Genomic DNA, 55,794 nt, shown 5'->3' with positions numbered 1-55,794 from the left:
GCAGGTCGGACAGAAGCACAGGGACATCAGGTACTGGCCCGCGTCCCCCAGGGGGATTCCGCCGGTCTTGTCGTGGGCGTGCAGATGGGCGAGGCCGTACCAGCCCAGGGACTCCAGTTCGGTGCCGTGCGCGCCGGGGCGTACGGCCGCTTCGGCGGCGAGGTCTACGAGGTACGCGCGCGTGGCCGGTTGGGCGATGCAGGGTGCCCAGGGGTAGCGGTCGCCGTAGGCGTTGACCACCGAGGTGTCCGGATGGTCCGCGCCCAGGCGGGAGTTGTGGGCGAGCACGACCCAGGTGTGCACCTCCAGGCCCGCCTCGGCGAGGGCGGCGGCGGCCTCCCCGTAGGCGTCGCCCGGCGCCCAGTCACCGGCCTCGTACGGCCTCAACTCCCGTCCCTGCCAACGGGAGTCCGGCGGGTACAGGACGGCCGCGTGTTCGGCGGTGACGACGCGGTGGCGGGGGTGGCGGGGGGTCAACGCGCGCGTGGAGTGGTACGCGGCGGCCAAGGTCGCCTGCTGGACTCCGAGTCCGGCGATCCTGCCGCCCGCCTCCGGGTCGCCGTTGACGTCCCAGGGATAGACGAACGCCGATGCCTTCACGCGCCCGCCTCCATCCGTGACTCGATCAACGTATAGCCGCGCTCGATGAGTTGGGCCAGCTGTTTGACATGATCCTCGGTCGGTTCGGTCAGCGGCGGGCGCACCTCGCCGACGTCCAGACCGCGCATCCGTACGCCCGCCTTGACGAGCGAGACCGCGTAACCGCGTCCCTGGGCGCGCAGTTCGACGAACGGCCGGTAGAAGCCGTCCAGGAGGCGGTTGGCCGTGGTGTCGTCGCCGGTCGCGAGGGCCCGGTGGAAGGCGAGCGCGATCTCGGGCACGAAGCAGAACACGGCGGACGAGTAGAGGGTGATGCCGATGCCGCGGTAGGCGAGCTGGGTCTGTTCGGCGGTGGGCAGTCCGTTGAAGTACAGGAAGTCGTCCGGGACTTCGGTGCGTACGGTGCTCACGATCCGCTGCATCAGGTCGAGGTCGCCGAGGCCGTCCTTGAAGCCGATGATCCCCTCGGTGCGGGCGAGTTCGACGACCGTGGCCGGGGTGAACACGGCGTTGTCGCGCTGGTAGACGATGACGGGCAGCGCGGTCGACGCGGCCACCTCCCGGTAGTGCCGCAGCAGTCCCTCCTGTCCGGCGACCACCAGGTACGGCGGCATCGCGAGCAGCCCGTCCGCCCCCGCGGCCTCCGCGAGCCGTGCGTACCGTACGGCGAGCGCGGTGCCGTAGCCCGCGCCCGCGACCACCGGTACCCGGCCCCCGGTCGCCTCCACGGCGGCCCGTACGCACGCCTCGAACTCCTCGGGCAGCAGCGCGTGGAACTCCCCGGTGCCGCAGCACGCGAACACGGCGGCGGCACCGGCCTCGACGCCCTGGCGGACATGCGCGCGGTACACGTCGAGATCGACGGCGCCGTCGGGGCCGTACGCGGTGACGGGGAAGAACAGCGGCCCGCTGGGGATACTGAGCCGGTCGGCGAGAGGGGCTGGCGTCACGGGCTCTCCCTTGAAACAGGCGCGTGCGTTCTTCTGATCAACGTCTACATTTCTGAACAGCTCCACCCTAAGGATCTGCCTCAGGGTGGGTCAAGCAGGCAAATGAGCAAGAAGGAAGCGGATTTCCCAGGTCCACGCCACACTTGACGGGCATGGTGACCGATCTTTAGCGTGTCTATGAATGTGAATGATGTTCATGGATGAAGCCGCCAACCCTAGGAGACCGAGGATGCCCGCTCCCCGCACCGTTCTGCTCACCGGCGCCGCAGGCGGGCTCGGCACCCTGATGCGGGAGCTGCTCCCCGCGTACGGCTACGAGCTGCGGCTGCTCGATCTGCGCCCGATCGAGGGCGAGCCGGACGCGATCACCGCCGACCTCTCCGACAAGGCGGCACTCCGCGAGGCCGTGCGGGGCGTCGACGCGATCATCCATCTCGCCGGCATCTCCCTGGAATCCTCCTTCGACAAGATCCTCGCGTCGAACATCGAGGGCACGTACAACCTCTACGAGGCCGCCCGCGAGGAGGGTGTCCCCCGCGTCGTCTTCGCCTCCTCCAACCACGCGGTCGGCTACACCCCGCGCCCGCAGGGCGACGACCCCCTCATCCCCATCGACACCCCGCACCGCCCCGACACCTTCTACGGCCTGTCGAAGTCCTTCGGCGAGGACCTGGCGCAGCTCTACTGGGACAAGCACCGCCTGGAGACCGTCTCCGTGCGCATCGGTTCCTGTTTCCCGGAGCCCAGCAGTGTGCGGATGCTGTCGATCTGGATGAGCCCGGCCGACGGCGCCCGTCTCTTCCACGCGGCCCTGACCGCCGAGGACGTACGGCACACGGTCGTCTACGGCTCCTCCGCGAACACCCGTCTGTGGTGGGACCTGTCGACCGCGCGGGCGCTCGGTTACGAGCCGCGGGACGACTCCGAGCCGTACGCCGAGAAGCTGATCGCCGAGCAGGGCGAGCTGGAGCCGGGCGTCGAGGCGCACGCCTATCTCGGCGGCCACTTCGTGAACGACCCGCCGATCTGGCCGTACTAGCCGGAAAGCCGTACTGACCGGAAAAGGGACTCCAGGACGACGGGCGGGCACCGAACGGGCCCGCCCGTCGGCGTGTTCGGGCACGGACGCTGCCCGATCCCACGCCCCGGCGGACAGCCGTGCAGGTCCGCGACGGGCACACCGCGCGGTAAACGGTCACACACGGGCAGCATCGGGCGTGCAACAGGCCTGGTCAGTGCCGCGCACCCGCTGTAGAACTTCCCCCAAGGGTCCCACCGGGCCCGAACGGGCAGTACTCCGGGTGAGCGGGAAGGCGGTGTCGGCCATGGGGACGAGTTCGGCGGAAGAACGTCAGCGGGAGATCGTGCGCGCCGCGCGCCGCACCGGCTCGGTCGACGTCACCGCGCTCGCCACCGAGCTGGGCGTGGCCAAGGAGACCGTACGACGCGATCTGCGGGCCCTGGAGGACCACGGGCTGGTCCGCAGGACCCATGGCGGGGCCTACCCCGTGGAAAGCGCCGGTTTCGAGACGACGCTCGCCTTCCGCGCCACCAGCCATGTCCCGGAGAAGCGCCGGATCGCGGTCGCCGCGGCCGAACTGCTCGGGGACGCCGAGACGGTCTTCGTCGACGAGGGCTTCACCCCCCAGCTCATCGCCGAGGCGCTGCCCAGGGACCGGCCGCTGACCGTGGTCACCGCGTCCCTGCCCGTGGCGGGCGTGCTCGCCGAGTCGGAGAACACCTCGGTGCTGCTGCTCGGCGGCCGGGTCCGGCACGGCACTCTCGCCACCGTGGACCACTGGACGACGAAGATGCTCGCCGGCTTCGTCCTCGACCTCGCCTTCATCGGCGCCAACGGCATCTCCCGCGAGCACGGCCTGACCACACCCGACCCCGCCGTGAGCGAGGTCAAGGCGCAGGCCATCCGCGCCGCCCGGCGCACCGTGTTCGCGGGTGTGCACACCAAGTTCGGGGCGGTCAGTTTCTGTAGGTTCGCCGAGATCGGCGCCCTGGAGACGATCGTCACGAGCACGCTGCTCCCGTCGGCCGAAGCTCACCGGTACTCACTTCTGGGGCCACAGGTCATCCGCGTCTAGCACGCCGTTTGAAATTCCAACTCACTCACCAGGGGTGTGCCATTCCCGTGCGCACCCTTTTTCTCCCGATATATGCAGGAGCGATCCATGCGAACCCAGAGCCGACGACGGCCGCCGCGAGCCACGCTCGCCCTGGCCGCCGTAGGGACGCTGCTCGCCCCGCTGCTCTCCGGCTGCTGGGTCGGAGCGGGCGGCGCCGGATCAGGCGGCAACTCGATCAACGTCCTGATGGTCAACAACCCCCAGATGACCGAACTCCAGAAGCTGGCCCCGCACTTCACGAAGGAGACCGGCATCAAGGTCAACTTCACGGTGCTGCCGGAGAACGACGTCCGCGACAAGATCAGCCAGGACTTCGCCAACCAGGCGGGCCAGTACGACGTGGCGACCCTCTCCAACTACGAGATCCCGATCTACGCCCGCAACGGCTGGCTGCACGAGATGGACTCGTACGTCGCCAAGGACCCCGCCTACGACGAGCAGGACATCCTCAAGCCGATGCGGGAGTCCCTGACCGCGGACGACGGCAAGCTCTACGGGCAGCCGTTCTACGGCGAGTCGTCCTTCCTGATGTACCGCAAGGACGTGCTCGCCGCGAAGGGCCTCACCATGCCCGCGCACCCGACCTGGAACCAGGTGGCCGACATAGCCGCCAAGGTCGACGGCGCCCAGTCCGGCATGAAGGGCATCTGCCTGCGCGGGCTGCCCGGTTGGGGCGAGTTGATGGCCCCGCTGACCACCGTCGTGAACACCTTCGGGGGCACCTGGTTCACCAAGGACTGGAAGGCGCAGCTCGACTCCCCCGCGTTCGAACAGGCGACGAAGTTCTATGTCGACCTCGTCCGCAAGCACGGCGAGTCCGGGGCGGCCCAGTCCGGTTTCGCCGAGTGCCTCAACAACATCACGCAGAGCAAGGTCGCCATGTGGTACGACGCCACCTCGGCGGCGGGCTCGCTGGAGGCCAAGGGCTCCCCGGTGAAGGGAAAGATCGGCTACGTCCCGGCGCCGGTCGAGAAGACCGACTCCTCGGGCTGGCTCTACACGTGGGCCTGGGGCATCCAGAAGGCGTCCCACAACTCCGACAAGGCCTGGAAGTTCGTGTCCTGGGCGTCAAGCAAGGAGTACGAGCAGCTGGTCGGCGAGACGGACGGCTGGGCCAACGTGCCGGCCGGGAAGCGCGCCTCGACGTACACGAACCCCGAGTACGTGAAGGAGGCCGCCGCCTTCCAGGAGCAGACGAAGGAGGCCATCGAGGGCGCCAAGCCCAACGACCCGGGGGTGCAGCCGCGGCCCGCGCCCGGCATCCAGTTCGTCGACATCCCCGAGTTCACCGACCTCGGCACGAAGGTCTCCCAGGAGATCAGTTCGGCCATCGCCGGACGCCAGTCCGTCGACTCGGCCCTGAAGAAGTCCCAGAAGCTCGCCGAGAAGATCTCCAAGGAGTACGAGGGACGATGACCGCCACGACAACGGCCCGTCTGGCCGCCGCTCCGACCCGCACCGCGCGCCCGCCCTCGGACAGGCTGCGCGCCTGGGCCACCCGCGCCCCGCTGCTCCCCGCCCTGGTCTTCATGATCGTCGTGACCCAACTCCCGTTCGTGGCCACGCTGGTGATCTCCTTCTTCGACTGGAACGCGCTCTATCCGAAGGCCCGCCACTTCACCGGCGTCGACAACTACCAGCAGGTCCTCAGCGACCCCGACCTGCGCCACTCGGTGTGGACGACCGTCCTGCTCACCGTCGCGGTGGTGCTGGCCAGCCTGGTCCTGGGCCTGCTGCTCGCGCTGCTCCTGGACCGGAGGTTCCGCGGCCGGGGCTTCGTCCGCACCCTGCTGATCGCGCCGTTCCTGGTGGTGCCGGTGGCCGCGGCCCTGCTCTGGAAGCATGTGCTCTACAACCCTGAATACGGCCTGCTCAATGGGCTGTTGCACTATGTGGGCGGACCGCAGCCGGACTGGATCTCCAACACCCCGCTGCTCGCGGTAGAGGCATCCCTGGTGTGGCAGTGGACGCCGTTCATGATGCTGATCCTGCTGGCCGGGCTCCAGAGCCGCGACCACCAGCAGATCGAGGCCGCGAAGGTCGACGGCGCGAGCGACTGGCAGGTCTTCCGCTATCTGACGCTGCCGCATCTGCGCCGCTATCTCGAACTCGGCGCCCTGCTCGGCTCGATCTACATCGTGCAGAACTTCGACGCGGTCTTCACCATCACGTCCGGCGGCCTGGGCACCGCCAACCTGCCCTACACCGTCTACCAGAGCTTCTACCAGGCCCACGAGAACGGCCTCGCCTCGGCGGCCGGCGTCCTGGTCGTCATCGGCTCGATCATCATCGCGACCTTCGCCCTGCGCGTCGTGTCGTCCCTGTTCCGAGAGGAGGCGTCCCGCGCATGAGCAGCACGAGCAGCATCGCCGTACGCGCGCGTGCCCGCCGCAAAGGCTCGGGCCTGGGCCTGGTGGCCTGGCTCCTGGGCATCGTGTTCTTCCTGCCCATCGCCTGGATGGCGCTGACGTCCTTCCACTCGGAGACCGACGCGGCGACCAACCCGCCGTCCTTCGGGGCCGCCCTCACCCTGGACGGCTACCGGGAGTTCTTCGGCACCGGCGGCGGCGCGAGCCCCTGGCCCGCGCTGGTCAACTCCCTTGTCGCGTCCGTGGCTTCGACGCTCTTCGTGCTGCTGCTGGCGTTCCCGGCGGCCTACGCGCTGTCGATCCGCCCGGTCAAGAAGTGGACCGACGTCCTGTTCTTCTTCCTGTCCACGAAGATGCTCCCGGTGGTGGCGGGCCTGCTGCCGATCTACCTGTTCGCGAAGAACGCCGGGATGCTGGACAACATCTGGCTCCTGGTCATCCTCTACACCTCGATGAACCTGCCGATCGCGGTGTGGATGATGCAGTCCTTCCTCGCCGAGGTCCCGGTCGCCGTCATCGAGGCGGCACAGATCGACGGTGCCCGGCTGCCGACCATCCTCGCGCGCGTGGTGGCCCCGATCGCCCTCCCGGGGATCGCGGCGACAGCCCTCATCTGCTTCATCTTCAGCTGGAACGAGCTGCTGTTCGCCCGAGTCCTCACGGGGGTCGTCGCCGAGACCGCGCCCGTGTTCCTGACCGGCTTCATCACCAGCCAGGGCCTGTTCCTGGCGAAGGTGTGCGCCGCGTCGCTCGTCATCTCCCTGCCGGTGCTCGCCGCGGGGTTCGCCGCCCAGGACAAGCTGGTCCAGGGCCTCTCCCTGGGAGCCGTCAAATGAAGGCCGCCGTCATCGAGTCCGTGGGCCGCGCCGTCGTCACCGAGGTCCCGGACCCGACGCCTGGCCCCCGCGAGGTCGTCGTCGAGGTCGCCGCGTGCGGGTTGTGCGGCACCGATCTGCACATCCTCCAGGGCGAGTTCGCGCCCAAACTGCCGATCGTGCCGGGCCATGAGTTCGCGGGCGAGATCGTCGCGGTCGGCACCCAGGTCACCGAGGTCTCGGTCGGCGACCAGGTGGCCGTAGATCCATCTCTCTACTGCTACGAGTGCCGGCAGTGCCGCAACGGCCACAACAACCTCTGCGAACGCTGGGCCGCGATCGGCGTCACCACGGCGGGCGGCGCCGCCCAGTACGCGGTCGCCCCCGTGGCGAACTGCGTCAAGCTCCCCGAGCACGTACGCACCGAGGACGCGGCCCTGATCGAACCGCTCTCCTGCGCGGTGCGCGGCTACGACGTCCTCAAGTCCCGCCTGGGCGCGCACGTCCTGATCTACGGCTCCGGGACCATGGGCCTGATGATGCTGGAGCTGGCCAAGCGCACCGGCGCGGCGAGCGTCGACATTGTGGACCTGAACCCGGCCCGCCTGGAGACGGCCCGCACGCTCGGGGTCTCCGGGTCGGCGGCGAACGCGGACGAGCTGGACCGGCCGCGGGGCTGGGACCTCGTGATCGACGCGACCGGCAACGCGGCGGCGATCCAGGACGGCCTGGACCGGGTGGCGAAGGCGGGCACGTTCCTCCAGTTCGGGGTGGCCGACTACGCGACCCGGGTGTCGATCGACCCGTACCGGATCTACAACCAGGAGATCACCATCACCGGCTCGATGGCCGTGCTGCACAGCTTCGAGCGGGCGGCGGAGCTGTTCGCGAACGGGGTCCTCGATCCCGGGATCTTCATCAGCGACCGGATCGAGCTGGAGCGGTATCCGGAGGCTCTGGAGCAGTTCGCGGCGGGGGTGGGACGGAAGATCGTGGTGATTCCCTAGGGAGTCGGCGGTAATCGACGGGATTCGGGCCGGTAGTTCCAAGGCTTGGCAATTGGTCCCTTGGTAAGGGAACGGCAAAATGGTCTCGGTCGTTCACGAGGCATGACAGCTATGACCCCCGGCTCGAACATCCCTCTCTCCGCCGCGCGCGTGACGGTGGACGTCGCCGCCCCGGTGCGGCTCGACGTATCGGGCCTGCTGCTCACGGGCGACGGCAAGGTGCGCTCCGACGACGACTTCATCTTCTACAACCAGCCGACGGGCCCCGGCGTGACCTACCGCTCCGGCGGCGGTACGGCACCCGACGCGATCATCGTCGACACCGGCGCCGTCCCGCCGGGCATCGAGAAGATCGTCGTCACCGCCAGCCCGGACGCGGCAGGCCAGAGCTTCCAGGGCGTCGAGCCCACGGCGACGATCCGGAACGCGGACGACAACAGCGTCCTGGGCACCTTCACGCCCCCGCAGCTCGGCGCCGAGACGGCACTCGTGGTCGTGGAGATCTATCTGCGCAACGGCGCCTGGAAGGCCCGCGCGGTCGGCCAGGGCTACGCCAACGGCCTGGCGGGCATCGCCACGGACTTCGGCGTCTCGGTGGAGGAACCGGCTCCGGTCGCCGCCCCGGTGGCTCCGCCCGCCCCCGTGACGCGGGCCCCTGTGGCGCCTCCGGTGCCCGCCGCTCCCCCGGCCCCGCCCGCCGCGCCCCCGCTCGGCGCCGGGAAGATCAACCTGGACAAGGGCCGCGTCAGCCTCCAGAAGAACCAGACGGTGTCCCTGGTCAAGGGCGGTCGCGCGCTCCTCTCCCAGGTCAAGATGGGCCTCGGCTGGGAGCCCGCGTTCCGCGGCAAGGACATCGACCTGGACGCCTCGGTCATCGCCTACGGCCCGCAGCGCAACCACGTCGACAGCTGCTACTTCGGCAAACTGTCGATCCTGAACGGCGCGATCAAGCACTCCGGCGACAACCTCACGGGCGAGGGCGGCGGTGACGACGAGGTGATCGTGGTCGACCTCGGCCGCATCCCCCAGGACGTCACCGGCCTGGTCTTCACGGTCAACTCCTTCTCCGGCCAGAAGTTCACCGAGGTGGCCAAGGCCTACTGCCGCCTCCTGGACGCCGCGACCGGCGAGGAACTGGTCCGCTTCGACCTCACCAACGCCGAGGCCCAGACCGGCGTCATGATGGCCAAGCTCGTCAAGCAGTTCTCCGGCGAATGGGACATGACCGCGATGGGCGACTTCGTGAAGTCCCGCACGGTACGCGGCATGGTGAAGCCGGCGGCACAGTCCCTGTAAGCACTCCTACGACCGCTGCGGGCGCCCCTGATCCGGGGGCGCCCGGCGTTGTTCATTCCCCCTGGGCCGCGGCGGGCCGTAGCCCGTCCGTCAGCAGGGACAGATAGCGGCGGATGTGCTTCCCCTGGCCGTTCGCCAACTCCGAGGCCGTGGACACCCCGTGGGCCAGTCGCAGGACCTCGATCGGCTCGATGTCCTGACGCAGGGTGCCCTCCTGCTGCGCCGCCTCGACCAGTCGCTGTGCCGCGCCCTTCATGTGTGTGCCGCAGACCGTGAGGGTGACATTGGTGCCGTCCGAAACGGCCGAGCCCAACAGGGCCTTCATTCCCCGCACTTGGATCGTCCCGACGCACACCTCGTACAGCCACTCGGCCAGCGCCTCGCCCGGCGGCAGTTCCTTCGCGAGCTCGTCGGCGCGGGTGCCGAGCGCCTCGATCCGGTCGACGTAGGCCGCCTCCAGCAGGTCCTGCCGGGTCGGGAAGTGCCGGTAGAGCGTGCCGGAGCCGACGCCGGCGCGCTTGGCGATGTCGTCGAGCGACGCGTTCTCCCCGTGTTCGGCGAACGCCTCGGCCGCCACCTTCAGCAGGCGCTCGTAGTTGCGCCGAGCGTCCGCGCGCATGGGCCTGACCTGCGTCATCCAGATACTCCTTGCGAACCGGGGACTCTCTCCGTATCTTACCGAGTACTAAACGGAGACAGTCCCCGCTTACCGTTGTGTTCGTGACGGGCAGTCCGCGCTGCCCGCACGCCTTCAGCCGGGGACGCCAGACCGGGAGAACTCCATGTCCACCCCGTCCGCACCGTCCACCACCCATGCTCTCTCCGCGCCACCCGGGCCCGCCAGGCTCGGCACCGTCCTCTTCGTCGTCGTGACCGCCTACCTGATGGTCGGCGTCGACTCCACCGTCGTGAACGTCGCACTGCCCGACATCCAGAAGGACCTCGGCTTCAGCCCCACCGGCCTGTCCTGGGTCCTCAACGCCTACACCCTCGCCTTCGGCGGGCTGCTCCTGCTGGGCAGCCGGGTCGGCGACATCGTCGGCCGCCGCCGGACCCTCACGATTGGCGTGCTGCTCTTCGCCTCGTCCTCACTGCTCGGCGGACTGGCCACCGACAGCATCTGGCTGCTCGCGGCCCGGGCGCTCCAGGGCCTGGGCGCCGCGCTCATCGCGCCCAACACCCTCGCCCTGATCACCACCAACTTCCCGGAGGGCCCGCGCCGCCACCACGCGCTCGGCATCTACACGTCCATGGCGGGCATCGGCGCCTCGATAGGTCTGGTCGTCGGCGGCATGCTCACCTCGTGGGCGTCCTGGCGCTGGTCGCTGCTGATCAACGTGCCGATCGGCGCGGCCGTGGCCCTGGCACTCCCCCGCTTCGTGGGCGAAACCCCGCGCCACGCGGGCCGGTTCGACGCGGCGGGCGCACTCACCGGCACCGCCGGGATGACCTCGCTGGTGTACGCGTTCATCCGGGTCTCCTCGGACGGCTGGGGCGATCTCCAGGCGCAGTTGGGCTTCAGCGCGGCGGCGGCCCTGCTGGTGAGCTTCACCCTGGTCGAGTCCCGCGCCGACCAGCCGATCATGCCGCTGCACCTGTTCGCGAGCCGCAACCGGGCGGGCGGCTACGCGGGCGTCCTGCTGCTGCCGGCGGGGATGTTCGGCGCGTTCTACTTCCTCACGCTGATCTGCCAACGGGTCCTGGACTACAGCCCGTTGCGCGCGGGGTTCGCCTTCCTGCCGCTGACCCTGGCGCTGTTCACGGTCGTACGATTCGTACCGCGCCTGCTGGCCCGCTTCGGCGCCAAGCCGGTCCTGCTCACCGGCATGGCCCTGCTCGCCACCTCGGCGGGCTGGCTCTCGCAACTCCGCACCGGTGACGGCTACTTGACCGGTCTCCTCGGCCCGCTCGTCCTGATGGGCGTGGGCGTCGGCCTCAGCTTCATGCCGCTCAACGCGACGATCCTCGCGGGCATCGAGCCGCGCGAGGCGGGCGCCGCGTCGGGCCTGCTCCAGACCCTCCAGTGGCTCGGCGGCACCCTCGGACTGTCCGTCCTGGTCACCGTCTTCGGCACGGCGACCCGGCACGCGACCGGATCGCCGTCCGACATCCTCGTCCCGCGCGTTCGCCGTCGGCGCGCTGATCGCCCTGACCGCGCTCCTGGTGTCGGCGTTCGTGATCACCGGCAGGAAGAAACCCGAGCCTGGCGTCTAGAACAGCGCGCTGTACGCGTTCAGCGCGGGCTGGCCACCGAGGTGGGCGTAGAGCACGGTGGAGTCCCGGCCGATCTCGCCGCGCGCGACCAGATCGATCATCCCGGCCATCGACTTGCCCTCGTACACGGGGTCGGTGACCATCCCCTCGGTGCGGGCGGCGAGGCGCATCGCCTCCAGGGTGGTCTCGTCCGGGATGCCGTAGACACCGGCGTGGTAGCGGTCGTCCAGTTCGACGTCGTCGACGGTCAACTCCCGCTTGACCCCGATCAGTTGGGCAGTGCCGTGCGCGATGCGGGCCACCTGTTCGCGGGTCTCGGCGGGCTTGGCCGACGCGTCGATGCCGAGCACGCGGCGCTCACGCCCGCCCGCCTCCTCCAGCGCCCGGAACCCGGCGACCATGCCCGCCTGCGTGGAGCCGGTCACCGAGCACACCACCACGGTGTCGAAGAAGACGCCCAACTCCCGCTCCTGCTCGGCGACTTCGTGGGCCCAGTTGGCGAAGCCGAGGCCGCCGAGCGGGTGGTCGGAGGCGCCGGCCGGGATCGCGTACGGCTTGCCGCCGCTCTCCTCGACCTCGCGCAGCGCCTGCTCCCAGCTCTCCTTGAAGCCGATGCCGAACCCGGCCTTCACCAGCCGTACGTCCGCTCCGGCGAGCCGGCTGATCAGGATGTTGCCGACCTTGTCGTACACAGAGTCGGGCCACTCCACCCAACTCTCCTGGATCAGCACGCACTTGAGCCCGGCTCGGGCGGCACAGGCGGCGACCTGGCGGGTGTGGTTGGACTGCACACCGCCGATCGACACGAGGGTGTCGCAGCCCTTCGCGAGGGCGTCGGCGACGAGGTACTCCAGCTTGCGCGTCTTGTTCCCGCCGTACGCCACACCGGAGTTGCAGTCCTCGCGCTTGGCCCAGAGGGCGGCGCCGCCGAGGTGGGCGGTGAGGCGCTCCAGCGGGTGGACGGGCGAGGGGCCGAAGAGGAGGGGGTAACGGTCGTACGAGGAAAGGGACATGGGATCTCCAGGGTCAGTCGGCGTCGGCCAGGTCCGCGAGGGTGTGCCAGATGTCGGCCGTGACGCGGACCGCACCGTCCGTGTCACCTTCGGCGCAGGCTTCGATGAGCCGCTCGTGCAGTCCCGCCGAACGGCAGTTGCCGCCCTCGCCGAAGCGTCGTCGCTCCAGTCGGCGGATGAGCGGGGTGTAGCGGGCGACGGTGGCCGCGGCGGCGCGGTTGCCGCTCACCCGGACCAGGACGTCGTGCAGTTCGTCGTCGGCACGCAGGGCCGCGTCCACGTCACCGGCGCGCACGGCCGCGGCGAACCGGTCGTTGGCCGCGCGCATCACGTCAATGTCCTTGCCCTGCAAGATGGGTACGGCGATCCGCGTCACCAACTCGTGCAGGGCACCGACGACAGCCGCCGCGTCCCGTACGTCGGCGGCCACGACCGGGGTCACCCGGGTGTAGCTCTGCGGCTTGCTCTCCAGGAGCCCGTCGTCCACGAGCCGCGAGAACGCCTCCCGCACCGGTGCCCGCGACAGCCCGAGCCGCTCGGCCAGCTCGGCGTCCCGCACCACCGCGCCGGGTTCGATCTCCCCGGCGACGATGGCGTCACGGATCGCTTCGTAGGCGCGGTCCCGGAGGAGGGTGCGGGGGACGGGTCGTAGGGCTTCCATAGATTGAAATGTTAGATGTCAGTGCCAGGCGCACACAAGGTGCCAACCGATTTTCCATGCACCGCACAGGTCGACCCGAGGCTGCAACTACTACCGCTGCGCCTGCTACCGTGATGCTGTCGCATGTCTGGTGCGCAGAGCCCAGTGAGTTCATCTTGATCTCAGACATGAGTCCTTCCTCCAACACGTCTGGAAAGGCACTCATGCTGGAAATTCGCGTCGTCGCGTCAGGACATACCGCATACCTGGCACTCATGCTGATTGCACTCGCATTCTGCGGCCGCAAAGCTCTACTGAAGGCAATCCACAGGTTGATCCGCGGCCAGAAGTAGCCGAGAGAGCACAGAAACAGATCAGAAATGGCTGACAGTCATTTCCTGTGAGTGTCCTTTCCGTCACCGACAGAGGTGACGGAAAGGACACTCGTGCGAAGGTCATCGGATCGCAGGAATCTTCTGGTGCACAGCGCCCGTCACCAGGCCATTAACCACGAACAGCCCAGAGGGCTTCGTCGTGACCCCGTATACATTTCTGGTTCCGATCACCGAAACACTCTTCACACGATCCAGTGCCACAGATTCGTCATAGCCATGCATTTCGCTACGAGCTGGAGCGACGTGTCCGACCGCATCCACAACCTCCTTCAGCCTGGAGGCCTTGTACCCAATGCGAAGGTCCAGAAGCTCGGCGAGACGAACGAGTGCGGCGGCACGGGAAATTTCCACGATTTGAATGGGCCGCCGACTCACGACTAGGTATCCATTGATCAAATGACCCTGCTTTTGCCGCCTTTGGTCCACCCTAACCCTGTTGGGGACCCCAAGGCGCAAGAGCGCATCGGACACTTGCCCGGCCAGCACAGCCGATACCGTGGCGAACTCAACGGAGCCATGTACAGTGCCTCGGGGGTTGATTCGTTCACGAACACAACCATCGGTGTCAATAAGCCCGGAAAGACAGCCTATCCAGAATTCACGGCTCAGTCGCATGTCCGGAAGCCGCTTGGTGTCACACCGCTGACCCCACACTTCAAAGCGCCGTAGGCATTCTGTGATCGGGTTACGATGCCCCGCCTTGAAGGGAAAGCTCAGACGCACGATAGTCCCCTGCGGGATCTCACGTACACCACACCCGTACTCTGCGGCAAAATCACGCATGAACTCCACGGCACCATCTAGAGGATCACCGTGGAACTCAGGAGTGCAGGACGTCATCCCACCATCACCGAGCATGGCTCCGACGAAATACCCCTCTCTCGCATCGCCCTCCGTCCCAAAGTGAGCAGCCGCCAACGAGACCGGCACTCGATCACCCGGGACCAGAGCATCGGTTCGCTTCCATTCCCAGGACTGTCGTCCCGTCCGCCGTTGTGTCACCCATTGCTGGTCGAGTGCGACTTCGACGGTGCGCCCGGAAACGAACCGGATGCTTCTGGACTCCTTCGGAATACCCTCGAACCATTTGAGCGGAACCGCAGGAACAAGTTCACCGACTGAATGGTCACGAGGCCCTTGGTTGGCGCCGTACCGAACCGGCCTCGTGTCCCATTCCTTACTGAAAGCCAGTACAGGGAGCCGCCTCGCAACGACTTCCTCGATCGCACTCACCGAGCCATCAGGAAGCCACACCCGAGAGCCTTCAGCGAACCCGCCCTGCGATTCCATGTCCACGGACCCTCTCCACTCTCGCCCAACAGCAGTCCGAGAGAGACGCTATGGCGACACAGAACGAGAGATCGGGAGTTCGAGTAGGAGTCACTCGTTCGAGAGAAGCAAAGCTCAGCGCTTCTGCCGCTTCCACGGCCCCGTAATGGCCAGCATGATCCCCGGGGTCTGGATGTTCGCGTACAGGGTCTTGCCGTCGGGTGAGAAGGTGACGCCAGTGAACTCGCTGTATTCCGGCTTCTCTTCGGTGCCGATGTTGAGTTCGTTGCGGGCGATCGGGTACGTGCGGCCGCTCTCGGTCGCGCCGAACAGGTGCTGGATGCCCTCGCCGTCCTCGGCGATGACGAGGCCGCCGTAGGGGGAGACGGTGATGTTGTCGGGGCCGTCGAAGGCGCCGTCCACGGACGGGTCGGGGTTGACGCCGATGAGCACCTTCAGGGTCAGGGTGCGGCGCTTGGGGTCGTAGAACCAGACGGCGCCGTCGTGCTGGACGGGGCTCTCCGTGCGGGCGAACGAGGAGACGATGTACGTGCCGCCGTCACCCCACCACATGCCCTCCAGCTTGCGGGCGCGGGTGACCTCGCCGGCCGCGAACTGCTTGCGGACGGAGGTCGTCTTCGCGTCGCGGTCGGGGACGGTCACCCAGTCCACGCCGTAGACCGTGCCGATCTTCGTGGCGCGGGAGAGGTCGTCGACAAACTTGCCGCCGGAGTCGAAGCACTTGAAGGCTTCGAGGACGCCCGCGTTGTCGGCGAGGGTGCGGAGCTTGCCGCGGCCGTGGTGGAAGTGCTCGGGCGGGGTCCAGCGGTAGAGGAGGCCGTTGGGGTTCGACGCGTCCTCGGTCAGGTACAGGTGGCCGCGCTTGGGGTCGACCACCACCGCCTCGTGGGCGTAGCGGCCCAGTGCCTTGATGGGCTTGGGGTTCTTGTTGGCTCGGCGGTCCACCGGGTCGACCTCGAAGACATAGCCGTGGTCCTTGGTGAAGCCGTTCGTGCCGGTCTTGTCCTCGGTCTCCTCGCAGGTGAGCCAGGTGTCCCAAGGGGTGTTGCCGCCCGCGCAGTTGGTGGCGGTGCCGGCGATGCCGACCCATTCGGCGACGTGGTCGCGGCGGACCTCGACGACCGTGCAGCCGCCGGCCGCGGCGGGGTCGTAGACGAGGCCCTCGGTGAGCGGGACGGGGTGGGGCCAGTTGGCGCGGGGGCCGGCCAGTTCGTGGTTGTTGACGAGGAGGGTGGCGCCGCGCGGGCCGTCGAAGGTGGACGTGCCGTCGTGGTTGGAGGGGGTGAACTCGCCCGACTCCAGTTTGGTCTTGCCGCTGTAGGTGATGACGCGGTATTTGAAGCCGGCGGGGAGGGCGAGGAGGCCGTCCGGGTCGGCGACCAGCGGGCCGTAGCCGACGCCGGGGTGTCCGTGCCCGTGTCCGGACGTCGACTGCCCGGCCGCGCTCTCGACGTCGGTGTCGGTGGCGGCGAGGGCGTTGGGTGCGGTGGCGAGGGCGCCGACGCTGCCCGCCAGCGCGACCCCGGCACCGGTCATCGCGGACTTTGCGGTGAAATCTCTGCGGGTGAGCGACATGGTGTCTCCTGTGACGGTGGGTGTGCCGTGGAGGGTGGCGGACCTCGGTCGGCGCCACGCTTCCGCCCATGTCTGAACACGAGTTGAACACCGGTCGACTTCGCCGGGCCCTCTTCCATGAAGTCGTATGCGATCGGCCATGATCCCGTATGAGCCAACCCATGGAAATCAAAAGTCACCCGGGTCGCGCGGGCCCCCTCTTCTGTGCCGGTCGGCTCAACTCCCTTGCTGGGAGCGGGCCTTGAAGGCCGCCTTGCGCGCTTCCTTCGCGATCCGCTTGTCGGGGTGGAGTCGGCCCATCGCCTCCAGGACGTCCGCGGTCGCCGGGTGGTCGACCCGCCAGGCCGCCGCGAAGAAGCCGTTGTGCTGCTGGGCCAGGCCCTCGACCAGAGCCTGCAACTCCTCGGAGTTGCCCTCGGCGGCCAGTTGCGCGGCGACCGTGTCGACGGTCAGCCAGAAGACCAGGTCCTCGGAGGGCGCGGGGACGTCGCTCGCGCCGTGTTCGCTGAGCCAGACCCGGGCGAGGCCGCCGAGTTCGGGGTCGTCGAGCACCTCGCGCAGGGCGGGTTCGGCCTCCGGGCCGACGAGGGAGAGGGCCTGCTGGCAGAGCAGTCGGCGCAGTGGTGCGCCGGGGTCGGCACCGCGGGCCGCCGCCAGCAACTCCCGTGCGGCGGCGAGGGGTTGGCGGCCCGCCAGCCACTGTTCGGTCTCGGCCCGCGCGGCCTTCTGCGGGAAGGTGGACGTACCGTCGAGGAGCGCGTCCGCGCCCTTGTCGGCGAGGTCCCCGACGGCGGGCGCGACGAAACCGGCCTCCTGGAGGCGGGCGCGCAGGCCGTAGAGGCCGAGCGGGGTGAGCCGCACCATGCCGTAGCGGGTGACGTCGGTCTCGTCGACGGAGGGCGGGGTGCCGTCGGCCGCTTCGTCGAAGTCGGCCATCAGGGCCTCGTCGACGGGCTGGTACTCGACGATCCCGACCGGTGCGAGCAGCCGGAACTGGTCGTCCAGGCGCATCATCGCGTCGGAGACCTGTTCCAGTACGTCGTTGGTGGGCTCCCCCATGTCGCTGGGCACGATCATCGAGGCGGCCAGCGCGGGCAGCGGGACGGGGCCGTCGCCGGGGCCCTCCTCGTTGACGGTGAGGAGATAGAGGTTTCCGAGGACGCCGTCGAGGAACTCGGCCTCCGCCTCGGGATCCCAGTCGAGTGACGAGAAATCGACCTCGCCGCCCTCGTCCACGGCGTCGACAAGACCGTCCAGATCGGGCACGCTCGCGTCCGCGAGGAGGGTGTCGAGGGCGCCCAGCCACACCGCGAGGACGTCGTGCGGCGAGCCGGAGGTGAGCAGCGCCAGCTCCTCGCCGGCCGCCACGGTGCCCTCGTCCTCGTCCACGATCTCGACCAGCCCGGTGTCGACCGCGACCCGCCAGGCCTCGCTGGCGTCGGCCGCCGCGTCGTCGCCGGTCAGCCCGAGGAGTTCGGCGGCGGCGGGCAGTTGCTCGTCGACAAGGCTGCCACCGGCGTCGATGCGGGTGTCGGGGCCCGCCCAGCGGGCGAGCCGGGCCGCGCGGGCGAGCAGGGGTGTGGACAGCGCGTCACGCGCCAGCTCCGCTTCGGAGTGCAGCCGCACCGGCGGCAGGGGGGAGCTGTCTGACATCGGGGGGTTCTCCTAGGGCGCCTCGAAGGCCGTACGACGGCCGTACACGACACACGACTCAGCCGCTCAGCCTAGACGGATTTCGACCCATGCCGCCCGGTTCATGTCTCGGCCACCAGGCGTACATGGCTGAAACCTTGACAACTGGGCGGCCCCGCAATGAGATTGACGCGCGTAGAAATGTCATGGACACCCGGTTCAGGTATCTTCTACGCGCGTCGCTACCGCCCCACCGGTCGCGGCTCCCACCGCCGCTGCACCCGCACACCCCGTCCTGGCCATCCTCGTCCCGGCTCATGCATGTCCCCGGAGGGATCCCGTTGCCGAGCAAGTCCTCCGCGCGTCTCGCCGCGCTCACCGTCGCCGCCGTCTGTTCCGTGGCGTCCACGATCGTTCTCACCTCGCCCGCGCACGCCGACGGCGTCCGCATCCACGACATCCAGGGCACGACCCGGGTGTCGCCGTACGCCGGCCAGAAGGTCGCGGACGTACCGGGCATCGTCACGGGCGTCCGTACGTACGGCTCGTCCAAGGGTTTCTGGTTCCAGGACGCGTCCCCGGACGACAACCCGGCCACCAGTGAGGGCGTGTTCGTCTTCACCAGCTCGACCCCGAAGGTCGCCGTCGGCGACTCGGTCACCGTCTCCGGCACGGTCTCCGAGTACGTCCCGGGCGGCGCCGCCACGGGCAACCAGGCGCTGACCGAGATCACCAAGCCGACGGTCACCGTCGTCTCCAGCGGCAACGCCGTACCGGCCCCCGTGGTGATCAACTCCCGCTCCGTGCCGAGCGCGTACAGCCCGGCCGGCGACACCGCCGCGAGCAACTCGATCAACGCGCTGCCGCTCCAGCCCAAGAAGTACGCCCTGGACTACTACGAGTCCCTTGAGGGCATGAACGTCCAGGTCTCCGACGCGCGCGTGGTCACCGCGACCGACCCGTACGCGGAGCTGTGGGTCACGGTCAAGCCGCACGAGAACACCACCCCGCGCGGTGGCACGGTCTACGGGTCCTACGACTCGCAGAACGGCGGACGCCTCCAGATCCAGTCCCTGGGCGCGACGGCGGACTTCCCGGTCGTCAACGTCGGCGACAAGCTGACGGGCACCACGGCAGGCCCGCTGGACTTCAACCAGTACGGCGGCTACACCCTCGTCGCGAACGAGATCGGCACCGTGAAGAGCGGCGGCCTCAAGCGCGAGACGACGAAGAAGCAGTCGCGCGGCCAGCTGGCGGTCGCGACGTACAACGTCGAGAACCTCGACCCGTCGGACGGCACCTTCGCCGCGCACGCCGCCGCGATCGTCAACAACCTCCAGTCCCCCGACATCGTGTCCCTGGAGGAGATCCAGGACAACAACGGTGCGACGGACGACGGCACGGTCGACGCGAGCGTCACGGTCAACAAGCTGATCGACGCGATCGTCGCCGCGGGCGGCCCGAAGTACGACTGGCGCTCGATCAACCCGGTCAACGACCAGGACGGCGGCGAGCCCGGCGGCAACATCCGCCAGGTGTTCCTGTTCAACCCGCAGCGGGTCTCCTTCACCGACCGCGCGGGCGGCGACTCCACGACGGCCGTCGGTGTCACCAAGGTGCACGGCAAGGCCCAACTGACCGTCTCCCCCGGCCGGATCGACCCGGCCAACGCGGCCTGGACCGCGAGCCGCAAGCCGCTCGCGGGCGAGTTCGTGTTCAAGGGCAAGACGGTCTTCGTGATCGCCAACCACCTGATCTCGAAGGGTGGCGACCAGCCGCTGACCGCGCAGTACCAGCCGGTCACCCGCAGCTCGGAGACCCAGCGGCACGCGCAGGCGACGGCGGTCAACGCCTTCGTCAAGGAGATCCTCGCGGCCCAGAAGGACGCCGACGTCATCACGCTCGGCGACATGAACGACTTCGAGTTCTCCGACACCGCGAAGATCCTCGAAGGCAAGGGCGAGCTGTACTCGGCGATCAAGTCCCTGCCGAAGAACGAGCGTTACACGTACGACTACCAGGGCAACGAGCAGGTCCTGGACCAGATCCTGATCAGCCCGTCGATCCGCAAGGACTGCTTCGAGTACGACAGCGTCCACATCAACTCGGAGTTCAACGACCAGATCAGCGACCACGACCCGCAGGTGCTGCGCTTCCAGCCATAGCACCTGCGGGCCCACGGGGGGTGGGTGGACGGGGTCTCGCCGACTTTGCACCAGGTCAGGCGAAGGCCCCGTCCAGCCAGTTCTGCCAGGCGAGTTCATTGGTCTTGGCGTCGGCGTCCGGGGCGAAGTCGTGGACGCTGACGCCGACCGGGGCGCCCCAGTGGTTGCGCCCGAAGAAGCGGATCAGCGCGCTGTCGGTGCGCAGTCCGATGAAGTACGGGTCGCGGAAGTCCAGTACGGCGTCCAGGAGTTGGCCCTCGGGCCCGCGGGCCTGGACCCGTGCCCCCTGCTCGACGTCGTCCGCGAGACCGAGCGCCCGGCCGACAACTCCGAAGGCGTCGGCGGTGGTTGAGGCGTCGGGCCCGTTGAGCGTCGCGAACGCGACCGGCCGGCCCGCGAAATGAACGACGTACTCCCGCAGCGTGTGCAGGTAGAAGGCGTTGTGCTTGCTCGCGCCGTCGTACTGGTTGTCCCAGTCGTCGGTGAAGATCCCGCTGTGCACGTAGCGCACCCAGGCGCGCCGACCGCCGTCGCGGGGCTCGATGGTCTCGTCGATCTGGTTGAGGCTCTGGATCGGGAAACCGACGTCCTCGGTGCGGGCGGTGAGCCGGTGCGGCGGGTCGAAGTTGGTGAGGGTCGACCCGAAGGGTCCGACGCGCTTCTCGCCGTCGAACTCCATCGGCCACAGCCAGCCGCCGGTGCCGGACGTGATGGCGTCCCACACCTGCTCCGGAGTGGCGTCGACCTCAAACTCGTAGACGATCTCGAATTCCTTGGACATGGCTGGCTCCTGAGTACTACGGGTTGTACGGGCTATACGGGTTCTAGTGGCTCTGCTGGTTTTGTCGGTTCTCTTGGTTCTCTTGGTTCTCTTGGTCCAGTTCTGGGGTGGACGGCTTCTTGACCGTGGGGTGGACGGCTACGACGATCCGGTGGTCGCGGCCCTCCTCGGCGCCGTCCGCGTCGTACTTGCGGATGAGGGCGCTCACCCCGGCGGTCAGTTCCTGGATGAACGCGGCCCGGTCGGCGGCGGACGCGAAGCGCACCTCGCCGTCCAGCGCGTAGGTCGCGAGCCGCTGGTGGGCCTTGGCCGCGCCGGTGATCAGCGAACCGACGTCCCGCACCAGCCGGGCGCCGAGCGCCAGCAGCCAGCGCGCGGAGAGCTGGTCGCGGAACCGGTCCGGGTCCGGCTGCACGGCGGCGAGCGCGAGCGGTGAGATGACGTACGACGCGGCGGTCGCGCGCATCAGCCGCTCGGTGACATTGCCCTTGCGCCGCTCCCCCGCCAGCTCGACCAGGCCGTGCCGCTCCAGCGCCTTGAGGTGGTAGTTCACCTTCTGCCGGGGCAGCCCGACCTTGCCGGCCAGCATGGCGGCGGACGCGGGTCCCGCCCCCAGCTCGGCGAGCAGCCTGGCCCTTATGGGGTCCAGCGAGACGGCTGCGGCCTCGGGGTCCTCGATCACGGTGACATCCAGCATGCGTCCACCGTCTCACCGAACACTTTTTTTGTCCAGGGGAGTGAGGTTGTCGGTGAGGGGGTGTCGATGGGCGTTGTCGGTTGGGGTTGGCGGTGGGAGCTGTCGCTGGGGTCCGTCATTCTTGGCTGATGAGCACCGATCCGGAGCGCAAGGCACTCCTCGCCACCGACGTCACGATCAACGACGTCTGGGCGATCTACGACTTTCTGGTGCCTCGTCTGGAATCCCTGGAGCGCACTCACGGCGCCGACACGGACGAACACCGCACGGCCTCGGCGCTCAACGAGGCGGTGGCCATCTTCGCCCTGGCCATCGAGGCGGAGATCCGTGGCCCCCTGACCGGGCGAGCCCGCAACCCCTCGGGCAAACCGCCCGCCCCCGCCCCCGTGCCGACCGAGAGCGAGCGGATCACCGAGGAGAAGCAGCGGCTCACCAGGATCAAGGAGTACTGGAACCAACTCTGCGCCGTCGTCGAGGTCTGGCGCGAGAGCGACGGCTACGACCTGGCCCGGTGGCAGCGGGTGAGCTTTCTGGACGCGGTTGCCGAGTCCGAGTACCGGCGCCGCGTCACCGAAGCCGGGTTTCGGGAGGCCACATAGTCGTCGCCACGTATGCCGTCAGCCGGGGATCAGGCCGAGCGCGTGGTCGTAGCGGCTGACCGTGGTGCTCTTCAGGCCGGGCCAGGTCTGGACGCGTTGCCAGAGGGCGGTGGCGGAGCCGATGCCGTCACCGGGGGCCGCGAGGGCTTCCAGGTGGGACTGGGCGCTGTCCCACTCGGCGTAGTTGAGGACGCGGGTGCCGTCGGTGGAGAGGTGGAAGTGGGCGGCGACACCGCCGGGGTGCGGCGCGGGCTCGTTCGCCAGCGCCTCCAACACGGTGTCCACCCAGGCCCGTTGACGGTCGGGGTCCGGTCCCTCGAACTCGATGTCGACGATCACGACACACCCCGGTACCCGGCCGCCGCGTCCGCCCCGGTCCGCCAGGCCGCGGCTGCGGTAGTGCCGGTAGCGGCCGAGGCCGAGCCGCTCGATGCCCGGTACGGCGGTGTCGATCTCGTCGACGCGCTCCTGGCGGCGGGTCCTGACGAAGGCCTCGTAGGCCTGCTCGCTCGCCCACTGCGAGTAGTGCAGCAGGGTGGAGGCGTCGTGCCCGGTGTAGAGGTGGTAGCCGAGGAGGTCGTCGGCGGGCCACGGCCGGCGCTCCCAGGCGACGGCGACCGCCTCGACGGTCTGCCGTTGGCGCAGCGGGGTACCGGCGCGCCAGGTGCTGAAGAAGGGGGCGCCGACGCGGGGGTCGGAGAGGTCAGGGTGCGAGTCGGTACGACGGGTCATGCGAGCCTCCGCTGATCGGTTCGGGTGGGTGCACCGACCAGCCTTCAACCTCGACCGTTGTTGAGGTCAAGGGCCGGGCTACTGCTGTGCCGTGCCCCCTTCCAGCCGCGCCAGCCGACTCTGGAACCAGTCGAGCCGGGCCTGCAACAGGGCTGCCTCCGCGACGAGTTCGGGCACGCCGAGTCCGAGGCCGGCAGTCGCCGGCCCTCCGAGGCCGTCGGTCGCCGGCGCTCCGCCGTCCGCCACCACCACCACCACCCGCAGTCCGTCGCCGGCCAGCCGTGCGAACGTCGCGAGCGGGACGGACGTACGGTCGCGGACGCACCCCGCGCAGGCGGCGGCGAGGGCGCGCCAACCCGGCCTGCCCCAGCCCGCGTCGGCGAGCGCGACGGCTCGGGCGCCGCAGGCGCAGGCGCCGACGGTGGCGGTGCGGACGCGCTGGCGGGCGTAGCGGAAGCCGCGTTCGAAGCGGATGTAGGCGCCGAGGACGGTGATGTCGAGGAGGACCGCGGCGCGGTGCTCGGCGGTGCACAACAGGGCCTCCGCCGCTGTCCGTTCGTGCACGCAGTGGAAGCCGCAGTCGCAGCGGCGCGCGGGTGCCCGGTGCCGTCGGCCGTAGACGCAGGACGCGTCGGCCACGACTCCGTACGGCAGCGCGCCGCCCAGTGACACACCGGTGAACCCGGCCCGGGTGCCGTCCTGGGACAGCACCGGGTGGGCGATCTTGAATCCGGTCGGCGGCTCCGTCGGGCGTTCCTCGGGGAGCCGCAGTCTCATCGGGCGGCCGGGACCTCTTCGGGCGCCTTCTCCTCCGTGAAGTCCGTGAACTCCGCGATGTTCTCGGGGAGTTCGAGTTCCTCGTGGCGGATCCGCGGCCGCTCCTCGGCGACTCCGGTGGCCAGTGCCTTGCCGAGCTTCATGACGCCTCCCGTGACCAGGGGGTGGATGAACTTCCCACGCCTGTGACCTTCCTGGCCATGGTGACCCATGAAGGGGCCAATTGGACATAGGGCCTTGGGCCGGGGCTCGTCGGGCCTCCCCGCTTCAGCCGTTCCGCAGCATCTCTTATCAATACCCTGTAGGAAATTTAAGTGGAGCTTCACTGTCGCTCTGCCGAGACTACTCCCATGACGAATGCCGCGACCGCCCGCCTGTCCCCCTCCCCGCCCCCTTTCGGCCGTGCCCTCTGCGCGATGGTCACCCCCTTCACCGAGTCGGGTGCGCTCGACCTCGACGGGGCCCAACTCCTCGCCGGGCGGCTGGTGTCGGAGGGGTGTGACGGGCTCGTACTGTCCGGGACGACCGGTGAGTCGCCGACCACGACGGACGCGGAGAAGGCGGCACTCGTCACGGCCGTCCGCGAGGCCGTCGGCGACGGCGTCCCCCTCGTCTCGGGTGTGGGCACCTTCGACACCCGGCACACCGTGGAACTCGCCCTGCAAGCCGAAAAGGCGGGAGCGGACGGGGTGTTGGTGGTCTCGCCGTACTACAGCAGGCCCCCGCAGGACGCCCTGGAGGCCCACTTCCGCGAGGTCGCCGACGCCTCGGGACTCCCCCTCGTGCTCTACGACATCCCGGGCCGCACCGGCACCCGTATCGAACCGGAGACCATGATCCAGCTCGCCGAGCACCCGAGGATCGTGGCGGTCAAGGACTGCTCCTACGACTTCCTCGGCGCCCAAAAGGTGCTGGACCGCACCGACTTGGCGTACTACGCGGGCTGCGACGAACACATTCTGGCGTTGTACGCGGTGGGCGCGACGGGGTACGTGAGCACCGTCGCCAACGTCGTACCGGCTCAACTCCGGGCGATCCTGGACGCGTTCGAGGCGGGCGACACCCCCGTGTCCGCCCGCCTCCAGCAACGCGCCACGCCCCTCATCGAGTTGATGATGTCAGCGGGACTGCCCGGCACGGTCACCTCGAAGGCCCTCCTCAACGCCCTGGGCCTGCCCGGGGGTTCGGTCCGGGCACCGCTCCGGCCCGCCGGCCCCGAGACGGCCCGTGAACTGCTCGCGGCGTACGAGGAGTTCGTGGCCGGCTGACACCGAGGTATCCGAGGTATCCGAGGTATCCGAGGTATCCGAGGTATCCGAGGTGACCGCAGTGCTCAGCGCTCCGCGAAGACCGGTTCCCACCGTCCCGAGCCGTTGTCGGGGTTGGTGCCGCTGTCCTTGCGGAAGCCGCTCAGTGGTACCTCCTTGTCGCTGCCGATGGTGACCAGCACCAGCCGCTGGTGGTACTCGCTCTCCTTCGCGCCCTTGCCGATGTCCCAGGCGACGAGTGTCCTGTCGTCGACCCAGGCGAGCAGTTGCTGTCCGCGCATCTCCGTCTTCGCACCGGTGGCGGAGTCGACGACGTAGGACGAGGTGTGCCACTTCTTGCCCGCGAAGCCACCGGCGACGAGTCGGCCGCTCGGTGAGTCCAGCGCTTCGACGGACCAGTCCAGGTACTTCTGGTTGTCCGGTACGGGCACCGAGGCGCCCGTGAGGTCCCAGAACTGCTTGCCGATCTCGCCCATCGGGTTCCCGGCCCAGACGTACCTGCCGTCCCGGCTGAGGGCGAAGTCCTGGCGGGAGTTGATGAAGTCGAGGCTCATACGGTCGTTCCCGCCGCCCCCGAGCTTGACCTGGCTCCACGAGCCGGTGCCGGAGGCCACGTCGAGGACGTAGAAGCCGGTGCGGCTCGACGGCTGCTTCCCCATCCAGGAGTCGGAGCCCTTGGGCTTGACCTGTAGGTCGGGATTCTCACCGTAGGTCGTCGCGACGAGTTTCCGTCCGTCGTGCGAGAACTCCAGCCCCGCGACCCGGTGGTCGACCTCGATCCATCGCTTGACCTCCCCGGTGGTCAGGTCGAGCAGTCCGATCCGGGAGGCGGGCAGGCTCTTCTCCAGGACGGCGGCGGTCTTCAGGCCGGGGGCGACGGCGACGACGGACCACTGCGGGGCCTTCACGTATCTGCCGGTCTTCGGGTCGAGCAGCCAGTAGGTGCGCTCGTAGACGGCCTCCGTGGCCGATCGCTTGACGGTGTTGGGAACGTAGTAGGCGGCAAGTGCCGTGTTCCCGGCGGCGATCAGGTCGCGCGGCGGCGACTGGTTCGGGTGGGCGCTGACTTTTTGCTGCTCCACGACACCCGACGGGCGGACGTCGTCCTTCCCGGAGTCCAGCAGCGGCACGGCCACCGCGACGGCGACCACGGCGGCCGTGGCGGCGGCGACACCCGCGAGCCTGCGGTTGCGGCGACGTCTGCGGAGCGCCAGGACCCATTCGGCGAACCCCGCTCCCACCGGGGGTTGTTCGGCGGCCTGCTCGCGCAGCGCGTCGCGGAGGAGTTCCTCGACGTTCATGGACGCACCTCCACGGGTGAGTAGTCGCGGGACGGTTGAAGCTCCACATCGGCGAGGCCCAGGGCGGCCAACTCCGGTGCGAGAACGCGCAGTCGGGCCAGCGAACGGTGGGTGGTGGACCGTACGGTGCCGACGGAGCAGCCGAGCAGGCGGGCCACGTCGGCCTCGGGGAGGTCCTCGAAGTAGCGGAGTACGAGCATGGTGCGCTGGCGGGCGGTGAGTCTGGACAGCGCCTCACGCATGACCAGGCGCAGTTCGGTCGCCGACGCGGCGTCGGTGCCCGCGCCGGCCTCGGGCGGTTCGGCGACGCTGACCTCGCGTCTGTGCCACTTCAGCCGCCAGCGGCTGACCTGCTGGCGATAGAGGATCCGCCGTACATAGGCCTCGGGTTCGTCGATCCGCTGCCATCGTCCGGCCGCCTTGACGAGGGCGTTCTGGAGCAGGTCCTCACCGGCGTGCCGGTCTCCCCCGCAGAGCAGCACGGCCGTCTTCAGCAGGGCGGTCGATCTGCTGTCCACGAAGTCCCGGAAACTCTCCAGCCCTTCGGCATTCATCGTCACCTTCTCTTCCCCGGCGGTGCCCGTGCCCCGCCCCTGTACTCCTGGTGACGCTCACGGGGCCGGGCGGCTATGCCTGCCGGCACGAGAAATTTCCACCCGGGCATGAGTGAGCGCCCTCCCGGTGGCCGGAAAGGCGCTCAACTCACGTCACCGCACCGTTAGTTGTGGCTGTGCAGGATCTCGTTCAGGCCGCCCCAGACCGCGTTGTTCGGGCGGGCCTCGACCGTGCCGGTGACCGAGTTGCGGCGGAAGAGGATGTTGGAGGCGCCGGAGAGGTCGCGGGCCTTGACGATCTGGCCGTCGGGCATCGTGACGCGGGTGCCCGCCGTGACGTAGAGGCCGGCCTCGACCACGCACTCGTCGCCCAGCGCGATACCGACGCCCGCCTCGGCGCCGACGAGGCAGCGCTCGCCGATGGTGATACGGACGTTGCCGCCACCGGACAGCGTGCCCATCGTGGACGCGCCGCCGCCGATGTCCGAGCCGTCGCCGACCACGACACCGGCCGAGATCCGGCCCTCGACCATCGACGTGCCGAGCGTGCCGGCGTTGAAGTTGACGAAGCCCTCGTGCATGACCGTCGTGCCCTCGGCGAGGTGCGCGCCCAGGCGGACCCGGTCGGCGTCGGCGATGCGGACGCCCTTCGGTACGACGTAGTCCGTCATGCGCGGGAACTTGTCGACGGACGTCACCTGGAGGTGCAGGCCCTCGGCGCGCGCGTTCAGCCGGACCGTCTCGACCTCGTCCACGGCGACCGGGCCGAGCGAGGTCCAGGCGACGTTGGCGAGGAAGCCGAACATGCCGTCCAGGCTCTGGCCGTGCGGCTTGACCAGGCGGTGCGAGAGGAGGTGCAGGCGCAGGTAGACGTCGTGCGCGTCGAGCGGCTTGTCGTCCAGGGAGGCGATGACCGTGCGGACCGCGATCACTTCGACGCCGCGACGGGCGTCGGGACCGATCGCCTTCGCCGCGCCCTCGCCGAGCAGTTCCACGGCGCGCTCGGCGGACAGCCGCTCGGTGCCGGCGGGGCCGGGTTCGGCGGACAGTTCGGGCGCGGGGAACCAGGTGTCGAGGACGGTTCCGTCGGCGGTGACGGTGGCGAGGCCGGCGGCAACGGCGCCGGTGGTGCGAGGTGCGGTCGTGTCGGTCATGAGGGAAACCTAACCTGGAGGGGGTGGCGGGGACCAACTCGTCCACGCGACGTCTCAGGAAACGACACGCCAGCCACAGCCAACGGGCCAACGGGAGCGGCTGACGGGGCGTGCGCGGGGCGCGGGTCCGGTATGCCGCGGCAACGGGTCACGGGCCACACGCAGGTCTCAGGCGGACGACCGCGGGTCGCCATGCGGCAGCGAACAGGCACCCGGCCAAGATCTCCGGCCGACAGCCGCAAGTCGCCTCGCGGCAGCCACCAGGCACCACGCCCAGGTCTCGGGCCGACGGCCGCAGGTTCCCTCGCGGCACCACGCCCAGGTCTCAGATCTACGGCCACAAATCACCGCGCGGCAGCCACCAAGCACCGGTCGCAGCGCACCCGCCTCCCCGCCTCGCGCCTCCCGTCAGGGGATCAAGGGGATCATCCGTCCCAGTACCTCCCGCGCGTACTCCTCGTCGTACGCCGCGTCCGTCAGCAGCACCTGGAGGCAGATCCCGTCCATCAGGGCGACCAGGGCCCGTGCCGTCACCGGGTCCGTGCGTCGGGACAGGCGGTCGGCGAGGTCGCGGGCCCACTCGTCGGCGACGGGGCGCAGGGCGGGGCGGCGCAGCGCGGCGAGATACAGCTCGTACTCCAGCTCGACACCCGTGCGGTCGCCCGCGAGCCACTCCCCCATCCAGCCGGCCAGCTCCGCGGCCAGGTCGGTGCGCGGGTCCTCCAGACCGCCGCGCGCCGCGATCACCTTGGCGAAGCCCTCGTTGGCCTGGCGCAGCGCGGCGACCATCAGTTCGTCGAGGGTCGTGAAGTGGTACGTCGTCGAGCCGAGCGGCACATCGGCCTCGGCGGCGACCGAGCGGTGGCTGAGTCCCGCGATGCCCTTCTCCCCGACCACCCGGATCGCCGCGTCGATGATCCGCTGGCGCCGCTCGGGGTCGTAGCGCCGGGCCATCAGTGCGCGCCGCCCAGGTTGAGGACGACGACGCCGATGATGATCAGCGCGATACCGGCGGCTTTCGCCAAGGTCATCCCCTCGCCCAGGAACACCGTGCCGATGCCCACGATCGCGGCGGTGCCGAGGCCCGCCCAGATCGCGTAGGCCGTACCGACCGACATGGACTTCAGGGTCTGCGCGAGCAGTGCGAAGGAGAGCACGTATCCGACGACCGTGAGGACCGACGGCCACAGCCGGCTGAAGCCGTGGCTGAACTTCATGGCGGTGGTGCCGCCCACCTCCGCGGCGATCGCCGTGAGGAGCATCAGGAATCCCATGTGTACGAGTGTACATAACGGTGGATGGGGCGGCACACCCCTGACAGCGGCATCTCTTCAGGTCAGGGCGCGGGTCTCGCCCAAGCAGCCCTGTTCCGTGCGGGGTTGATAAAAGTGCACGAGGAATGAGAGGTGACGTCCCATACGTCGCACGCCGACCTCGGAACTCGTAGAAACCGCTCACTGAAACGGCTGCTCACAGCCCTCTCGCTCCACTACTGTTTCACCGTTCACTCACCTGGTTTTCACGGCCACGGCCGTCGCCATGGGCTCCGCTGGAGGAACAGCGCATGCCAGACAACACATCCCAGCACCCTCCCCCGCACCCCACCCCTTGGGAGAACGGCTGGACCCCCGACAGTTCCCGGGCCCCCGGAACCCGCCGGCTCTGGCTGGCCGGGGCGCTCGCCCTCACCACGATCGCCGTGTGCGCCACGGCGATCGTCATCACGGACAAGCAACCTGACGACACGCCACGCACCAAGGCGGCGACGGACCCGTCGTCGATCGGAGCGGACGGTCCCGGCCTGCTCTCGTTCGCCTCGCCGTCGAAGAAGGACACGCCCACGCCGGACGCGCACTCACCGGCCGCCACGAAGTCGCCCTCCGCGTCGGCCACCGCCGCGGAGCAGAGTTCCACGCCCTCCGCGAAGGCGCCCGCGCCCTCCAAGTCGGCGTCGTCCCACGGCGGTTCGTCCTCGTCGGGCTCGGGAGGATCGTCCGGCTCGTCCGGGTCGGGCGGCTCGTCGAGTTCCTCGTCCGCCTGGAAGTCGGTGCGTTCGGTCAACTACCCGGACCGTTACTGGCAGGTGAGCGGCGACTACGTCAAGCTCAACCCGGCCGACTCCGCCACGGCCCGCCGCGCCTCGACCTTCAAAGTGGTCAAGGGCCTTGCCAAGAGCTCCTGTTACTCGTTCACGACGGCCGACGGCAGCTATCTCCGCCACCGCAACTTCATCCTCCGCGCGGAACGCAACGACGGCTCGTCCCTCTTCAAGCAGGACGCCACCTTCTGCCCCCGGACGTCGTCCTACTCGGGCGCGGTGATGCTGGAGTCGGTCAACTACCCGGGCCGCTATCTGCGTCACCAGAACTTCCAGCTCAAGCTGGACCAGTACCAGAACAGCGGCTTGTTCCGGGCGGACTCGGCGTTCCGGCTGGTGGCCGGGCTCAACTAGGGCCCCTGGACGGTCACTTCACGAAAGGCGATCAGCGAGGCCTTGGGCCGTAGTACGCAGAACTCGTTGCCCTCCGGGTCGGCGAGCACCACCCAGCCCACGGTCTCGCCCTGCCCGATGTCGACCCGCCGCGCACCGAGCGCGAGGATCCGCTCCACCTCGGCGTCCTGATCGTCGGGGGCGAGGTCGAAGTGCAGTCGGTTCTTGGCGGTCTTCGGCTCGCTCACCGGCATGAAGCAGATGCCGGTCTCCGCGAACTCCCCTGGCCCGATGACGACTTCGCGTTCCCGTTCGGACAGGATCCGCCAGTCGAGCACCTGGCACCAGAAGCGGGCGAGGCCCGGCAGATCGTGCGTGTCGATGACTACGTGATGCAGCGAAACGGCCATACCCGAAAGGTATGGCCGTTTCTGGTGAACCAGAAGAACCAGGGGACCCAGAGGAACGAGAGGGCCCAGAGGAACCAGAAGGCTCAGACGTTGAAGCCGAGCGCCCGGAGCTGGTCGCGTCCGTCGTCCGTGATCTTGTCGGGGCCCCACGGCGGCATCCAGACCCAGTTGATCCGGAGCTCGTTGACGAGGCCGTCCGTGGCGGACTTGGCCTGGTCCTCGATGACGTCCGTCAGCGGACAGGCCGCCGAGGTCAGCGTCATGTCGATGGTCGCGATGTTCGCGTCGTCGATGTGCACGCCGTAGATGAGGCCGAGATTGACGACGTCGATGCCCAGTTCGGGGTCGACCACGTCGAGCAGGGCCTCGCGGACCTCCTCCTCGGAGGCGGGCTTGATCTCCATGGTCTCGGTGTCGCTCATGCCGTCTTCCTTTCCGCGTCGGCGTCGGCTCCGCCCAGGGCCTGGGCCGTCGCGTCCTTCCACGCCATCCAGCTGAGGAGGGCGCATTTCACCCGTGCCGGGTACTTGGAGACACCGGCGAACGCGATCGCGTCCTCCAGCACCTCTTCCATCGCGTCGTCGGGCTCGGTGCGGCCCTTGGACTGCATCAGCTCCAGGAAGGTCTCCTGGATCTTCTGCGCCTCGGCCAGCTCCTTGCCGACGAGGAGGTCGTTCAGTACGGATGCCGAGGCCTGGCTGATGGAGCAGCCCTGGCCCTCGTAGGAGATGTCGGCGATCTGCTCGCCGTCGTACTTCACGCGCAACGTGATCTCGTCGCCGCAGGTCGGGTTGACGTGGTGCACCTCGGCGTCGCCATCCCGCAAGCCCCGCCCGTGCGGGTGCTTGTAGTGGTCCAGGATGACTTCCTGGTACATCGAATCCAGCTTCACGGTCTCAGCTCACGTCCTTTAACCGAAGAAGTTCCGTACGTGCTCCAGACCGTCGACCAGTGCGTCGATCTCGGCCGGCGTGGAGTACAGATAGAACGACGCTCGCGTGGTCGCAGGAATTCCGTAGCGCAGGCAGACGGGCCGCGCGCAGTGGTGGCCGACGCGGACCGCGATGCCCTCCTCGTCGAGGACCTGGCCCACGTCGTGCGGGTGGATGTCGCCGAGCGTGAAGGAGATCGCCGCGCCCCGGTCCTCGGCCGTGGTGGGGCCGATGATCTTCAGGTCGGGGACGTCCAGCAGGCGCTTCACCGCGTACTCGGTCAGCGCGTGCTCATGGGCGAGGATCTTGTCCATGCCGATCGCCGACAGGTAGTCGATCGCCGCTCCCAGGCCTACCGCCTGTGCGATCGGCGGGGTGCCCGCCTCGAACTTGTGCGGGGCGGGGGCGTACGTCGACGAGTGCATCGACACGGTCTCGATCATCTCGCCGCCGCCCAGGAACGGGGGCAGGTCTTCGAGCAGCTCCTGGCGGCCCCAGAGGACGCCGATGCCGGTCGGGCCGCACATCTTGTGGCCGGTGAAGGCCACGAAGTCGGCCTGGAGGGCCTGGACGTCCAGCGGCATGTGCGGGGCGGCCTGCGAGGCGTCGATCAGGACCAGGGCCCCGACCTCCTGCGCGCGGCGCACGATCTTCTCGACCGGGTTGACCGTGCCGAGGATGTTGGAGACCAGCACGAAGGAGACGATCTTCGTCTTCTCGGTGATGATCTCGTCTATGTTCGACAGGTCGAGTCGGCCGTCGTCCGTGAGGCCGAACCACTTCAGCTTCGCGCCCGTGCGCTGCGAGAGCAGCTGCCACGGCACGATGTTGGAGTGGTGCTCCATCTCCGTGATGACGATCTCGGTCTCGTGGTCCACGCGGTAGGGCTCGTCGGCCCAACCCAGCATGTTGGCAACGAGGTTGAGCGACTCCGAGGCGTTCTTGGTGAAGATCACCTCGTCGCGGGAGGGCGCGTTGATGAACGCGGCGACCTTGTCCCGCGCGCCCTCGTACAGCGCCGTGGCCTCCTCGGCGAGCACATGCACACCGCGGTGGACGTTGGCGTTGTAGCGCTCGTAGTACTCGTTCAGGGCGTCCAGCACCTGGCGCGGCTTCTGCGAGGTCGCCGCGTTGTCCAGGTACACGAGCTTCTTACCGTCGTGGACCGTGCGGTCCAGGATGGGGAAGTCCTTGCGGATCGCCTCGTCAAGTAGTTGAGATGTACCTGTGAGGAGGCCCGGCGTCTGTGTCACGCGGATACGCCACCCTTCGTGGTGTAGGCCTCGTAGCCCTCGTTCTCCAGCTTGTCGGCGAGCTCGGCGCCGCCGGACTCGACGATCTTGCCGCCGGAGAAGACGTGCACGAAGTCGGGCTTGATGTAGCGCAGGATGCGCGTGTAGTGCGTGATCAGCAGGGTGCCTACCTCGCCGGTCTCGCGGACGCGGTTGACGCCCTCGGAGACGACGCGCAGGGCGTCGACGTCCAGGCCGGAGTCGGTCTCGTCGAGGATCGCGATCTTCGGCTTGAGCAGCTCCAGCTGAAGGATCTCGTGGCGCTTCTTCTCGCCGCCGGAGAAGCCCTCGTTGACGTTGCGCTCGGCGAAGGAGGGGTCCATGGAGAGGCGCTCCATGGTCTCCTTGACCTCCTTCACCCAGGTACGCAGCTTGGGGGCCTCGCCGCGGATGGCGGTGGCGGACGTACGCAGGAAGTTGGAGACCGACACACCGGGGACCTCGACCGGGTACTGCATCGCCAGGAAGAGGCCCGCGCGGGCGCGCTCGTCGACGGACATCTCCAGGACGTCCTCGCCGTCGAGGGTGACGGTGCCGCCGGTGATCGTGTACTTGGGGTGACCCGCGAGCGAGTAGGCGAGGGTCGACTTGCCGGAGCCGTTCGGGCCCATGATGGCGTGGGTCTCGCCCTGCTTCACGGTGAGGTCGACGCCCTTGAGGATCTCCTTCGTGGCGTTGTCGGCCTCGACGGTGACGTGCAGGTCGTGGATTTCAAGCGTTGCCATGGGTTCCTCAGGACTCCTGGTTGAGGGAGGCGCGTACGTCAACGAGGACGCTGCCCCCTTCGATCTTTACGGGGTAAACGGGTACGGGGCGGGTGGCGGGGAGGCCGGACGGCTTGCCGGTGCGCAGGTCGAACGCGGAGCCGTGCAGCCAGCACTCGATCTGGCAGTCCTCGACCTCGCCCTCGGAGAGCGAGACGTTCGCGTGCGAGCAGATGTCGTTGATCGCGAACACCTCTCCCGCGGTACGGACGACCGAGACCGGCGTGCCGTCGAGTTCCACCCGCTTCGGGGTGTCCTCCTCCAGCTCGCTCAGCCCACAGGCACGTACGAACGACATCAGACCGACGCCTCCAGCTCCGCGTCGATCTTCTCCAGCAGGCGCTCCTGGATGTCGGCGACACCGATCTGCTGGACCAGTTCGGCGAAGAAGCCGCGGACCACCAGGCGTCGGGCCTCGTCGGCGGGGATGCCGCGGGCCATCAGGTAGAAGAGCTGCTCGTCGTCGAAGCGGCCGGTCGCGGAGGCGTGTCCGGCGCCGACGATCTCGCCGGTCTCGATCTCCAGGTTCGGCACGGAGTCGACGCGGGCGCCGTCGGTCAGCACGAGGTTGCGGTTCATCTCGTAGGTGTCGGTGCCCTCGGCGGTGGCCTCGATGAGCACATCGCCGATCCACACCGCGTGGGCGCCCTCGCCCTGGAGCGCGCCCTTGTAGACGGCGTTGGACTTGCAGTGCGGGACGTTGTGGTCGACCAGGAGGCGGTGTTCCTGGTGCTGGCCGGCGTCCGTGAAGTACAGGCCGAACAGCTCGGCCTCGCCGCCGGGTCCGGCGTAGGCCACGCGCGGGTGCAGTCGTACGACATCGCCGCCGAAGGTGACGACGAACGACTTGAAGGTGGCGTCCCGGCCGATCAGGGCGTTGTGCTGGGCCACGTGCACGGCCTTGTCGTCCCAGTCCTGGACGGAGACGACGGTCAGCTTGGCGCCGTCGCCCAGGATGTAGTCGACGTTGGCGGCGAGGACCGTGTCACCGGTGTGGTCGATGACGACGACGGCCTCGGCGAAGGCTCCCAGCTCGACGACCTGGTGGCCGTAGGCGACCCCGCCCTCGCCGTGCACGACGATGCGGATCGGCTCGGTCAGGACCGTGTCCTTGGGGACGGTGACGACCGAGGCCTTCTCGAAGGACGAGTAGGCCTGCGCGGCCACGCGGTCCACCGGGGTGCCGGCCTTGCCGAGCCGCGCGTCGTCACGGCCGACGGTCTCCACGATGACCCCCTCGGGGGCCCCGATGGCGACCTTCACGCCGTCGCCGGTGGCGACCGCGGTGCCGTCGTGCAGCCCGCGCAGGCGCTCCAGCGGGGTGAACCGCCACTCCTCCTCACGGCCGTGGGGGACCGGGAAGTCCGCCACGTCGAAGGAGGGGGGCGCGCTCATGCGCGTGGCGACGGTCGACTCGGCGGCCACCGCGATCGATCCGGCGGTGGTGGAGGACCCCACCGTGGAGTTCTGAGCCTCAGCCATGGCTGTCGTAGTGCTCGCTTTCTGAAGTCAAGAAATGTGCTGACCGGTGGGCGGGGTCAGCCGACCGAACCTTCCATTTGCAGCTCGATCAGCCGGTTGAGTTCGAGCGCGTACTCCATCGGCAGCTCCTTGGCGATCGGCTCGACGAAGCCGCGCACGATCATCGCCATCGCCTCGAACTCGGTCAGACCGCGGCTCATCAGGTAGAAGAGCTGGTCCTCGGAGACCTTGGAGACGGTCGCCTCGTGGCCCATGGAGACGTCGTCCTCGCGGACGTCGACGTACGGGTACGTGTCGGAGCGGGAGATCGTGTCGACGAGCAGCGCGTCGCACAGCACGTTCGACTTGGAGCCGTGGGCGCCCTCGCCGATCTCGACAAGACCGCGGTAGGACGTACGACCGCCACCACGCGCCACGGACTTCGACACGATGTTGGACGACGTGTTCGGCGCCATGTGGACCATCTTGGAGCCGGCGTCCTGGTGCTGGCCCTCGCCCGCGAAGGCGATGGAGAGGGTCTCGCCCTTGGCGTGCTCGCCCATCAGGTAGACGGCCGGGTACTTCATCGTCACCTTGGAGCCGATGTTGCCGTCGATCCACTCCATGGTGGCGCCCTCGTAGGCGACGGCGCGCTTGGTGACCAGGTTGTAGACGTTGTTCGACCAGTTCTGGATGGTCGTGTAGCGGCAGCGGGCGTTCTTCTTGACGATGATCTCGACGACCGCGGAGTGCAGCGAGTCCGACTTGTAGATCGGCGCCGTACAGCCCTCGACGTAGTGCACATAGGCGCCCTCGTCGACGATGATCAGGGTCCGCTCGAACTGGCCCATGTTCTCCGTGTTGATGCGGAAGTAGGCCTGGAGCGGGATCTCGACCTGGACGCCCTTGGGCACGTAGATGAACGAACCGCCGGACCACACCGCGGAGTTCAGCGACGCGAACTTGTTGTCGCCGACCGGGATGACGGTGCCGAAGTACTCCTTGAAGAGCTCCGGGTGCTCCTTCAGCGCGGTGTCGGTGTCGAGGAAGATGACGCCCTGCTCCTCCAGGTCCTCACGGATCTGGTGGTAGACGACCTCGGACTCGTACTGGGCCGCGACACCGGCGACGAGGCGCTGCTTCTCCGCCTCGGGGATGCCGAGCTTGTCGTACGTGTTCTTGATGTCCTCGGGCAGGTCCTCCCAGGACTCCGCCTGCTTCTCCGTGGAGCGCACGAAGTACTTGATGTTGTCGAAGTCGATGCCGGAGAGGTCGGAGCCCCAGTTCGGCATGGGCTTCTTCTCGAACAGGCGCAGGCCCTTGAGGCGGAGCTTGGTCATCCACTCCGGCTCGCTCTTCTTGCCGGAGATGTCCCGGACGACGTCCTCGTTGATGCCGCGCTTGGCGGAGGCACCGGCCACGTCGGAGTCGGCCCAGCCGTATTCGTACGTACCCAGACCCTCAAGCTCGGGGTGGGCAGTCTCCTCGATGGGGAGCGTCATGCGGGGTTCCTCCCGGCGTTACTTGCAGATGCGATGTGTGGATCAGAAACGGTCTTGGAATTCTTTGGGATGAACGTGGTGCACACACCGTCGCCGTGGGCGATGGTCGCCAGTCGCTGGACATGGGTGCCGAGCAGCTGGGAGAAGAGTTCTGTCTCCGCCTCGCACAGTTGCGGGAACTGCTCGGCGACATGGGCGACCGGACAGTGGTGCTGGCAGAGCTGCTCACCTACCGGTGCGCTACGCGCCGTAGCAGCGTACCCGTCCGCGCTCAAGGCCTTGGCCAGCGCTTCCGCGCGGTTCTCGGGTGCGGCGGCCTCGACGGCCTCGCGGTACGCGATGGCCTGGGCGGCCATGCGGTCGCGGGCGAAGGCGACGACCGCCTCGTCCCCGCCGCTGTGCGCGGCGATCCAGCGCAGCGCGTCCGCGGCGAGCTTGTCGTAGGACTGGTCGAAGGCGTCGCGCCCGCAGTCGGTGAGGGCGAACACCTTGGCGGGGCGGCCGCGCGTACGCGCGCCGTAGACCCGTTGCTCACGTGCTTCCACGACGTCGTCGACGACGAGCGCGTCGAGATGACGGCGTACGGCGGCCTGGGTCAGCCCCAGCCGGCCCGCGAGGTCGGTCACGGTCGACGGGCCGTGGTCCAGGATGGAGCGCGCGACTCGGTTGCGGGTGGACCGCTCACCGGTCGCGAGTTCCTCCTGCGGAGCCTCGCCAACGTTTTTCACAACGCCATTGTTGCGTAATTCCTCAGAGGCAGGCAACCCGCGTCCCGGCCAGCCGGCGGTGCGCTGCGTCACTTAGGTATACCTAATCTGACCTGCGGAAACGATCTTTGATCGATCAATCGGGTGGCGCCGCCGCCCCCCTTCCGGGAGACTCCACGACCATGCCCGCACCCCCTCCCACCGGCCCACTTGTCACCCGGGACACACTCGCCGCCAACCTGCGCGAGGTGGGCGTGCGCCCCGGCGAGATCCTCCTCGCGCACACCTCCCTGAGCTCCCTCGGATGGGTCTGCGGAGGCGCCGTGTCGGTCGTCCAGGGCCTCCTCGACGTACTCGGCCCGACCGGCACCCTGGTCGTCCCCACCCAGACCGGCGACCTCTCGGACCCGGCCCACTGGGGAAACCCGCCGGTCCCCCGCGCCTGGTGGGACCCCATCCGCGCCTCCATGCCGTCCTACGACCCCCTCGTCACGCCCTCGCGCGGTGTGGGCGTCGTCCCGGAGACCGTGCGCACCTGGCCCGGCGCCCTGCGCTCCGCGCACCCGCAGACCTCCTTCGCGGCGATCGGCCCGCACGCCGCCGAGATCCTCGAAGGCCACGCCCTCGACTGCCGGCTCGGCGAGCGCAGCCCGCTGGCCCGCCTGGAGGGCTTCCACGCGCGCGTGCTGCTGCTCGGCGCGGGCTACGACACCTGCACCAGCTTCCATCTCGCCGAGTACCGCGTCCCGTCCCCGCTTGTCGAACTCGGCCGCCCCGGCCCGGACGGCTGGGAGACGGTGACCGAGGTGTCGATCTCCTCCGACCGCTTCGACGAACTGGGCCACGACTTCGAACGGGACCGTTCCGTCGTACGGGGAAAGGCGGGCGCGGCCGACGTGCGGCTGTTCCCGGTGGGCGACGCCGTGGCCTACGCCGAGCGGTGGCTGCCCCTGCACCGTCCCCGTGAGGAGGAGATCCTGCACCCGCCCGTCTGAACCGCAGATCGCGTACCTAGACTCGGGCCCATGCGAAGTGAGCCCGTGCTCCAGGTCCAGGCCCTGGTGAAGCGGTACGGCACGAAGACCGCGGTGAACGGCCTCGACCTGGTGGCCGAATCGGGCATCACCGCCGTACTCGGACCCAACGGGGCGGGCAAGACGACCACGGTCGAGACCTGCGAGGGGTACCGGAAGCCGGACTCCGGCACGGTGCGCGTCCTGGGCCTCGACCCGGTCCGCGAGTCCGCCGCACTGCGCCCCAGAATCGGCGTGATGCTCCAGTCCGGCGGCGTCTACTCGGGCGCCCGCGCCGACGAGATGCTCCGCCACATCGCCAAGCTGCACGCGCACCCGCTGGACGTGGACGCCCTCATCGAGCGCCTGGGTCTTGCCAGTTGCGGCCGAACGACGTACCGCCGACTGTCCGGGGGCCAGCAGCAGCGCCTCGCGCTGGCGATGGCCGTCGTGGGCCGCCCCGAACTGGTCTTCCTGGACGAGCCGACCGCCGGGCTCGACCCGCAGGCCCGCCGCGCCACCTGGGACCTCGTCCGCGACCTCCGCGCGGACGGCGTCTCCGTCATCCTCACGACCCACCACATGGACGAGGCCGAGCAGCTCGCCGACGACGTCGCGATCATCGACGCCGGCCAGGTCATCGCGCACGGCTCCCCCGAGGAGCTGTGCCGCGGCGGCGCCGAGAACACCCTCCGCTTCACCGGCCGCCCCGGCCTCGACGTCGGCTCCCTCCTGAAGGCCCTCCCGGCCGACTCCACAGCCGCCGAACTGACCCCGGGCTCCTACCGCGTCGGCGGCAAGGTCGACCCGCAACTGCTCGCCACGGTCACCTCGTGGTGCGCGCAGCACGGGGTGATGCCGGAGAAGATCTCGGTCGAACGGCACACCCTGGAGGACGTTTTCCTGGAGCTGACCGGCAAGGAGCTGCGTTCATGACCACGACTGTTCCGGGGACGTACACCCCGCGGCCCGGGGCGGCCCCGCTCCCCCGCATGATCGCGGCGCAGGCGGCCCTCGAAACGAAGATGCTCCTGCGCAACGGCGAACAGCTTCTGTTGACGGTGGTCATCCCCACCCTCCTGCTGGTGCTCTTCAGCTCGGTGGACATCGTCGACACCGGCAAGGGCAAGTCCGTCGACTTCCTCGCGCCCGGCATCCTGGCGCTCGCCGTGATGTCTACGGCGTTCACGGGCCAGGCCATCGCGACGGGCTTCGAGCGCCGTTACGGTGTCCTCAAGCGCCTCGCGTCCTCCCCGCTGCCCCGCTGGGGTCTGATGACCGCGAAGACGGCGTCGGTGCTCGTCACGGAGGTCCTCCAGATCGTCCTGCTGACGGCGATCGCGTTCGCGCTGGGCTGGTCCCCGCACGGCAACCCCTTCGCCGTGCTCCTCCTGCTGGTCCTCGGCACAGCGGCCTTCTCGGGCCTCGGCCTCCTGATGGCGGGCACCCTGAAGGCGGAGGCCACGCTGGCCGCCGCGAACCTGGTGTTCCTGCTGCTGCTGGTCGGCGGCGGGGTCATCGTGCCGATGGACAAGTACCCGTCGGGGGTGCAGGACGTGCTCGGGCTCCTGCCCATCTCCGCCCTCTCGGACGGGCTGCGGGACGTGCTCCAGCACGGGGCCGGGATGCCGTGGGGCGACCTGGGGATCCTGGGCGTGTGGGCGGTCGTGGGGCTGGCGGCGGCAGGCGCCTTCTTCCGCTGGGAGTAGGTCCCGTGCTCCGGCGCCGGGGACCCTCGTGAAAGCGTGCACAAGCACCCCCCTACGATGGTCCCCGTGCCAAACGTGACCCGCGCCGATGTCGTAGCCGCCGCGCGCAACCCCCTCGCCTTCATCGCCGCACGCTGGACCCCGGATCCCCGGACGGTTCAGCGGGCGGCTCTCGCCGCGCTCGTCATGTCGGTGGTCATCGTGGTCACCGGCGGTGCCGTGCGGCTGACGGGCTCCGGGCTCGGCTGCCCGACCTGGCCCAAGTGCACGGACGACTCGCTGACCACGACCAGCGCGATGGGCTTCCACGGAGCCATCGAGTTCGGCAACCGCATGCTGACGTACGTGCTGTGTGCCGCCGTCGGCTGGGCGATCATCGCCGCGCGCTCGGAGAAGCCGTACCGCCGCTCCCTCACCCGCCTTGGCTGGGCGCAGTTCTGGATCGTGATGAGCAACGCGATCCTCGGCGGGATCGTGGTCCTTGTCGGCCTCAACCCGTACACGGTCGCGGCCCACTTCCTGCTTTCCTCGGCGCTGATCGCGGTCGCCACGCTGATGTGGCAGCGCAGCCGGGAGGGCGACGCGGAGTCCAAGCCGCTGGTCGGCAAGGCCGTGCAGCAGCTGGTGTGGTTCCTGGTCACCGCCTCCGTGCTGCTGATCGCGGTCGGCACGGTGGTGACCGGCGCGGGTCCGCACGCGGGTGACTCCAAGGAGGTCGACCGGATCCCGATCGACTGGGAGACGGTCGCCAAGCTGCACGCGGTGCTCGCCTGGATCGTGGTCACGCTGACGTTCGCCCTGTGGTTCGTCCTCAAGGCGGTCGACGCTCCCAAGGGCCCCCTGGACCGCACCCGCGAGCTGTTCCTGATCCTGCTCTCGCAGGGTGTCGTCGGCTACGTCCAGTACTTCACGAACCTCCCCGAGGCCCTGGTCGCCGTCCACATGCTCGGCTCCTGCCTGGTGTGGATCGGGGTGCTGCGGGTGCTGCTGTCGCTGCGCGAGCGGCCGGAGGTCGTGGCGGACCTGCCGGGACCGTCGGTGGAGCAGTCGTTGCCCACGCGCGCGTGAGGCATCACCCGTAACGCGTGACCAGGTCGTCGATCGCCGGGCCCAGGTAGGCCCGGGTCAGCTCGGCGCGGCGGTCCGGCCAGCCCTCTTCAGGGGAAGGGGACGGCACCGTTTCGTCGTAACGCCGCCGTACGACGTCCTCCACGACCTCCACCGGGGCGCCGAGCGAGGGCAGCAGGTCGAGGGCCTCGCGCTTGGTGATCAGGCGGCCGTCCCGGCGGGTGACGGTCGCGCGGGCGAAGGTGGTCAGGCCCACGTCGACCCAGATGTCCTGGAGCCAGAGCTGTGGCTTGTCCACGGCCGGTCGCCAGTAGTCCCGCTGGTCCCGTACGACGAACTCGGCCAGTTCCTTGTCGGTCACCGCCGGCAGCAGTTCCTTCGGTGGTCCGCCCTGCAACACCCGCCCGAATTCGTGCAGTTCACGCCGGGTGACGGGGGTGACGGGCCGGCGGGTGACGTGGTCGTGCGCCCAGGTGAGATGGCGCTGGTTCGGGGCGTCCTGGGTTCCCGGGGCGAGGTAGCTGCAGTGCAGCCGGACGGCGAGGGGGTCGGTGCGCAACCCCCGGTGCAGGGCGACGAGTTGGCGGGCGGTGCTGGGCTTGAGGGGATGGTCGAGGATGGCTATCAGGTCCAGGTCGCTGCGGCCCTCCTGGTAGTCGCCCCCGGCGAGCGAACCGTGGGCCCACACGGCGACGGGCTTCAGGGGGGCCAGTTCGGTCAGGAAGCGGTCGAGCAACGCGTCGGTCGGCATGGGCCCAGTCTGTACAGCTCACTCCAGCCCGTACACCCGTTTGGCGTTGCCGACCGCGATCAGTCCCGCGACCCGCTGCGCGTCGGCCAATGACCAGGCGCCCTCGGCGACCCAGTTGCCGAGCACCCGCCCGAGCGCCTCGCGGAACAACCGGGCGCCCACGACGTGCAGTTCGGGCAGTCCGTGGGCCCCGCTGGAGAAGAGGATCTTGCCGAAGGGGGCCAGCTCCAGGATCTCGGCGAGCACGGTCGCGGCGCGGGCGCCGGTGCGGACGAGGGCGGCGCCCGAGTCGGCGTAGACGTGCGGGAAGACACCGGCGAGATGGGCCGCGTGCCGGTGGTACTGGTAGCTGTGCAGCAGGACCAGGTCGGTGCCGAGCCCGGCCGTCGCGCGCACGAAGTCGGTGAGCAGGACGGGGTCGGTGCGGTCGATGCGCAGTCCCGGTTCGCCCAGTCCCGCGTGGAGCTGGAGGGGCAGCCCGGACGCCACGGCGATCCACAGCAGGTGGCGTAGCAGCACGGGATCGCTGAGCGCCCCGCCGACCCTGCGGCCGGCCAGCCAGCGGCCCGCCGCGCCCCGGACCTCGCCCGGGCCGGGGGGTTCGGGCGCGAGCGCGAGGCCGTGCCGTACGCCCGCCACGGAGGTGAAGGCCACCGCGCCGGCCGCGGCGCCGTGCACCGACTCGGCGAGGTTGGCGAGGAAGGACTCGACGGTGCCCGAGGTGTCGGCGACCTGTTCGGCGAGGAGTTCGAGGCGGACGATCTCCCGCGCGTCCGCCTGGCCTGCCGTCGCCATCTCGGCGGGTCCGGTGAGGTCGCCGGGCAGGCCCGTGTCGATCAGATACGTCGTGATGCCACTGCCGCGCAGCAGCCTGCGGCCCGCTTCCAGTACGCCGAGTTCACGGCGCCGGGCGAGATAGCGGGCGGGCGGGCAGTGCGGTTCCAGGCCGAGCAGGGGTGGGCACCAGCGTCGTACGGCGAATCCGGTCTGGGTGTCGAAGAGGGTGGTGCCGGGGGCGGGTGGGCCCTCGGTGCGGGCGAGTTGGGCCTCGAAGGTGCCGAGGCCCAACTCCGTTCTCAGTACGCCGTGGCAGTACTGGTCCACGAGGGACGGCGTTTCGATCATCCGGGCTCCCCGTGCAGTTGACCGCGTCGCTTGTACGGGGCCTAACGGGTGAACCCAGGTTCAGGTGTTGGTGCCGCACACCCCGTGTGAGGGCGCCACGGGGAGGGGGTGCGGGTTCATCAGCGATCGACGGTCCGTGGGGGCTGGTCGCGCTCACGCGGCGGAGCCGCAAATCGATACAGCCCCGCGCCCCCTACGGGGCGCTATCCGCCGAGTTGGATACCAGCCATCCGCTTCCACTCGTACCGCCCCGTCGTCACCTTCATCGCGAACTCGCCGTCGAAGTCCTCGTGGACGGTGATGCCGGACTTCTCCACGGCCTGCTGGGCGATCTCGTAGGTCGTCGCCACCAGGTCGCCCCAGCCGCCGTCCTCGCCGACCAGGACGATGCGGGCGCCGCGTTCCCCGATGTACGCGATCTGGCCCTCGGCCCCGCCGTGCGCCTTGGCGAAGGTGCCGATCTGCTTGGCGAGGCGGGCCACCTGGCGCTCGGCCTTCGCGTCAACCTGCTGCGTGTCTGCCATGGCCAGGATGCTACCGACGGGTAGGCCGAACGGCGACGGGCGGGGGGAGTGACTCCCGCCTCAGGGCTATCGCAGGAAGGGGTCGACCGCGATCGCCACGAAGAGGATCGACACGTAGGTGATCGACCAGTGGAAGAGCCGCATCTCCTTGAGCTTGCCGCCCGTCACCTCGGCCTTGGCGCGGTTCTGGAGGCCGTGGGCCTCCCAGAGCCAGAAGCCGCCGGCCAGCAGCGCGACCAGGGTGTAGAACCAGCCGGTGTAGCCGAGGGGGGTGAGGAGAAGGGAGACCGCGACCATGACCCAGCTGTAGATCACGATCTGCCGGGCGACGACCTTGTTGGAGGCGACGACCGGGAGCATCGGAACGCCCACGCGCGCGTAGTCGTCGCGGACCTTCATGGAGAGCGGCCAGTAGTGCGGCGGCGTCCAGAAGAACATGACGAGGAAAAGAATAATCGGGGCCCAGGACATGGAGTCGGTGACCGCGGACCAGCCGATGAGGACCGGGAGGCAGCCGGCGATTCCGCCCCACACGATGTTCTGCGAGGTACGTCGTTTGAGGATCATCGTGTAGACGACGACGTAGAAGAGGAGCGCTCCGAGGGCGAGCCACGCGGACAGCCAGTTGACGGTCAGGCCGAAGAGGAGTGTCGAGACGACGGCGAGGCTGATGCCGAAGACGAGGCACTCGCGGGGGCTGACCATGCCGGTCACGAGGGGGCGCTGCGAGGTGCGGTCCATGAGCGCGTCGATGTCGCGGTCGATGTACATGTTGAGCGCGTTCGCGCCGCCGGCGGAGAGAAAGCCGCCGAGGCAGGTGAGGAGGACCAGCTTGAGGTCGGGCACACCCTGCTGGGCCAGGAACATCACCGGAACGGTGGTGATCAGCAGCAGCTCGATGATCCGCGGCTTGGTCAGCGCCACGAACGCCATGACCCGGGCCCCGATCGGCCGCCGGCTCGGGCTCTGACTCGCCCCGACAATCCCCGCTGGACGGGATTCAACGGCCGTCACGCACACCCCTGACAGAGACATCCCAGCAAGCCTCCGGGTGTGAACTCCCCGTGACGGCTCGCGCGTACCACGCCACTGTAGACGTTGCCCAGACCCGGACATTCGCGGGGGTGGGGTCGTGTTGGGCACCGCCTCCGGAAGAGCTGATCAGCACTCTGTTGAGCACTCGAACGAGCACCTCCGTATTCAGTTGCCGAATGCGGAACGGACCGGTCGGGAGGCGGATCCCCGAGAGTCCCGGCAGTCTGGAATGACTCGAAAAAATGCACGTTCTTACGGGGGTAGGCTCGACAACGGCCGGTGGGCGCCGCGTGCACCGGCATTCGACATGCGTGACATGTGGAGAGGAGCCCTGACCCAGGGTGAGCACCAAGCCGACCACAACAGACCTCGACTGGACCGAGTTGGACCAGCGCGCGGTGGACACCGCGCGCGTCCTGGCAGCCGATGCCGTACAGAAGGTCGGTAACGGCCATCCCGGTACGGCGATGAGCCTGGCCCCGGCCGCGTACACCCTCTTCCAGAAGGTGATGCGCCACGACCCCGCCGACGCCGACTGGGTGGGACGCGACCGGTTCGTCCTGTCCGCCGGTCACTCGTCCCTGACCCTCTACACGCAGCTCTACCTGGCCGGTTTCGGCCTGGAGCTGGCCGACCTCGAAGCGTTCCGTACATGGGGCTCCAAGACTCCGGGGCACCCCGAGTACGGGCACACCACCGGTGTGGAGACGACGACCGGCCCGCTGGGCCAGGGTGTCGCCAACGCCGTGGGCATGGCCATGGCCGCCCGCTACGAGCGCGGCCTGTTCGACCCGGACGCCCCGCAGGGCGAGTCGCCGTTCGACCACTTCATCTACGCGATCGCCGGTGACGGCTGTCTCCAGGAGGGCATCTCCGGCGAGGCGTCCTCGCTCGCCGGCCACCAGGAGCTCGGCAACCTGATCCTCCTGTGGGACGACAACCACATCTCCATTGAGGGCGACACGGAGACGGCCGTCTCCGAGGACACCGTCAAGCGCTACGAAGCGTACGGCTGGCACGTCCAGCGCGTGGCCCCGAAGCCGGACGGCGACCTGGACCCGCACGCCATCTACAACGCCATCGAGGCCGCGAAGAAGGTGACGAACAAGCCGTCGTTCATCGCGATGCGCTCGATCATCGCCTGGCCCGCGCCGAACGCGCAGAACACCGAGGCCGCGCACGGCTCGGCGCTCGGCGCCGACGAGGTCGCGGCCACCAAGCGCGTTCTGGGCTTCGACCCGGAGAAGTCCTTCGACGTCTCCGACGACGTCCTCAAGCACACCCGTCAGGCGCTGGAGCGGGGCCGCGAGGCGAAGGCCGCGTGGGAGCCGTCGTACCAGGAGTGGCGCACCGACAACCCGGAGCGCGCCGCCGAGTACGACCGCATCGCCGCGGGCGAGCTGCCGGCCGGCTGGGAGGACTCCCTTCCGATGTTCGAGGCGGGCAAGGGTGTCGCCACCCGTGCCGCGTCCGGCAAGGTGCTCCAGGCGCTCGGCGCGGTCATCCCGGAGCTGTGGGGCGGCTCGGCCGACCTCGCGGGCTCGAACAACACGACGATCGACAAGACGTCGTCGTTCCTCCCGGCGGACAACCCGCTGCCGGAGGCGAACCCGTACGGCCGCACGATCCACTTCGGCATCCGCGAGCACTCCATGGCCGCGGAGATGAACGGCATCACGCTGCACGGCAACACCCGTGTCTACGGCGGTACGTTCCTCGTCTTCTCCGACTACATGCGCAACGCGGTCCGTCTCTCCGCGCTGATGCACGTACCGGTGACGTACGTGTGGACGCACGACTCCATCGGCCTCGGCGAGGACGGCCCCACGCACCAGCCGGTCGAGCACCTGGCCTCGCTGCGCGCCATCCCGGGCCTGAACGTGATCCGCCCGGCCGACGCCAACGAGACCGCGATCGCCTGGCGCGAGGTCCTGCGCCGCTACACCAAGGTCTACGGCGAGGGTGCCCCGCACGGCTTCGCGCTGACGCGTCAGGGTGTGCCGACGTACGAGGCCAACGAGGACACCGCCAAGGGCGGCTACGTCCTGTTCGAGGCGTCCACGGGCACGCCCGAGGTGATCCTCATCGGTACCGGTTCCGAGGTGCACCTGGCCGTCGAGGCGCGCGAGCAGCTGGAGGCCTCCGGCGTGCCGACGCGGGTCGTGTCCATGCCGTGCGTGGAGTGGTTCGAGGCGCAGGACAAGGAGTACCGCGACAGCGTGCTGCCGCCGTCGGTCAGGGCGCGGGTCGCGGTCGAGGCCGGGATCGGTCTGACCTGGTACCGGTTCGTCGGGGACGCCGGTCGCATCGTTTCCCTGGAGCACTTCGGGGCTTCCGCCGACGGCAAGGTGCTCTTCCAGGAGTTCGGCTTCACTGCCGAGAACGTGGCTGAGAAGGCCCGGGAATCCATCGCCGCCGCCCAGAGCTGACGCTGACAAACGACACGTAGGAGATGCATTTTCCATGACAGACGCACTCAAGCGCCTCTCTGAAGAAGGCGTCGCGATCTGGCTGGACGACCTGTCGCGCAAGCGGATCACGTCCGGCAACCTCGCCGAACTGATCGACCAGCAGCACGTCGTGGGCGTCACCACCAACCCGTCGATCTTCCAGAAGGCCATCTCGTCGGGCGACGGTTACGAGCAGCAGCTCACCGACCTCGCCGCCCGCAAGGTGACCGTCGAGGAAGCCATCCGCATGATCACGACGGCGGACGTCCGTGACGCCGCCGACATCCTGCGCCCGGTCTACGACGCGAGCGGCGGCCAGGACGGCCGGGTCTCCATCGAGGTCGACCCGCGCCTGGCGCACAACACGGCGGCGACGATCGCCGAGGCCAAGCAGCTCGCGTGGCTGGTGGACCGCCCTAACACCCTGATCAAGATCCCGGCCACCCGGGCGGGTCTCCCGGCGATCACCGAGGTCATCGGCCTCGGTATCAGCGTCAACGTCACGCTGATCTTCTCGCTGGCGCGCTACCGCGAGGTCATGGACGCGTTCATCAGCGGCCTGGAGAAGGCCAAGGAGCGCGGCCTGGACCTGGCGAAGATCCACTCCGTGGCGTCCTTCTTCGTGTCCCGCGTGGACACCGAGATCGACAAGCGGATCGACGCGCTGGGCACCGACGAGGCCAAGGCCGCCCGCGGCAAGGCCGGTCTCGCCAACGCGCGGCTCGCCTACGAGGCGTACGAGGAGGTCTTCGCGTCGCCGCGCTGGGCCGCCCTCGACAAGGCGCAGGCCAACAAGCAGCGTCCGCTGTGGGCCTCGACCGGCGTCAAGGACAAGGCGTACAAGGACACGCTGTACGTGGACGACCTGGTGGCGTCGAACACGGTGAACACCATGCCGGAGGCCACCCTTGAGGCCACCGACGACCACGGCCAGATCACCGGCAACACCATCTCCGGCACGTACGAGCAGTCGCGCGCCGAGATCGCCGCCGTAGAGGCGCTCGGCATCTCCTACGACGAGGTCGTGCAGTTGCTGGAGGACGAGGGCGTCGAGAAGTTCGAGGCGGCCTGGACCGACCTGCTCAAGTCGACCGAGGCGGAGCTCGCGCGCCTCGCCCCCTCGGAGGGCTGAGACCTTGGCTCCTCACAGCGGTTCCGGAGCGAACCCGCTTCGTGACCCCGCCGACCGACGGCTCCCGCGTATCGCGGGGCCGTCGGGCCTGGTCATCTTCGGCGTCACAGGCGATTTGTCACGCAAAAAGCTGATGCCCGCCGTGTACGACCTCGCCAACCGGGGTCTGCTGCCGCCGGGCTTCTCGCTCGTCGGCTTCGCCCGGCGCGAGTGGGCCCACGAGGACTTCGCACAGGAGGTCCACGACGCGGTCAAGGAGCACTCCCGTACGCCGTTCCGTGAGGAGGTCTGGCAGCAGCTCGTCCAGGGGATGCGCTTCGTCCAGGGCACCTTCGACGACGACGACGCGTTCGAGCGGCTGCGCGACACGATCGACGAGCTGGACAAGGCGCAGGGCACGGGCGGCAACTTCGCCTTCTACCTGTCGGTGCCGCCGCGTTCCTTCCCGGTCGTCATCCAGCAGTTGAAGAAGCACGGCCTCGCCGACCAGGAGAAGGGTTCCTGGCGCCGCGCGGTCATCGAGAAGCCCTTCGGCCACGACCTCAAGTCGGCCGAGGAGCTCAACAAGGTCGTGCACGAGGTGTTCGCCGCGGACCAGGTCTTCCGCATCGACCACTACCTCGGCAAGGAGACCGTCCAGAACATCCTGGCGCTCCGCTTCGCCAACACGATGTTCGAGCCGATCTGGAACCGGTCCTTCGTGGACCACGTGCAGATCACCATGGCCGAGGACATCGGCATCGGCGGCCGGGCCGGCTACTACGACGGCATCGGCGCCGCCCGTGACGTCATCCAGAACCACCTGCTCCAGCTGATGGCGCTGACCGCGATGGAGGAGCCCGCCTCCTTCTCCGCCGACGCGCTGGCCGCCGAGAAGGAGAAGGTGCTCGGCGCGGTACGGCTGCCGAAGGACCTGGGGAAGAACACGGTCCGCGGGCAGTACGCCGAGGGCTGGCAGGGCGGCGAGAAGGCCGTCGGCTACCTCCAGGAAGACGGCATCGACCCGCAGTCGAAGACCGACACCTACGCCGCCATCAAGGTCGAGGTCGACAACCGCCGCTGGGCGGGCGTCCCCTTCTACCTGCGCACCGGCAAGCGCCTGGGCCGCCGCGTCACGGAGATCGCGGTCGTCTTCCAGCGCGCCCCGCACTCCCCCTTCGACCAGACGGCGACGGAGGAGCTGGGCCAGAACGCGATCGTCTTCCGCGTCCAGCCCGACGAGGGCGTCACGGTCCGCTTCGGCTCCAAGGTGCCCGGCACCTCGATGGAGATCCGGGACGTCTCCATGGACTTCGCCTACGGCGAGTCGTTCACGGAGTCCAGCCCCGAGGCGTACGAGCGGCTCATCCTCGACGTCCTCCTCGGCGACTCGAACCTCTTCCCGCGCACCGAGGAGGTCGAGCTGTCCTGGAAGATCCTCGACCCGATCGAGCAGTACTGGGACAAGCACGGCAAGCCCGCGCAGTACCAGTCCGGGACGTGGGGTCCGGTCGAGGCGGACGAAATGCTCGCACGAGAGGGACGGAGCTGGCGCCGGCCATGAAGATAGACCTCACCGACACCACTGCCAGCAAGATCAACAAGGGGCTGGTGAAAGCCCGCCGCGCCATCGGCACCCCGGCCGTCGGCGTGGTGCTCACCCTCGTCGTCGTCACGGACGAGGAGAACGCCTACGACGCCCTGAAGGCCGCCAGCGACGCGTCGCACGAGCACCCCTCCCGCAAGCTCGTCGTCATCAAGCGCGTCTCGCGCTCCCCCCGGGACCGCACCCAGTCCCGCCTCGACGCCGAGGTACGGGTGGGCGCGGACGCGGGCAGCGGCGAGACGGTCGTCCTACGGCTGTACGGCGAGGTCTCCGACCACGCCCAGTCCGTGGTGCTGCCGTTGCTGCTGCCGGACGCGCCGGTGGTCGTCTGGTGGTCGGTGGACGCGCCGCGCGACCCGTCGGCCGACCCGCTGGGCGCCCTCAGCCAGCGCCGGGTCACCGACAGCTACGCGGCGGAGAAGCCCGTCGAGGAGCTGCGGTCCCGCGCCGAGAGCTACCAGCCGGGCGACACCGACCTGGCCTGGGCGCGGATCACCCCGTGGCGTTCGATGCTGGCCGCCGCGCTCGACCAGGTCTCGACGGAGATCGTGTCCGTCGAGGTGGCGGGCGAGGAGTCCAACCCGAGCGTCGAACTGCTCGCGATGTGGCTCGCCGACCGGCTCCACGTGCATGTCCGGCGGGCGGTCTCCGCCGGTCCCGGTCTGACCCAGGTCCGCCTGGAGACGACCGGCGGTCCCATCACGCTGCACCGGTCGGACGGGGCGATGGCCACCCTGGCACTGCCCGGCCAGCCGGACCGCGCGGTGGCGCTCAAGCGCCGCGAGACGTCCGAACTCCTCGCGGAGGAGCTGCGCCGGCTCGACCCGGACGACACCTACGCGTCCGCGCTGCGCTTCGGCGTGGACCGGCTGGGCGGTATCCAGTCGGCGGCGGAGCGGGCGGAAGCGGCGGCCGAACAGCCCGTACCGGCGCTGCCGGTCCGCGCGGTGCCTGAGGTAGCAGAGGTACCGGAGGCGACGCCCGCGTCGGCTCCGGCATCGACATCCGCTGCTACGTCGGCTCCGGCACCGGCTTCCGCTTCGGCGGGCGCGGGTGACGCCGACCGGCCGACCCCCGCGAAGATGCCCCCGGTCAAGAAGCAAGAAGGCTGATCCGCAGTGAGCACTCCCCAGCTCGTCGTCCACCGCGACAAGGAACTGATGGCCCAGGCCGCCGCGGCCCGGCTGATCACGAAGATCGTGGACGCGCAGGCCTCGCGCGGCTACGCCTCGATCGTGCTCACCGGCGGTCGCAACGGCAACGGTCTGCTGGCAGCCCTGGCGGGTCAGCCCGCCCGGGACGCCATCGACTGGGGCCGCCTCGACCTGTGGTGGGGCGACGAGCGGTTCCTGCCCGAGGGCGACCCGGAGCGGAATGTCACCCAGGCCCGTGAGGCGCTGCTCGACGCGGTGCCGCTGGACCCGAAGCGCGTGCACGCCATGCCCGCGTCGGACGGTCTCTACGGCGCCGACGTGGACGCGGCGGCGGCCGGTTACGCCGAGGAACTCGCCCGGTCCGCCGGTCCCGAGAACCACGGCTCCGTGCCGACCTTCGATGTCCTGATGCTGGGCGTCGGCCCGGACACCCATGTGGCGTCGCTCTTCCCGGAGTTGCCCGCCGTACGGGAGACCGAGCGCACGGTCGTCGGTGTGCACGGCGCGCCCAAGCCGCCGCCGACCCGGGTCACCCTGACCCTGCCGGCGATCCGCTCCGCGCGTGAGGTGTGGCTGCTCGCGGCGGGCGCGGACAAGGCGGAGGCAGCGGCGATCGCGCTGTCCGGCGCGGGCGAGATCCAGGCACCGGCCGCCGGCGCCCAGGGCCGCTCGCGCACCCTGTGGCTACTGGACGCGGCGGCGGCCTCACAGCTGCCCCGCGCGCTGTATCCGCCGGCTTCGGCCTGACATCTGCTTGGTGCGGAAGAGCCCGACGGAAGAGCCCGTACGACTTCGGTCGTACGGGCTCTTCGCTGTCTCAACGCCCGCGCAGCTCGCGGTACTTGGCGACCAGGGCCGTCGTCGACGCGTCCAGACCCGGTACGTCCGCGCCTTCGGTGAGGGCGGGTTCGACGCGCTTGGCGAGGACCTTGCCCAGCTCGACGCCCCACTGGTCGAAGGAGTCGATGTTCCAGACCGCGCCCTGGACGAACACCTTGTGCTCGTACAGCGCGATGAGCTGGCCGAGTACCGAGGGGGTCAACTCGCGGGCCAGGATGGTGGTCGTGGGGTGGTTGCCCTTGAAGGTCTTGTGCGGCACGAGTTCTTCGGGGACCCCCTCGGCGCGCACCTCGTCGGGCGTCTTGCCGAACGCCAACGCCTGCGTCTGGGCGAAGAAGTTGGCCATCAGCAGGTCGTGCTGCGCCTTGAGTCCCTCGCTCAGCTCGGCCACCGGCTCGGCGAAGCCGATGAAGTCCGCCGGGATCAACTTCGTACCCTGGTGGATGAGTTGGTAGTAGGCGTGCTGCCCGTTCGTACCGGGCGTGCCCCACACCACCGGGCCCGTCTGCCAGTCGACCTCCTGGCCGTCCCGGCCCACGTACTTGCCGTTCGACTCCATGTCCAACTGCTGTAGATACGCGGTGAACTTGGAGAGGTAGTGGCTGTACGGCAGTACCGCGTGCGACTGCGCGTCGTGGAAGTTGCCGTACCAGACGCCCAACAGGCCGAGCAGCAAAGGCACGTTGGACTCGGCGGGCGCGGTGCGGAAGTGCTCGTCGACGAGGTGGAAACCGTCGAGCATCTCGCGGAAGCGGTCGGGCCCGATGGCGATCATGAGCGACAGCCCGATGGCTGAGTCGTAGGAGTAGCGTCCGCCGACCCAGTCCCAGAACTCGAACATGTTGTCCGTGTCGATGCCGAAGTCCGACACCTTCCCGGCGTTGGTCGACAGCGCCACGAAGTGCTTGGCGACGGCGTCCTGACCGGCCTTCAGTTCGGTGAGCAGCCAGTCGCGGGCGGAGGTCGCGTTGGTGATCGTCTCGATCGTCGTGAACGTCTTCGACGCGATGACGAACAGCGTCTCCGCCGGGTCGAGGTCACGGGTCGCCTCGTGCAGGTCGGCGCCGTCGACGTTCGACACGAACCGGACCGTCAGATCGCGGTCGGTGAAGCTGCGCAGCACCTCGTAGGCCATCGCCGGGCCGAGGTCGGAGCCGCCGATGCCGATGTTGACGATGTTTTTGATGCGCTTGCCGGTGTGGCCGGTCCACTCGCCGGAGCGGACGCGGTCGGCGAAGCCGGCCATCTTGTCGAGGACCGCGTGCACTTGCGGCACGACGTTCTCGCCGTCGACCTCGATCACTGCGTCACGCGGGGCGCGCAGTGCGGTGTGCAGGACCGCGCGGTCCTCCGTCACGTTGATCTTCTCGCCGCGGAACATGGCGTCCCGCAGGCCGAACACGTCCGTGGCGGCGGCCAGCGCGTGCAGCAGCCGCAGGGTCTCGTCGGTGACGAGGTGCTTCGAGTAGTCGAGGTGCAGGTCACCGACCCGGAGCGTGTAGCCGGTGCCGCGTCCGGGATCGGCGGCGAACAGCTCCCGCAGCTTGACCTCGCCCAGCTCCTCACGGTGCTTGGCGAGAGCGGTCCACTCGGGCGTCTGGTTGAGCCTGGTACGGCCGTCTGCGTTCATTGCGACTTCAGCCTTCTTTCCTACCGACCTGGGGGCCGGTTCCAACCTAATTGATCAGCCCGTGGCGTGAGCCGTCGTCGCGCCGTCCTGCGGGGCAACAACAGGTACGTCCGGCTTGACCCCAGGTATCAGTGCGATGACCGACAGGATGAAGAAGGCGGCGGTGAGCAGGGCGGGGGTGTTCAGTCCCCAGGCCTCGGCGGCGGCACCGCCGAGGAGGGCGCCCAGCGGGGCTCCGACAGTGGCCAGGGTACGGAAGGCGGAGCTGACACGACCCAGCATGTCGGTGGGGGTGCGCTGCTGCATCAGCGTGGTCGTGTTGACGTTCCACAGCATGCTCATGAAGCCGAAGACGCCGAGTGCCGCCACCACCGCGATCAGGCTGCGCACGGAGCCCATGACGACAAGGGCGCCGGTCTGCACCAGGCCCGCGAGCAGCACGCTCCGCATCGGGCCGAGGCGGGTGGTGATCCGTCGGGTCACCACTCCCCCGGCCAGGCCGCCGACGGTGAAGGCAGTGGTCGCCGCCGCGTATCCGGCGGTACCGGCGTCCAGCCAGCCGGTCACCAGGACGACCAGGGTGGCGATCAGGGCGCCCATGCCGATGTTGCACAGGGCTGTCGCGGCGCACAGCCCGCGCAGGGGCCGGTCGCGCCACAGGGTGCGCAGCCCGTCGGCGATCTCCCCGCGCAGTGTGCCGCCCGCCGGTCTCGGCGCTCGCTCGGGTGCCCCGGTGCGCAGGGAGGCGACCAGTGCGGCGGCCAGCAGGAAGGTCCCGGCGTCGGCCACGAAGGGAACTGCGGCGCCTGAGGCGATCAGCAGGGGCACCACGGGCGTTCCCATCAGGCCGCCCGCGATCTGCTGCCCGGTCATCAGCCGGGCATTGGCGCTGCCGAGGGCCGCGCGGTCCACAAGGGCCGGCAGCAGGGCCGTCGAGGCGTTGTCGAAGAGCGTCTGGAGTGTGGTCAGTGCGAAGGCCAGCGCGATGAGCAGAAGGATCGAGGCGTGGCCGAGGGCGACTGTCACGGCGAAGGCGGCGACGAGCAGTCCACGGGCCGCGTCCACCGTCCACATCGCGCGCCGCTGGTCCACCCGGTCGGCGACCGCGCCGCCGAGCAGTCCGAAGACGATCCAGGGCAGATAGCCGCAGGCGGTCACGGACGCGATGAGCAGGGGCCGGTCGGTGAGCGAGACGGCGAGCAGCGGCAGAGCCGCACCGCGCAACGCGTCCCCGAACCGGGAGATCACCGCGGCGCTCCACAGCCGCCCGAACCCCCCGCGCCACGCGGGCACATGACTGCCCGTCACCTCGACCGTCGTCACGGCTCCCCCTCACGATTCGCCGATGCACAAACCGTAGAGGGTGCCACTGACAATCGGTCCGGAGGCGGTCGGCCACCGGGGGGCCAAACAGCTCCGGCCAGACACCTTGTGGGCGTCCGGCCGGTTCAACTCCTAGATTTCTCCCCGCAGTTTGGCGAGTGCCTCGGCGAGGATCGCCTCGCCGTCCGCGTCGCTGCGCCGCTCCCGTACATACGCGAGGTGCGTCTTGTAGGGCTCGGTGCGCGGCGGGTCCGGCGGGTTGTCCCGGTCCTGTCCGGCGGGAAAGCCGCAGCGCGGGCAGTCCCAGGTGTCGGGGACCTGCGCGTCGCTGGCGAAGCTGGGCTGCGTCTCGTGCCCGTTGGAGCACCAGAAGGAGATGCGCAGCCGGGGCGCGGACTCGCCACGCTCGGCCTCGCCCATCGGCCCCGCCCCGACCCGGCTTCCACGGATCGCGTTGCCACTTGCCACGGTCGTAACTCCCTGCGTGATGGTGCCGCGAAGCGAGTCGGCGTTTCGCTCCGTTGCGAGCGCCTCAGTCTACGTAAGGCCCAACGCGCGTCCAGTGGTTGGAGTTACAGCCCCTACACCTAGACGCAAGCCCCATGATAGGCCGCGCTCAGCTGCGCGTACCGAACATGGGGCCTTACGTACGGAATGTGCGAAGGAACGTGCGGTCAGCTCGTCTTCATCAGCAGGCCGAGCACGACGATGCAGGTGAACCACAGAAGACCGAGCCCCACGGTGATGCGGTCGAGGTTGCGCTCGGCGACCGAAGAACCACCGACGGACGACGACATGCCGCCACCGAACATGTCGGAGAGACCGCCGCCCTTCCCCTTGTGCATCAGCACCAGCAGCATCAGCAGCAGGCTGAAGACGATCAGGGCGATCGAGAACCCCAAAACCACGGCTGGACCAACTTCCTCGGATTCGGACGGACGACGGGGACATGGCTGTGGAGCCATGTCCCCGCAAGGGTACGACGGATCGTCGC

At 69.2% G+C, this 55,794-nt stretch carries 55 protein-coding genes and 1 pseudogene (1 of these 56 only partly in view); 21 read left to right on the top strand and 35 right to left on the bottom strand.

The annotated features are described in order from the left end of the window. Positions 1–600 carry the 5' portion of a hypothetical protein gene (locus tag ACWIHT_RS18400; protein ID WP_456169148.1) on the bottom strand. The gene continues 564 nt to the left of window position 1, outside the view, so 600 of the gene's 1,164 nt are visible here — the first part of the coding sequence; it begins with the start codon at positions 598–600; its stop codon lies beyond the left edge, outside the window. Then, positions 597–1,550, bottom strand: coding sequence for a 5-dehydro-4-deoxyglucarate dehydratase (locus ACWIHT_RS18395; RefSeq protein ID WP_456169147.1), 954 nt, complete (start codon positions 1,548–1,550; stop codon positions 597–599). Before ACWIHT_RS18395 ends, ACWIHT_RS18400 begins: the two co-directional genes overlap by 4 nt. Positions 1,551–1,779: 229 nt before the next feature. On the opposite strand from ACWIHT_RS18395, the gene ACWIHT_RS18390 reads away from it, so the two are divergent. From ACWIHT_RS18390 to ACWIHT_RS18360, 7 genes are all read left to right on the top strand, one after another. Beyond that, entirely contained in the window at positions 1,780–2,589 is an 810-nt protein-coding gene (locus ACWIHT_RS18390) for an NAD-dependent epimerase/dehydratase family protein (protein WP_456169146.1), read from the top strand. 286 nt (positions 2,590–2,875) lie between these two features. Continuing rightward, complete coding sequence (locus ACWIHT_RS18385; protein ID WP_450511259.1) at positions 2,876–3,646, top strand: DeoR/GlpR family DNA-binding transcription regulator; 771 nt, start codon at positions 2,876–2,878, stop codon at positions 3,644–3,646. A gap of 87 nt (positions 3,647–3,733) precedes the next feature. After that, the gene (locus ACWIHT_RS18380) at positions 3,734–5,104 is read left to right on the top strand and encodes an ABC transporter substrate-binding protein (RefSeq protein WP_456169145.1); all 1,371 of its coding nucleotides are present in this window, start codon (positions 3,734–3,736) and stop codon (positions 5,102–5,104) included. Further along, positions 5,101–6,039 (top strand): carbohydrate ABC transporter permease, encoded by a 939-nt coding sequence (locus tag ACWIHT_RS18375; protein WP_456169144.1) that lies wholly within the window; start codon positions 5,101–5,103, stop codon positions 6,037–6,039. The genes ACWIHT_RS18380 and ACWIHT_RS18375 overlap by 4 nt, the downstream gene beginning before the upstream one ends. Further along, the gene (locus tag ACWIHT_RS18370) at positions 6,036–6,893 is read left to right on the top strand and encodes a carbohydrate ABC transporter permease (protein WP_456169143.1); all 858 of its coding nucleotides are present in this window, start codon (positions 6,036–6,038) and stop codon (positions 6,891–6,893) included. Before ACWIHT_RS18375 ends, ACWIHT_RS18370 begins: the two co-directional genes overlap by 4 nt. Next, entirely contained in the window at positions 6,890–7,879 is a 990-nt protein-coding gene (locus tag ACWIHT_RS18365; protein ID WP_456169142.1) for a zinc-dependent alcohol dehydrogenase family protein, read from the top strand. The genes ACWIHT_RS18370 and ACWIHT_RS18365 overlap by 4 nt, the downstream gene beginning before the upstream one ends. 111 nt (positions 7,880–7,990) lie before the next feature. Beyond that, entirely contained in the window at positions 7,991–9,175 is a 1,185-nt protein-coding gene (locus ACWIHT_RS18360) for a TerD family protein (RefSeq protein WP_456169279.1), read from the top strand. A 52-nt stretch (positions 9,176–9,227) separates the two neighbouring features. Here the strand turns inward: ACWIHT_RS18360 and ACWIHT_RS18355 are convergent, their stop codons facing one another. Continuing rightward, a complete protein-coding gene (locus tag ACWIHT_RS18355) occupies positions 9,228–9,812 on the bottom strand; it encodes a TetR/AcrR family transcriptional regulator (RefSeq protein ID WP_456169141.1) in 585 nt (194 codons plus the stop codon). A 145-nt stretch (positions 9,813–9,957) separates the two neighbouring features. On the opposite strand from ACWIHT_RS18355, the pseudogene ACWIHT_RS18350 reads away from it, so the two are divergent. Next, positions 9,958–11,389 (top strand): annotated as a pseudogene (locus tag ACWIHT_RS18350) (MFS transporter). Here ACWIHT_RS18350 and ACWIHT_RS18345 read toward each other — a convergent pair. The 5 genes from ACWIHT_RS18345 to ACWIHT_RS18325 all read right to left on the bottom strand — a co-directional run bounded on the left by ACWIHT_RS18345 (position 11,386) and on the right by ACWIHT_RS18325 (position 17,955). Beyond that, complete coding sequence (locus tag ACWIHT_RS18345) at positions 11,386–12,402, bottom strand: 1-aminocyclopropane-1-carboxylate deaminase (protein WP_456169140.1); 1,017 nt, start codon at positions 12,400–12,402, stop codon at positions 11,386–11,388. The pseudogene ACWIHT_RS18350 and the gene ACWIHT_RS18345 overlap by 4 nt on opposite strands. A gap of 13 nt (positions 12,403–12,415) precedes the next feature. After that, positions 12,416–13,063 (bottom strand): GntR family transcriptional regulator, encoded by a 648-nt coding sequence (locus ACWIHT_RS18340; protein ID WP_456169139.1) that lies wholly within the window; start codon positions 13,061–13,063, stop codon positions 12,416–12,418. A 434-nt stretch (positions 13,064–13,497) separates the two neighbouring features. Beyond that, positions 13,498–14,727 (bottom strand): LAGLIDADG family homing endonuclease, encoded by a 1,230-nt coding sequence (locus ACWIHT_RS18335; protein ID WP_456169278.1) that lies wholly within the window; start codon positions 14,725–14,727, stop codon positions 13,498–13,500. Positions 14,728–14,841: 114 nt separating this feature from the next. Then, on the bottom strand, positions 14,842–16,302 hold the full coding sequence (locus tag ACWIHT_RS18330; RefSeq protein WP_456169138.1) for an alkaline phosphatase PhoX: 1,461 nt from the start codon (positions 16,300–16,302) through the stop codon (positions 14,842–14,844). A 216-nt stretch (positions 16,303–16,518) separates the two neighbouring features. After that, positions 16,519–17,955: a hypothetical protein gene (locus ACWIHT_RS18325; RefSeq protein WP_456169137.1), complete on the bottom strand. Its 1,437-nt coding sequence runs from the start codon at positions 17,953–17,955 to the stop codon at positions 16,519–16,521. A 320-nt stretch (positions 17,956–18,275) separates the two neighbouring features. Here ACWIHT_RS18325 and ACWIHT_RS18320 point away from each other — a divergent pair, with 320 nt between their 5' ends. Then, positions 18,276–20,099 carry an endonuclease/exonuclease/phosphatase family protein gene (locus tag ACWIHT_RS18320; protein ID WP_456169136.1) on the top strand — a complete coding sequence of 608 codons (1,824 nt, stop codon included), beginning with the start codon at positions 18,276–18,278 and terminating at the stop codon, positions 20,097–20,099. Between the two features lie 55 nt (positions 20,100–20,154). On the opposite strand, the gene ACWIHT_RS18315 is transcribed toward ACWIHT_RS18320, so the two are convergent. Together ACWIHT_RS18315 and ACWIHT_RS18310 are read right to left on the bottom strand one after the other, a co-directional pair. Continuing rightward, positions 20,155–20,880 (bottom strand): SRPBCC family protein, encoded by a 726-nt coding sequence (locus ACWIHT_RS18315; RefSeq protein ID WP_456169135.1) that lies wholly within the window; start codon positions 20,878–20,880, stop codon positions 20,155–20,157. Positions 20,881–20,923: 43 nt separating this feature from the next. Further along, positions 20,924–21,577 (bottom strand): ArsR/SmtB family transcription factor, encoded by a 654-nt coding sequence (locus ACWIHT_RS18310; protein WP_456169134.1) that lies wholly within the window; start codon positions 21,575–21,577, stop codon positions 20,924–20,926. Between the two features lie 128 nt (positions 21,578–21,705). On the opposite strand from ACWIHT_RS18310, the gene ACWIHT_RS18305 reads away from it, so the two are divergent. Beyond that, positions 21,706–22,176 (top strand): hypothetical protein, encoded by a 471-nt coding sequence (locus tag ACWIHT_RS18305; RefSeq protein ID WP_456169133.1) that lies wholly within the window; start codon positions 21,706–21,708, stop codon positions 22,174–22,176. An 18-nt stretch (positions 22,177–22,194) separates the two neighbouring features. Here the strand turns inward: ACWIHT_RS18305 and ACWIHT_RS18300 are convergent, their stop codons facing one another. The 3 genes from ACWIHT_RS18300 to ACWIHT_RS18290 all read right to left on the bottom strand — a co-directional run bounded on the left by ACWIHT_RS18300 (position 22,195) and on the right by ACWIHT_RS18290 (position 23,828). Further along, positions 22,195–22,908 (bottom strand): antibiotic biosynthesis monooxygenase, encoded by a 714-nt coding sequence (locus ACWIHT_RS18300; protein WP_456169132.1) that lies wholly within the window; start codon positions 22,906–22,908, stop codon positions 22,195–22,197. 78 nt (positions 22,909–22,986) lie between these two features. Then, positions 22,987–23,685: a hypothetical protein gene (locus ACWIHT_RS18295; protein WP_456169131.1), complete on the bottom strand. Its 699-nt coding sequence runs from the start codon at positions 23,683–23,685 to the stop codon at positions 22,987–22,989. Next, entirely contained in the window at positions 23,682–23,828 is a 147-nt protein-coding gene (locus tag ACWIHT_RS18290) for a hypothetical protein (protein WP_456169130.1), read from the bottom strand. Before ACWIHT_RS18290 ends, ACWIHT_RS18295 begins: the two co-directional genes overlap by 4 nt. A gap of 207 nt (positions 23,829–24,035) precedes the next feature. Here ACWIHT_RS18290 and dapA point away from each other — a divergent pair, with 207 nt between their 5' ends. Then, positions 24,036–24,953 carry a 4-hydroxy-tetrahydrodipicolinate synthase gene (dapA, locus tag ACWIHT_RS18285; RefSeq protein ID WP_456169129.1) on the top strand — a complete coding sequence of 306 codons (918 nt, stop codon included), beginning with the start codon at positions 24,036–24,038 and terminating at the stop codon, positions 24,951–24,953. A 65-nt stretch (positions 24,954–25,018) separates the two neighbouring features. Here dapA and ACWIHT_RS18280 read toward each other — a convergent pair whose 3' ends face one another. The 5 genes from ACWIHT_RS18280 to ACWIHT_RS18260 form a co-directional block, all read right to left on the bottom strand. Next, positions 25,019–26,254 (bottom strand): WD40 repeat domain-containing protein, encoded by a 1,236-nt coding sequence (locus tag ACWIHT_RS18280; RefSeq protein ID WP_456169128.1) that lies wholly within the window; start codon positions 26,252–26,254, stop codon positions 25,019–25,021. Next, the gene (locus tag ACWIHT_RS18275; protein ID WP_456169127.1) at positions 26,251–26,808 is read right to left on the bottom strand and encodes a SigE family RNA polymerase sigma factor; all 558 of its coding nucleotides are present in this window, start codon (positions 26,806–26,808) and stop codon (positions 26,251–26,253) included. The genes ACWIHT_RS18280 and ACWIHT_RS18275 overlap by 4 nt, the downstream gene beginning before the upstream one ends. Before the next feature lie 164 nt (positions 26,809–26,972). Continuing rightward, positions 26,973–27,962, bottom strand: a complete 990-nt coding sequence (gene dapD, locus ACWIHT_RS18270; RefSeq protein ID WP_456169126.1) for a 2,3,4,5-tetrahydropyridine-2,6-dicarboxylate N-succinyltransferase — start codon at positions 27,960–27,962, stop codon at positions 26,973–26,975. A 408-nt stretch (positions 27,963–28,370) separates the two neighbouring features. Next, positions 28,371–28,916, bottom strand: a complete 546-nt coding sequence (locus ACWIHT_RS18265; RefSeq protein ID WP_456169125.1) for a TetR/AcrR family transcriptional regulator — start codon at positions 28,914–28,916, stop codon at positions 28,371–28,373. Continuing rightward, a complete protein-coding gene (locus ACWIHT_RS18260; RefSeq protein ID WP_200716320.1) occupies positions 28,916–29,236 on the bottom strand; it encodes a DMT family transporter in 321 nt (106 codons plus the stop codon). The genes ACWIHT_RS18265 and ACWIHT_RS18260 overlap by 1 nt, the downstream gene beginning before the upstream one ends. 290 nt (positions 29,237–29,526) lie before the next feature. Between ACWIHT_RS18260 and ACWIHT_RS18255 the strand changes: the two genes are divergently transcribed. After that, positions 29,527–30,414, top strand: a complete 888-nt coding sequence (locus ACWIHT_RS18255; protein WP_456169124.1) for an AbfB domain-containing protein — start codon at positions 29,527–29,529, stop codon at positions 30,412–30,414. Here the strand turns inward: ACWIHT_RS18255 and ACWIHT_RS18250 are convergent. From ACWIHT_RS18250 to ACWIHT_RS18210, 9 genes are all read right to left on the bottom strand, one after another. Further along, complete coding sequence (locus ACWIHT_RS18250; protein ID WP_456169123.1) at positions 30,411–30,803, bottom strand: VOC family protein; 393 nt, start codon at positions 30,801–30,803, stop codon at positions 30,411–30,413. The two genes, ACWIHT_RS18255 and ACWIHT_RS18250, sit on opposite strands and share 4 nt — an antisense overlap. Positions 30,804–30,886: 83 nt before the next feature. Continuing rightward, the gene (locus ACWIHT_RS18245) at positions 30,887–31,225 is read right to left on the bottom strand and encodes a metal-sulfur cluster assembly factor (RefSeq protein ID WP_019060535.1); all 339 of its coding nucleotides are present in this window, start codon (positions 31,223–31,225) and stop codon (positions 30,887–30,889) included. Then, on the bottom strand, positions 31,222–31,695 hold the full coding sequence (gene sufU / locus ACWIHT_RS18240; protein ID WP_456169122.1) for a Fe-S cluster assembly sulfur transfer protein SufU: 474 nt from the start codon (positions 31,693–31,695) through the stop codon (positions 31,222–31,224). Before sufU ends, ACWIHT_RS18245 begins: the two co-directional genes overlap by 4 nt. Before the next feature lie 18 nt (positions 31,696–31,713). Further along, positions 31,714–32,988 carry a cysteine desulfurase gene (locus tag ACWIHT_RS18235; protein ID WP_456169121.1) on the bottom strand — a complete coding sequence of 425 codons (1,275 nt, stop codon included), beginning with the start codon at positions 32,986–32,988 and terminating at the stop codon, positions 31,714–31,716. Beyond that, positions 32,985–33,752, bottom strand: coding sequence for a Fe-S cluster assembly ATPase SufC (gene sufC, locus ACWIHT_RS18230; RefSeq protein ID WP_366091799.1), 768 nt, complete (start codon positions 33,750–33,752; stop codon positions 32,985–32,987). Before sufC ends, ACWIHT_RS18235 begins: the two co-directional genes overlap by 4 nt. Positions 33,753–33,759: 7 nt before the next feature. Next, a complete protein-coding gene (locus ACWIHT_RS18225; RefSeq protein ID WP_456169120.1) occupies positions 33,760–34,089 on the bottom strand; it encodes a non-heme iron oxygenase ferredoxin subunit in 330 nt (109 codons plus the stop codon). Next, positions 34,089–35,273 (bottom strand): Fe-S cluster assembly protein SufD, encoded by a 1,185-nt coding sequence (sufD, locus tag ACWIHT_RS18220; RefSeq protein ID WP_456169119.1) that lies wholly within the window; start codon positions 35,271–35,273, stop codon positions 34,089–34,091. Before sufD ends, ACWIHT_RS18225 begins: the two co-directional genes overlap by 1 nt. Positions 35,274–35,329: 56 nt before the next feature. After that, a complete protein-coding gene (sufB, locus tag ACWIHT_RS18215) occupies positions 35,330–36,754 on the bottom strand; it encodes a Fe-S cluster assembly protein SufB (RefSeq protein WP_033283134.1) in 1,425 nt (474 codons plus the stop codon). Continuing rightward, positions 36,751–37,482 (bottom strand): helix-turn-helix transcriptional regulator, encoded by a 732-nt coding sequence (locus tag ACWIHT_RS18210; RefSeq protein ID WP_456169118.1) that lies wholly within the window; start codon positions 37,480–37,482, stop codon positions 36,751–36,753. Before ACWIHT_RS18210 ends, sufB begins: the two co-directional genes overlap by 4 nt. Positions 37,483–37,643: 161 nt before the next feature. On the opposite strand from ACWIHT_RS18210, the gene ACWIHT_RS18205 reads away from it, so the two are divergent. From ACWIHT_RS18205 to ACWIHT_RS18190, 4 genes are read left to right on the top strand one after another with little or no spacing between them, the layout of a single operon-like run. Then, on the top strand, positions 37,644–38,456 hold the full coding sequence (locus ACWIHT_RS18205; RefSeq protein WP_456169117.1) for an aminoglycoside N(3)-acetyltransferase: 813 nt from the start codon (positions 37,644–37,646) through the stop codon (positions 38,454–38,456). 30 nt (positions 38,457–38,486) lie between these two features. Beyond that, positions 38,487–39,410, top strand: coding sequence for an ABC transporter ATP-binding protein (locus ACWIHT_RS18200; RefSeq protein ID WP_456169116.1), 924 nt, complete (start codon positions 38,487–38,489; stop codon positions 39,408–39,410). Then, complete coding sequence (locus ACWIHT_RS18195; RefSeq protein WP_456169115.1) at positions 39,407–40,183, top strand: ABC transporter permease; 777 nt, start codon at positions 39,407–39,409, stop codon at positions 40,181–40,183. Before ACWIHT_RS18200 ends, ACWIHT_RS18195 begins: the two co-directional genes overlap by 4 nt. A gap of 57 nt (positions 40,184–40,240) precedes the next feature. Next, positions 40,241–41,251 (top strand): COX15/CtaA family protein, encoded by a 1,011-nt coding sequence (locus tag ACWIHT_RS18190; RefSeq protein ID WP_456169114.1) that lies wholly within the window; start codon positions 40,241–40,243, stop codon positions 41,249–41,251. A 4-nt stretch (positions 41,252–41,255) separates the two neighbouring features. Here ACWIHT_RS18190 and ACWIHT_RS18185 read toward each other — a convergent pair whose 3' ends face one another. The 4 genes from ACWIHT_RS18185 to ACWIHT_RS18170 form a co-directional block, all read right to left on the bottom strand. Beyond that, complete coding sequence (locus ACWIHT_RS18185) at positions 41,256–42,002, bottom strand: nucleotidyltransferase domain-containing protein (protein ID WP_456169113.1); 747 nt, start codon at positions 42,000–42,002, stop codon at positions 41,256–41,258. Positions 42,003–42,020: 18 nt separating this feature from the next. Next, on the bottom strand, positions 42,021–43,127 hold the full coding sequence (locus ACWIHT_RS18180) for an amidohydrolase family protein (protein ID WP_456169112.1): 1,107 nt from the start codon (positions 43,125–43,127) through the stop codon (positions 42,021–42,023). Positions 43,128–43,330: 203 nt separating this feature from the next. Further along, on the bottom strand, positions 43,331–43,651 hold the full coding sequence (locus tag ACWIHT_RS18175; protein ID WP_456169111.1) for a hypothetical protein: 321 nt from the start codon (positions 43,649–43,651) through the stop codon (positions 43,331–43,333). A gap of 66 nt (positions 43,652–43,717) precedes the next feature. Then, positions 43,718–44,671, bottom strand: a complete 954-nt coding sequence (locus ACWIHT_RS18170; RefSeq protein WP_456169277.1) for a heme o synthase — start codon at positions 44,669–44,671, stop codon at positions 43,718–43,720. 356 nt (positions 44,672–45,027) lie between these two features. Here ACWIHT_RS18170 and tkt point away from each other — a divergent pair, with 356 nt between their 5' ends. The 5 genes from tkt to pgl are packed head-to-tail and all read left to right on the top strand — an operon-like array spanning position 45,028 to position 51,754. Beyond that, positions 45,028–47,115 carry a transketolase gene (tkt, locus tag ACWIHT_RS18165; protein ID WP_456169110.1) on the top strand — a complete coding sequence of 696 codons (2,088 nt, stop codon included), beginning with the start codon at positions 45,028–45,030 and terminating at the stop codon, positions 47,113–47,115. A gap of 34 nt (positions 47,116–47,149) precedes the next feature. Further along, positions 47,150–48,268 carry a transaldolase gene (gene tal, locus ACWIHT_RS18160; RefSeq protein ID WP_456169109.1) on the top strand — a complete coding sequence of 373 codons (1,119 nt, stop codon included), beginning with the start codon at positions 47,150–47,152 and terminating at the stop codon, positions 48,266–48,268. Positions 48,269–48,272: 4 nt separating this feature from the next. Next, the gene (gene zwf, locus ACWIHT_RS18155) at positions 48,273–49,811 is read left to right on the top strand and encodes a glucose-6-phosphate dehydrogenase (protein ID WP_456169108.1); all 1,539 of its coding nucleotides are present in this window, start codon (positions 48,273–48,275) and stop codon (positions 49,809–49,811) included. Further along, complete coding sequence (opcA, locus tag ACWIHT_RS18150) at positions 49,808–50,965, top strand: glucose-6-phosphate dehydrogenase assembly protein OpcA (RefSeq protein WP_456169107.1); 1,158 nt, start codon at positions 49,808–49,810, stop codon at positions 50,963–50,965. Before zwf ends, opcA begins: the two co-directional genes overlap by 4 nt. A 6-nt stretch (positions 50,966–50,971) precedes the next feature. Continuing rightward, a complete protein-coding gene (pgl, locus tag ACWIHT_RS18145) occupies positions 50,972–51,754 on the top strand; it encodes a 6-phosphogluconolactonase (protein WP_262062042.1) in 783 nt (260 codons plus the stop codon). Between the two features lie 70 nt (positions 51,755–51,824). Here the strand turns inward: pgl and pgi are convergent, their stop codons facing one another. From pgi to secG, 4 genes are all read right to left on the bottom strand, one after another. Further along, positions 51,825–53,477, bottom strand: coding sequence for a glucose-6-phosphate isomerase (pgi, locus tag ACWIHT_RS18140; RefSeq protein WP_456169106.1), 1,653 nt, complete (start codon positions 53,475–53,477; stop codon positions 51,825–51,827). A gap of 54 nt (positions 53,478–53,531) precedes the next feature. Beyond that, positions 53,532–54,800 (bottom strand): MFS transporter, encoded by a 1,269-nt coding sequence (locus tag ACWIHT_RS18135; RefSeq protein WP_456169105.1) that lies wholly within the window; start codon positions 54,798–54,800, stop codon positions 53,532–53,534. A 132-nt stretch (positions 54,801–54,932) separates the two neighbouring features. Then, positions 54,933–55,268 carry an RNA polymerase-binding protein RbpA gene (locus ACWIHT_RS18130; protein WP_003957010.1) on the bottom strand — a complete coding sequence of 112 codons (336 nt, stop codon included), beginning with the start codon at positions 55,266–55,268 and terminating at the stop codon, positions 54,933–54,935. A 206-nt stretch (positions 55,269–55,474) separates the two neighbouring features. Beyond that, complete coding sequence (gene secG / locus ACWIHT_RS18125; RefSeq protein WP_200712135.1) at positions 55,475–55,708, bottom strand: preprotein translocase subunit SecG; 234 nt, start codon at positions 55,706–55,708, stop codon at positions 55,475–55,477. Positions 55,709–55,794 lie beyond the last annotated feature (86 nt).

The sequence above is a fragment of the Streptomyces sp. NPDC002276 genome, assembly GCF_053891435.1.
This window is presented reverse-complemented; position numbering and strand designations above follow the sequence as displayed.

Coding starts and splice junctions, on each gene's coding strand:
- ACWIHT_RS18390 (WP_456169146.1), top strand. CDS start 1,780: ATGCCCGCTCCCCGCACCGTTCTGCTCACCGGCGCCGCAGGCGGGCTC.
- ACWIHT_RS18385 (WP_450511259.1), top strand. CDS start 2,876: ATGGGGACGAGTTCGGCGGAAGAACGTCAGCGGGAGATCGTGCGCGCC.
- ACWIHT_RS18380 (WP_456169145.1), top strand. CDS start 3,734: ATGCGAACCCAGAGCCGACGACGGCCGCCGCGAGCCACGCTCGCCCTG.
- ACWIHT_RS18375 (WP_456169144.1), top strand. CDS start 5,101: ATGACCGCCACGACAACGGCCCGTCTGGCCGCCGCTCCGACCCGCACC.
- ACWIHT_RS18370 (WP_456169143.1), top strand. CDS start 6,036: ATGAGCAGCACGAGCAGCATCGCCGTACGCGCGCGTGCCCGCCGCAAA.
- ACWIHT_RS18365 (WP_456169142.1), top strand. CDS start 6,890: ATGAAGGCCGCCGTCATCGAGTCCGTGGGCCGCGCCGTCGTCACCGAG.
- ACWIHT_RS18360 (WP_456169279.1), top strand. CDS start 7,991: ATGACCCCCGGCTCGAACATCCCTCTCTCCGCCGCGCGCGTGACGGTG.
- ACWIHT_RS18355 (WP_456169141.1), bottom strand. CDS start 9,812: ATGACGCAGGTCAGGCCCATGCGCGCGGACGCTCGGCGCAACTACGAG.
- ACWIHT_RS18345 (WP_456169140.1), bottom strand. CDS start 12,402: ATGTCCCTTTCCTCGTACGACCGTTACCCCCTCCTCTTCGGCCCCTCG.
- ACWIHT_RS18340 (WP_456169139.1), bottom strand. CDS start 13,063: ATGGAAGCCCTACGACCCGTCCCCCGCACCCTCCTCCGGGACCGCGCC.
- ACWIHT_RS18335 (WP_456169278.1), bottom strand. CDS start 14,727: ATGGAATCGCAGGGCGGGTTCGCTGAAGGCTCTCGGGTGTGGCTTCCT.
- ACWIHT_RS18330 (WP_456169138.1), bottom strand. CDS start 16,302: ATGTCGCTCACCCGCAGAGATTTCACCGCAAAGTCCGCGATGACCGGT.
- ACWIHT_RS18325 (WP_456169137.1), bottom strand. CDS start 17,955: ATGTCAGACAGCTCCCCCCTGCCGCCGGTGCGGCTGCACTCCGAAGCG.
- ACWIHT_RS18315 (WP_456169135.1), bottom strand. CDS start 20,880: ATGTCCAAGGAATTCGAGATCGTCTACGAGTTTGAGGTCGACGCCACT.
- ACWIHT_RS18310 (WP_456169134.1), bottom strand. CDS start 21,577: ATGCTGGATGTCACCGTGATCGAGGACCCCGAGGCCGCAGCCGTCTCG.
- ACWIHT_RS18305 (WP_456169133.1), top strand. CDS start 21,706: ATGAGCACCGATCCGGAGCGCAAGGCACTCCTCGCCACCGACGTCACG.
- ACWIHT_RS18300 (WP_456169132.1), bottom strand. CDS start 22,908: ATGACCCGTCGTACCGACTCGCACCCTGACCTCTCCGACCCCCGCGTC.
- ACWIHT_RS18295 (WP_456169131.1), bottom strand. CDS start 23,685: ATGAGACTGCGGCTCCCCGAGGAACGCCCGACGGAGCCGCCGACCGGA.
- ACWIHT_RS18290 (WP_456169130.1), bottom strand. CDS start 23,828: ATGAAGCTCGGCAAGGCACTGGCCACCGGAGTCGCCGAGGAGCGGCCG.
- dapA (WP_456169129.1), top strand. CDS start 24,036: ATGACGAATGCCGCGACCGCCCGCCTGTCCCCCTCCCCGCCCCCTTTC.
- ACWIHT_RS18280 (WP_456169128.1), bottom strand. CDS start 26,254: ATGAACGTCGAGGAACTCCTCCGCGACGCGCTGCGCGAGCAGGCCGCC.
- ACWIHT_RS18275 (WP_456169127.1), bottom strand. CDS start 26,808: ATGAATGCCGAAGGGCTGGAGAGTTTCCGGGACTTCGTGGACAGCAGA.
- dapD (WP_456169126.1), bottom strand. CDS start 27,962: ATGACCGACACGACCGCACCTCGCACCACCGGCGCCGTTGCCGCCGGC.
- ACWIHT_RS18265 (WP_456169125.1), bottom strand. CDS start 28,916: ATGGCCCGGCGCTACGACCCCGAGCGGCGCCAGCGGATCATCGACGCG.
- ACWIHT_RS18260 (WP_200716320.1), bottom strand. CDS start 29,236: ATGGGATTCCTGATGCTCCTCACGGCGATCGCCGCGGAGGTGGGCGGC.
- ACWIHT_RS18255 (WP_456169124.1), top strand. CDS start 29,527: ATGCCAGACAACACATCCCAGCACCCTCCCCCGCACCCCACCCCTTGG.
- ACWIHT_RS18250 (WP_456169123.1), bottom strand. CDS start 30,803: ATGGCCGTTTCGCTGCATCACGTAGTCATCGACACGCACGATCTGCCG.
- ACWIHT_RS18245 (WP_019060535.1), bottom strand. CDS start 31,225: ATGAGCGACACCGAGACCATGGAGATCAAGCCCGCCTCCGAGGAGGAG.
- sufC (WP_366091799.1), bottom strand. CDS start 33,752: ATGGCAACGCTTGAAATCCACGACCTGCACGTCACCGTCGAGGCCGAC.
- ACWIHT_RS18225 (WP_456169120.1), bottom strand. CDS start 34,089: ATGTCGTTCGTACGTGCCTGTGGGCTGAGCGAGCTGGAGGAGGACACC.
- sufD (WP_456169119.1), bottom strand. CDS start 35,273: ATGGCTGAGGCTCAGAACTCCACGGTGGGGTCCTCCACCACCGCCGGA.
- sufB (WP_033283134.1), bottom strand. CDS start 36,754: ATGACGCTCCCCATCGAGGAGACTGCCCACCCCGAGCTTGAGGGTCTG.
- ACWIHT_RS18205 (WP_456169117.1), top strand. CDS start 37,644: ATGCCCGCACCCCCTCCCACCGGCCCACTTGTCACCCGGGACACACTC.
- ACWIHT_RS18200 (WP_456169116.1), top strand. CDS start 38,487: ATGCGAAGTGAGCCCGTGCTCCAGGTCCAGGCCCTGGTGAAGCGGTAC.
- ACWIHT_RS18195 (WP_456169115.1), top strand. CDS start 39,407: ATGACCACGACTGTTCCGGGGACGTACACCCCGCGGCCCGGGGCGGCC.
- ACWIHT_RS18190 (WP_456169114.1), top strand. CDS start 40,241: ATGGTCCCCGTGCCAAACGTGACCCGCGCCGATGTCGTAGCCGCCGCG.
- ACWIHT_RS18185 (WP_456169113.1), bottom strand. CDS start 42,002: ATGCCGACCGACGCGTTGCTCGACCGCTTCCTGACCGAACTGGCCCCC.
- ACWIHT_RS18180 (WP_456169112.1), bottom strand. CDS start 43,127: ATGATCGAAACGCCGTCCCTCGTGGACCAGTACTGCCACGGCGTACTG.
- ACWIHT_RS18175 (WP_456169111.1), bottom strand. CDS start 43,651: ATGGCAGACACGCAGCAGGTTGACGCGAAGGCCGAGCGCCAGGTGGCC.
- tal (WP_456169109.1), top strand. CDS start 47,150: ATGACAGACGCACTCAAGCGCCTCTCTGAAGAAGGCGTCGCGATCTGG.
- opcA (WP_456169107.1), top strand. CDS start 49,808: ATGAAGATAGACCTCACCGACACCACTGCCAGCAAGATCAACAAGGGG.
- pgi (WP_456169106.1), bottom strand. CDS start 53,477: ATGAACGCAGACGGCCGTACCAGGCTCAACCAGACGCCCGAGTGGACC.